Genomic DNA, 55863 nt, shown 5'->3' on the forward strand with positions numbered 1-55863 from the left:
GTTCGATAATTTATGTTATGTAAAATCATCGACGCGCTGATCGATCATCCATAACTTCCAAGGGACACCGACATCCGACTGCCGACGGAGCGTCCCCAATCAAAAAATTTCGCCCAAAAACCCCCACAACGCGAAAGTTTCCCCTATAATTCGCGGCTTCCGTAGGCTCGTAGCTCAGCTGGTTAGAGCACCACCTTGACATGGTGGGGGTCGTTGGTTCGAGTCCAATCGAGCCTACCAGCGACATTCAAACGCACCGCGGCGATCTTTATCGCCGTGGTGCGTTTTCATTTCCGCGACCGCAATTCAGCGGCGCATCAGTCCCAGCAATTTCGGAACGCTACCGCGACGATCACCGGCACGGTAAGCACGAGCGGAATGGCGAAATACGGGATCTCGAGATGAACGATCCACGTATAGATCAGCCACGCGACACCCAGCGCCAGCGTGGCGATGCCGATGAGCGCCGTCAGCACATTGAGCATGCGAGGCGACATCGGCTTGCGGGAGGTTTCTTTGCCCGAGGGAGTATCCATGGCGGCGGGCGCATTCGAGCGCGAGAGAAGTACATCTCGATTTTATACCGCCCTGCCCGCCGCCGTAGTTCGTTTCCAGGCTTTCAAACCGGCTTCAGATATGGAAGAGCTGCGCCACCAGCGCCGCGCCCAGGAACGTCCCGGCATTCGCGACGAACGACACCAGCACGATGCGCCAGCCGAGCCTTCTGAACGCCGGAATGTCCTTCGCGATCGACAATCCCGCGAAGGTCAGCATCGGCGTCGTCACGCCGAGGAAGTCGTTCTGCGCGCTCGCCGCGGCGATCTGCGCACCCCACGGACACCACGGCGAAGTCAGGAACATCGCGACGATCGATACCCAGCACACAGCCGGAATCTTGCGCCCGGTCGCACGCGCGATCGCGTCGCCGACGATCGTCGCGAGCACCATCACCGCCATGCCGGGCAAGCCTTGCAGCGGCGTCGTGCCGTGCGTGATCCAGTCGGCGACGAGCGCCATCAGCGCGGTCGCGCCCCACGCGAGCATCTTGCCGCCGTAGCCGAGGTGAGGCGCCTCGGTCTGTACGTCGCCCAGTTTCGGCGCCGATGAAGCCGTCTCGCCCGCGCTCGACGCCTTTGTCTTGCGGCCGATGAGCGGCTCCAGCAGCCGATAGCCCCATATGGCCATCGGCAGCGAGATGAAGAGCGTGAAGTACGTGCCGATGGTCGTCGTGATCAGATTGCTCGCCGCCGCGAACGTGAGCACCGCTTTCGCCGTCTCCGGGTCCTGCTGCGCCGCGATCGCGCCCGACGCCGCCGCCATCATGCTGCCCGAGCCGACGCCCGAGCCCATCGCGAGCGCGAGCGGATGAAAGATGTGCAGGCTCGCGACGAATCCCGCGAAGATCGCGATGAACACCGCGCCGAACACCGTGCCCGTCAGATATTCCGCGAGCACACCGCGACCTTCGGCGGAATCCATGCCGTATTTTTCGCCGATGATCGCAAGACTCGGTTCGCGCCCGACGGAAAACGTCGCGCCGATCGCCTCGCGCTTGATGCCGAGCAGAAGCGCGAGCGGCAAGCCGAGCAGGATCGTGCCGACAAAGTGGCCGAGTTCCTGAAACGCGAGCGCCCAGCCCGCCGCGGCGAGCTTCGGCAATGCACTGCCGACCAGGAGGCCGAGCTTCGCGACGAACAGCAGGAGCGCGGGCTGCAGGATCGCGGCTGCGTAGAACTGGCTGCGCACGTCGAGCCGCGCCGGGCTTTTCCAGCGCTCGGAGACGAGACCGAGCGCGGCGCCGAGCAACAGCGCCCAGATCATCGGAAGCAGAATGACCTTGCCCGGACCGATCTTGAACGTGAACGACCCGATGAACTCCGCGATCAACAGAATGACCGCCGCATAGAAAAAGAGCTTCGCGGTTCTGAGGCCGCTTCCTTCCGCGCGATCCGCGCTCAACGTGCTTTGCATTCCCTTCTCCCCTTGATTGCCCGGACGCCGCGTCATGGCGACGCCCGGGCGTTTTTGATCATAGATAGCCGAACGTCGTGGCCGGATCCTTTGCCGTTTCGACCCACACGCTCTTGGTCTGCGTGTACTCGTAAAGCGCCTCGACGCCGCTGGATCGCCCGTAGCCGCTCAGACCATAACCGCCGAACGGCGACGCGACGTTGATCGTCTTGTAGCCGTTGACCCAGAACGTGCCCGCATCGACCTGGCTTGCGACGCGCAGCGAACGCGCGACGTCGTTGGTCCATACCGCGCCGGCGAGACCAAAGTCGGTGTCGTTGGCGATCGCGACGGCTTGCTCTTCCGTGTCGAACGGAATCGCCGCGACCACGGGCCCGAAGATCTCCGTGCGCGCGACGTCCATGTCGTTAGTCACGCCGGCGAGCACGGTCGGAGCGACATAGTAGCCCGCATCCGAGCGCTCGGCCGAGCCGGCCGCGAGCGTCGCGCCATCGGCGATGCCCTTGCCGATCATCGACATCACGTGATCGTACTGCCTGCGATTGTTGATCGGGCCGACTTCGGTCGCATCATCGAGCGGCGCGCCGACTCTGATCTTTTTCGCGCCCGCTGCGACCATCGCGACGAATTCGTCGTAGACGGAACGCTGCACCAGCAAGCGCGAACCCGCGACGCAGCTTTGCCCCGCGCCCGCGAAAATCGCCGCCTGCGCGGTCAGCGCGGCGCGCTTGAGATCGGCATCGGCGAAGATGATATTGGCCGACTTGCCGCCCAGTTCCAGCACGCAAGGCAGCACGCGTTTCGCCGCGCTTTCGGCGATACGCGCGCCCGTCGCCGGCGAGCCGACGAACACGACTTTCTTCACCGCCTTGTGCGCGATCGCCGCTTGCGCGACCGTCTGCCCGAGTCCCGCGAGCACATTGATGAGGCCCTTCGGCGCACCGCCGCGCTCCGCCAGCAAGCCGATCACGATCGATGTGAACGGCGTGAGCTCCGACGGCTTGAGCAGCACCGCATTGCCCATCGAGATGGCGGGCGCGACCTGCCAGCCGCACGTGAAGACGGGCGCGTTCCACGGCGTGATCTGCAGCACGGTGCCTGCCGGCTCGCGGCGCGTGTAGTTCAGATGCGAGGTCGGCACGGGGATGACGTCGCCATAGAACTTGTCGGCCCAGCCGCCGTAGTACTCGAACATCTCGGCGACCTTCGCGACTTCGCCACGGCAATCGCGAATCGGCTTGCCCGAGCCGCGCGCTTCCAGCCGCGCGATCTGTTCCGCTTCCTTGCGAATCTCGCGCGCGATCTCGAACATCACGCGGCCGCGCGCTGCATGTGTGAGCGCCCACCATTGCTTCTGCGCACGCGTGGCCGCAGCCGCCGCCTGCTCGACGACGGCCGCGCCGCCGTCCTTGTACGCGAGACTCGGCTTGCCGGTCGCGGCGTCGTAAAGCTGAATGCTTTCGCCCGCGCCTTCGATCAGTTCGCCACCGACATACGAGCCGATCGTCTTCGCGTCCGGAAAGAAATGTTTGAATGCCGCGAGAAGCTGTTCTGCTGCGTCGTATTCCATTTTTTTCTGTTCCCCTTACTTCGATTCGATGAACTGCACGATGCGATTGAAATCCTCCGAGTCGCCGATGCTCGCCTCGCTCGCCGCCCACAGGCGCCCCGCTTCCTTCGCGATGGGCGCATTCTCGTGGACGCCATCGAGCAGGGCCATTGCGAGGCGCACGTCCTTGCGCATGAGCTTCATCGTGAAGCCCGAGTCGAACTTGCCGTTGAAGATCCACGTCGGATAGTTGGTGAGCGTCGCGCTGTTGCGGCCCGAGCCGCCGTTGAGCGCCTCGACGAGCTTTTCCGGATCGACGCCCGACGCTTTCGCCGCACGCACCGCCTCGCTCGCCGCGAGCAGATGCACGCCCGTCAGCATGTTGTTGATGATCTTCGTCACGTGACCCGCGCCGACCGGCCCGACATGCACGCGCTTCGCGCTGATCACCGCGAGGATCGGTTCGACCGCGGCGACATCCGCTTCCGAGCCGCCGAGAACCATCGTCATCGTGGCGGTCGCCGCGCCTTTCGGGCCGCCGCTCACGGGGCCATCGACGAAACCGATCCCGCATTCCGCGAGCGCGGCCGCGACCTTCTTCGTGCTGGCCGGATCGGCGGTGGTTGTATCAACGACGATCAGCCCGGCTTTCCCGTTCGATGCGACGCCGTCCTTCCCGAGCACGACTTCTTCGACGATCGCCGATGTCGGCAGCGACAGTATCAACACGTCGACCTCGCTCGCGATGGCCGCAATCGACGCGCGCGCCTCGATGCCGTCCGGCTGCAGCGCCTCTGCCACGCCTTGCGCGGCATCGAAACCGAGCACGCGATACCCGCCGCGTCTGGCCGAGCGCGCCATGCCGCGTCCCATGTTTCCCAGACCGATCACACCTACCGTCTTCATCAGCGAATTCTCCTTCTCATGCGCGCCGTGCTTCGGGCAGCCGGTCCGCGTTCCTGTCATCTTCGGTCGTGAAAGCCGTACAATCAATCAACGCCAATATTGGAAGTGTTCTGATTTTTAGAACACTCGATTCCGATGACCGATAACCTCACCGACAGCCGCATCGTCTATTTCTTCGAGGCCGTGCGCTGCGGGACCATCCGCGCGGCGGCCGACTATCTCAACGTCGCGCCATCGGCGGTCAGCCGGCAGATCGGCCTGCTGGAAAAGGAACTGGACGCGGCGCTCGTCGAACGGCACGCGCGCGGCGTGAAGACGACCGAAGCCGGGCAATGCGTGATCGAATACTTTCGCGAGCAGCTCGCGCATCGCGACGATCTGCTCTCGCGTCTTCAGGCGTTGCGCGGATTGCGCACGGGCCAGGTGAATATCGTGCTCGGCGAAGGCTTCGTATCCGATCTTCTGTCGGGGCCGATGCAGCAGTTCTGCAAGCAATACACGGGCATCAAGGTGAACCTCGATCTCGGCGGCACCAACGATGTGATCCGCAAGATCTCCGAGGACGAAGGCGAGATCGGCCTCGTCTATAACCCGCCGCAGGAACCGAAGCTCGTATCGCGCGCGATCAAGCGACAGCCGATGATGGCGATCGTCGGCCCGGACTTTCCGCGCAAGGAGCGCAAGTCGATGAGCGTGCAGGAACTCGCGCAGCATCCGCTCGCGGTGACGCACGCGTCGTACGGCACGCGGCAGATGCTGCAGGCTGTGGAGTATGCGGAGAAGCTGAAGCTCGATCCGGTCGTGACGACGAACTCCATCGCCATTCTCAAGCAGTTCGTCAAGTCGGGGCTCGGTATCACCGTGCTGCCCGCGTTTGCCGTGACGAGCGAGATGGAAGCCGGCGATCTCTTTGCGATCGACATCACGCATCCGATTCTCGCCGATGCCGAAGCCCATCTCGTCACGCGCGCCGGACGCAGGCTATCGGTTGCGTCGAACCGGATGCTGCAACTCATGACCGCGCAGATGCGGGCGTTTCGCTAGTCCGTTAGCATCGTGATCGTGCAGTCAAACAAGGAGGACACGGCATGATCGACGATACAGACAAGAAGCATCTGATCCGCTGCATCGAACTGGCGCAAGAGGCGCTCGACAATGGCGACGAGCCTTTCGGCTCGATGCTCGTCGCAAGGGACGGGCGCGTGCTTTTCGAAGACCGCAATCGGGTGAGCGGCGGCGATCAGACGCGGCACCCGGAATTCGAAATTGCGAAATGGGCGGCGCAGAACGTGCCCGAAGCCGATCGCAAGGACGCGGTCGTGTACACGTCCGGCGAGCATTGCCCGATGTGCGCGGCGGCGCATGCGTGGGTCGGGCTGGGGCGCATCGTCTATGCGGCGTCGACGGAACAGTTCACGCGCTGGCGTGCCGAACTCGGCGCGAAGCCGGGGCGCGTGCGTGCGCTGGCGATTCAGGAAGTTATCGAAGATACCGTCGTCGATGGTCCCGTCGATGAGTTCGCCGAACGCATCAAGGCGCTTCACGTGGCGCACTATCGAAAGGCGGGTGCTCAGCAGTAGATCGTCATGGGTATGCCCGCCGCATCGGTCTCGATCTCTTCCGGCAGATGGAATGCTTTACCCGATGCGATGCGGCGTGCGCTCCATAGCACGGCGAAGGCGTCGAGCACATCGTCGCGCGAAGCCTGCGCGGGCTTGCGCGCGGCGAGCGCCGTGTCGACTGCGCTGCCGAAGCATTGCACGAGCAACGCGTGACGTAGTGCAAACCCCGGCGCGTGCGCCTTGCTTTCATGCAGGCCGTGCGCCGGGCCGCCCTGTTCCATTCGCAAGTGCATGAAGCTCAGTTCGGGATGCACTTCGAATACCCGCGCTGCTGCGCCCGCGCGCATGCGCAGCACATCATCGACTTCAGCGATCTTGCCGCGAATATGGAAAGCCTGAATGGAAATGCGCTTTCCCGATGCGGCGTGGTTGATGTCGCACGCTTCGCGATAGTTCGATGCGGCCAGTGCTGCGCGTGTCGGTGGAGAAAATACCGAGCTTCCGCGAGGACGCCCGAGCAGCTTGCGGGCGAGCGTGTCGCATGCGCGGGCGCCATTCGCGGCCAGTCCAATTGGAATATCGACGGCCACGATTGCATGCGCCCGCTCCCATTCGAGCAGGTCATCGAAGCGGCCGACGACGTTCGTCGTGATGACCCCGCTACGCCCGCATTGCCTTGCGACGAACCAGCCCGCCTTGCAGCCATCGACGCCCAATAGATCGGCGTCTACATCAAGCTCGTTGTTCATGCGGCAATGGTATCAACGATCGCAGATGCTCACGCCGCGCGCACGCGCTCCACTTCCGTGCCGGGCACGTCGTCCCGTTCACTGCACAGCGTGAAGTCGAAGTCGATGAGCGCGAAGCGTCCTTCCACACCGTACGGCTTGCCTTCCGCCCCTTCGGCCTTCTTCACTTCGGGCACGAGTCCGTCGCGCGTCGCGAACGCGAAGTCGTCCCACAGATACGGATCTCCGTCGATATTGATCTGCGTTGTCAGCTTGCGATAACCCGGCGCCGACACGAAGAAGTGAATATGCGCCGGACGATGACCGTGCCGGCCGAGCTGATCGAGCAATTGCTGTGTCTTGCCGCCGGGCGGCACGCTATAGCCGACCGGCACGACGCTCGTGAACGCGTATTGCCCGTCGCCATCGGTGCGAATCGAGCGGCGCAGATTGAACGCGGACTGCGACTTGTCGAAGTACGAGTAATTGCCGAGATGATTCGCGTGCCACACTTCGACCAATGCATTCGCGAGCGGCGCGCCGTCCTGCGTCAATACACGGCCACGCATCACGAGCGTTTCGCCGAGGCTCGTGCCATCGTCGAGTCGCGCATGTCCGAGCGATTGCGGCGCGCCCGACACATAGAGCGGCCCTTCGATGGTGCGCGGCGTGCCGCCTTCGAGACCTGCCATCGCTTCCTTTTCGTCGAGACGCGCATCGAGAAAATGCTCGAAGCCGAGACCCGCGGCGATCAGGCCGAACTCGCCGCTCTGTCCGGTTTCGCCGAGATAGTTCAGCGCGGCCCAGAACTCGCCCGGGGTAACGTCGAGGTCTTCGATCGTGTAGAAAAGATCGCGCACGATGCGGTTCACGATTGCTTTCGTGCGTGCGTCGCCTTCGTTCGTGGCGCTGTCGTTGATTTTTTTCAGCAGTGCGTCGATGGTTGCCCTGTTCATTTTTTCGATGTCTCCGTGAGTCGGTATGTGTGGGGATGTTTCGATGATCGATGCATTGCGATGGACGCTCGCAACGAAATTAAACGACACGCATATATCGGTCAAATCAACCATATATGCCGGCTCGCATCCATAAGATTGATCGGTCGAACCAACACGCAAACGAAAAAAACCCGGCAGGGAATCATCCCGGCCGGGTCAACGCACGCCCTCGGAAATACTTAGAAGTTATGCCGTATGCCCACCGTCACGGACAGTTGCCGGTCGCTGTTCGAGTTGGGCAGATTGGGAATCTGCGCGTAATTCGCCGGGCCGCCCGTCGCGGGATCGATGCCGAGTCCCGCTCCTACCGCCTTCTGCATGATCGCGACACCATAGAGCGCGGTGCGCTTCGAAAGCGAGTAATTCGCGCCGAGGTTCACCTGATGAAAGCGCGTCGATGAACCGCCGTCGGGTTTCGCATTGTTATAGATGTAGGCGAGGCCCAGTTGCAGGAACGGCGTGGCCGCGTAAGTCAGATTCACTTCGCCGATGTCGAATGCGATGTCGCGGCCTTGCGGATTGGCGCTATCGGCGAAGAACTGGCTATGCTCAAGGCGCGTATGCGTATAGGTCAACGCGATGGTCGCAGGCCCGATCGCATACGATGCGCCCGCGCCATACGCTTTGAGCGCTTCCGCATTCTGCAACTGACAATACAGCGCCGAAGGATTCGAGCAGGCGAAATCACCGATATAGCCGTTCGTACCGCCCAAAGCCGCATCGAGCGGATTACGCAGGTTCAGATAGCCCGCGCTGATGGAAACCGGCAAACGCGTATAAGCCGCCGCGACGGAATAGCCGCGCCGTTGTGCGAAATCGCCGGCCGCACCGCCGAGGCTATACGTGCCACCTAACGAGAAACCGTTCCAGTCCGGGCTCGTATACTTGATCGAGTTGTTGAAGTTGAACGCTTCGTTCAGGTTGTCGACGTCGCCGATGTGCGAGCCGTAGAGCGTCGCCCATGAATTGCTCGACACGTAAAGCCCGAGAAAGTCGGAATACGAATCGTACTGGCGTCCGAGCGACAACGTACCGAATTGCTCATGCGCCAGTCCCACCCAGGCCTGACGGTTGAACAGCGCCCCGCCCTGCACCAAGCCACCCGTTCCCGTATAGAAGCTGTTCTCCACGTTGAACTTCGCTTGCAAGCCGCCGCCCAGATCTTCAACCCCGAGCAAGCCGAAGCGCGAAGGCACGAGATTGCCGCCCGAGAATGCGAAGTTATGCCCCGAGCTGACGCTGCCGTCCGCGTTGGTAACTTGCTGATTGGTCGTGTAGGTCAGCCCGGCATCGACGGTGCCGTACAGCGTCACCGTGCCTTGCGCGGATGCGCTCGCGCACACGGCGAGCGCCGCCGTCGAAACAAGCTGCCGCGCGATCGTTTTAGTTGTCATGCGAGCGTCCTCACGCGTAGTTGATCAGCACCGACTTGGTTTCGGTGTACATGTCGATCACCGCGCGTCCGAGCTCGCGCCCGAAACCCGATTGCTTGAAGCCGCCGAAAGGCATCGCGTTGTCGAGGAGCGAATGACAATTGACCCACACCGTGCCCGCCTTGATGCGCGGCACGAGCTTGTGAATCGCCGAGAGATTGTTCGACCAGATGCTCGCGCCGAGTCCATAGGGCGTGTCGTTCGCTTTCGCGACGACGCTGTCGATATCGCTGAACGGCATCGCGACGAGCACCGGCCCGAAGATCTCTTCGCGCACGACCTTCATCGAATGATCCGTATCGACGAGCACGGTCGGCTTCACGAAGAAACCCGCGCCACCCTTGCGCGCACCGCCCGCGATCGCACGCGCGCCTTCATCGCGTCCCGCTTCGATATAGCCCAGCACGCGATCCATCTGCCGCGCCGACACGAGCGGGCCGATCTGCGTCGATGCATCGAGGCCCGGACCCATCGGCAAGGATTGAGCGATGGCGGCGACGCGTTCCATCACGCGATCGAATACCTTACCGTGCACATAGACGCGAGAACCCGCGGTGCAGACTTGTCCCGAGTTGAAGAAGATCGCATTGGCGACGCCTTCCGCCGCTTTGTCGATATCGACATCGGGCAGCACGATCACCGGCGACTTTCCGCCGAGTTCGAGCGACATGCGCGTCATGTTGTCGAGCGCCGCATGACCGATTGCCTTGCCGGTCGGCGTCGAACCCGTGAACGCGATCTTGTCGATGCCGGGATGCCGCGCGAGCGCCGCGCCCGCTGTGCGGCCGAGGCCCGTGACCACATTCACGACGCCCTTCTCGATGCCCGCCTCTTCGATCAGCATCGCGAGGCGCAATGCGGAAAGCGGCGTGTCTTCAGCGGGTTTCAGCACGACGGTGCAACCCGTCGCGAGCGCGGGCGCGAGCTTCCACGAAGCCATCAGCAGCGGGAAATTCCACGGAATGATCGCGCCGACGACACCCACCGCTTCCTTGCGCGTATAGCCGAAGAAATCGTTCGACGGGCTATACGGAATCGATGCTTCAATCGTGTTGCCTTCGATCTTCGTCGCCCAGCCCGCCATATAGCGGAAGCATTGCGCGGCCATCGACACATCGAGACCTTGCGCTACCGTCACCGGCTTGCCGTTGTCGAGCGATTCGATTTCCGCGAGCTCGCGCGCATTCGCTTCGATCAGATCGGCGACGCGCAGCAAGAGGCGTTCGCGATCGGTCGGCTTCATGCGCGACCACGCGGAGTCGTCGAATGCGCGGCGCGCGGCGAGCACCGCACGATCCACATCGGTTTCGTCGGCGCTCGGCACGCGGGCGAGCAGTTCGCCATCGGCGGGATTGATCACGTCGAGTGTCGCGCCGCTTGCGCTTTCCACCCACGCGCCGTCGATCAACATTTTCTTTGCCGATGCGACGAACGCGCGCGTCGAATCGAGTATCGCGAGATGCTGGCTGTTATTCATCAAGGTGTCTCCTAGTAGTGTTCGGGGACGGCGTCGACGCCGTTCTCCTGCAATTTCTTCACGAGCTTCATGCGTGTGCGCGCGACATCGGTGAGCGCGGGACGACGATGCGCCGCGATTTCTTCCGCCGTATAGGGCTTGAACGATGCGGGCCGCGATTGCTCGTTCATCGTCGCGAGCAGCCAGTTCAGGACGTTCGCGAGCTCGGCATCGTTCAATGCGGAATTGGCCGCGCCCGGCACACGCATCACGAACTGACGGCCCTCGGGCATCGAGACAAAGTGACCGAGCGAGTTGCGCAACGCGGGCACTTTGCCGGGGATGCCGGAGCCATCGGCGGTGTGACATCCCATGCAATTGAGGACCCAGTCCTGACGCGCGCGCGGCGCGTCGTACTCCTCCGCCTGCGCCTGCGGTGCGGCCGCCATGAAGAGCGCGGCAAGCGCTGCAGCCACGAGGACCGCGCGCGGCTTCATAGCCCGAGGCCCTTCACGACCGCATCGCGACGCTGATGCACGGCGGTCTGATCGAGCGGCCCCGCGCGCCATGCCTTGACCTCGGCGACGTCGAAGGGCTTGGCTGAACCGTGCTCCGCGTTCAGATCGAACACGACGTAGTTCAGCACGTCGGTGATCTCTTCATCGGAGAGCGATGCGAAGCTCGGCATCTTGAAGTTGTAGCTCTTCTCCTTGACCTTGATCGGACCGAACATGCCATAGAGCACGGTATGCCCTAATTGGGAACGGCCATCGGGCGATCCCGCATATTTGCCAGGATACTCGACGAGCGGCGGCGCGAGTCCGTCCATGCCCTTGCCGCCCGCCTGATGGCAGACGGCGCACTTGCCGTCGAATGTCGATTTGCCGCCGGGATAATGCACCGTTTGCGCGAATGCCTGAGGCGCAAGACTCATCGCACCGGCGGCGAGCGCCGCCATCAAAACACTTGCCGTCTTCATTGCGTTGCCGCTCCCAACAGTACCGATACCGAGCAGTGGTAATTCGAATTGCCGTTCGCCATGCACCAGTTGATATCGTTATTGAGCGACAGCTTGTAGAGCGGCTTCTCGCGTTCATTGCGATTGCAGAAGCAACGCCCGCAACTCGTCTTGCCGCAGCAGTCGTTGTAGGACACGATGTAGTCCGAGCCGTCGTGGGGATTGCGGCATGTGCCGATCCACGTGATCGGCGACGGCGTCGTGCCCGGCGGGCAACTGCTCGACGTGCCGCCGCAGCAGCTGCAAAGCCAGCCGTCGATCGCGCAATACTTCCAGTAGTCGCAGCTCGTCGGATCGTCGCTTGCCGATGCGCCCGGCTTCTTCGGCTCCGTCGCATACGCGGTCCGATCTACCGGGAGCAGCGGCACCATTGCCGAGCCGACTAGCACCTTGCCGAGCTTCGCCATCGCACTGCGCCGCGAGCTGCGCTGCGCGACGCCGCGCGCCTTATGTTCGAAGAATGAATCCAGCCATTTCATGGACGCTCACCTGTAGGAATGAATGATTTATTGGCGTCTTCAGGCGTGCTGCCCGACTTGACCTTCATGTTCGTGATGCGCGTGATCGTCATGCTTGCCGTGCACGAACTCCTGCAGCGAAGCGACACCGCGTTCCTTCGCTTCGAACAGGCTTTCCAGATGCTCACGCGTATTCACGAGACCCTTCGCACGGACCTTGCCTTCTTCGTCGAGCAACACGGCATAAGGCAGCTTGCCGATCTGATAGGAAAGGCCGAGTTCCTGCGACAGCACATACGGGTATTGCGAGAGACCGGTCTTGCGATAGAAGGCCGAATGCTCGTCGAATTCGCCATCGCTTGCGAGCACGATGTCCGTATTGCCTTCGCGCGCCTGGATCGACGGCAGCAAGGGCAACAGCTTCTTGCACACGGGGCACGTCGGCGAGAGGAAGAACACCAGCGTGTTGCGCTTCGAGTTCGACAGGCCGCCGACCTTCACCGCGCGGCCCGCGATATCGCCCAGTTCGAACACCGGTGCAATGGCGCCGACTGCCGGGCCCTTGTCGATCATGAGTGCGCCCGCGGGCATCATGCGTTCATAGAGAATGCCGACTTGGCGAACGAGTGCGAGACAGATCGCGCCGAGCGCGAGCAAAGCGGCCCACGACAGTGCGGCCGAAATCATCAGGGCGGTTTGCATCATGAATTCCTCAGAGAATCGAGCTTGGGAAGATTGACCAGCAGCACGTCGAGCGTGAACCACGCGGCGACGGCGAATAACGTGCAGGCGCCCGCGCTCAGGTAGTCGAACCCGATGAGTGCGCGAGCAGTAGAAGGTACGAGCGCGGCGGCTGCGAGCGCGGCCAGCATCAGGGCGCGCGATACATGCCACCAGCCGATGGACTTGGGCGCGCGTTCCGTGGCGCGTGCCGCGATGAAGCCCGAGCAGCCGCAATCGATATCGGTATGACCACGCAACACATTGATCGCGAGCGCCGCGCCGAAGAGCGTGAACAACGCGATCAGCACGAGCGCGCTGACCGTGCGCGTATCGGCGAACAAGAGGCCGATTGCGCCCGCGCTTTCCAGCGCGGGAAACGCGAACGACAAAGGCGTCAGCGCGAACGACGGCAGCAACGCGAACGCTTCGAGCGACGCGCGAAAGCGCGCCGGCTCGCGCCACTTCGGCGCGGCGCTCGCGAGCGCGATGATCGTCGCGGACGCGATGCACACCATGAGAATGACGGGATCGATCATCGCGTCACCTCAGGGATTGAGCAGCAGCGTCGACGTCGTGCCGAGCTGCTTTTCGACGTGCTGGCGCTTGCCGGTCGTCGCGTCGATCAGGACGAGATCGGAGGTCGGCGTAAGGCCGTAGAAGAGCGGCTTGTCGTCGGTGCTGACCTGAATCGAGAGGAGCGGGTCGATCTTCTGCTTCGCGAGATCCCAGCGCGCCACGCGCTTCTTGCTCTCGGTGTCGTAGACCCAGATCTCGGTGCCCGGATCCTTGTGCGAGCCGTCCGCGCCCTTGTGCATCGCGACGTAGAGGCGATGAGTGGCCGTGCTCAGCGCGGTCTGCTGCAAGCCGCCCGGACGCCAGCCTGCCTTGCGCTCCTGATCGCTCAGCAAGGACCACGATGTGCCGAACACAGGCGCATCGCCGGAGAAGTCGGCGGTGCGCACATTGCCGTGGAAGGTCGTGAACACGTACTTGTTGCCGTCACGCACGGCGTTGACGAACGCAGGATCGTGATCGACATCGATGAACGCGTCGGAGAGCTTGCGGCTCGCTTCCTTGCCCGTGGCATCGAGCCTGACCGTGAGCGCCTTGCCGCTTTCGCACAGCGCCGAGAAGCGGTCGTTGCCGCTCGGATATGCGAGCACGCAGCCATCGGTATCGATCTCGCCGAGCACCTTCTTCGCGGCCGTATCGATGACCGTTACCGAGGTCGACGGCGTGATGTTCGACACATACAGGCGGCTGCCGTCTTCCGAGAGATTCGTGAGGTAAGGCGTCGGCACGGTCTGACCGTGCTTGGCCGGGATCACGATTTCACCGGTCACGTCGAGTGTCGTGTTATCGATGATCTCGACCACATCCGTACGCGCGCCGTGACTGCCGCGCGCGAAGTACGTCGTCGCGACATAGCTCGTCTTGTGATCGGGCGAGATCGTGAAACCCGGAGCGAAGCCGGCGTCGATTTCGCCGACGAAGCGTTTCGTGTCGCCGTCGAACACATGAACGCGCGCATCGGTCATGCTCGCAAACGAGACATCCGTGACGAATACGCGATGCGGGCTATACGGCGGCACCTTCGCCACCGTCAGTTCTTCCGGCTTTTCGGCCGCGCCCGCGTGCGACTGACACGCAAGCAATCCATAGAATAAGGCCCCCATGGCGGTGGCCAGCCGTCTCAGCTTCATCTGTGCTCCTCCTTAGTTATCGTCGAATTGACTCTAAAGACGACAATAAAAAAGAGCACTTCGTAACCGGCAGCGCGTGCGTGCCGAAATGGAGCATTCGAAAGGGAGCCGACAGAGACGCGCTAAATGCGCGTGTTCAGGCCGCTTGCAAAGCCGGCTTCGGAAAGAGAAATGCCGATTGCAAACCGCGGCAATGCGGCCTGCAATCGGCATGGAGGGAATGCGTTAGTGCTGAATCAGCGAGTGCGCAGCGTTTGAGAGGGAAGTTCGCCGAACAGGCTTTTGTAATCGCTCGCGAAGTGGCCGAGATTGGAAAATCCCCAGCGCATCGCGGCTTCGCGCACCGGAATTTCGTTTGGCGATGTCGTCGTCAGGAGCCGTCTCACTTGCGCGAGACGCACGGCGCGCAGATAACTCACCGGATTCATCTGCGTCACCGATTGAAAGCTGTTCTGAATGGTGCGCCGGCTCACGCGCAGTTTCTCGCACAGATCCAGCACCGAGATCGGCTGCTCGGGACGCGCAAGCACCAGCTCATGCGCGCGACGCACGACATCGGCGCGGCACGCATAAGTGAGCCGGTCCTCGCGCGTGGGCACATGAAACGTCAGCAGATCCAGAATGCTTTCCGTCACGGTGTGCGTGAATCGCTGCGCGCCATCGTCCGATGAAAACGGATCGGAGTGCGCGAGCACCGTTTCGACCGCCGCGATGATGCGCTTTCCCGCGCGCGCGCCGGCCGCGCCGGGGATGCTCAGCACGTGCCGGTTGAGAATTTCGTCCTGGACATCGATGCCCGCCGCATCCGCTGCCGACGCGAGCAGACTCATATCGACGGCCACGCCGAGCATCGACATATCGGGTGGCGAATGCAACAGGAATTCCTTGTTGCCAGGCGCGACGACGAGCGCGTTTTCGTCGACACGCACGCCCTGAAACGAAAACGGTGCGCCGCCGCCGAGCACGAGTCCGAACGTGACGAAACCCGCCGGCAGTTGCCCGCGTTGAACGATACGAACGTTCGCGGATTCCTGAAAGACCTGCACGCCCGCCACCGAAACCTGCTTGACCGTGCTGCGAAACGCGCCTTCGCCCACCTGGTCGTAACGCTGTTCCCAGCCTGTCAGCGCGTGCGCGTGGCGGTCGGCGTCCTCGAAGGTTTCATAGTTGGCGTACATCCCTCCTCCTGCTACTTGCGTCGGCATCGATGCGACTGCTTTTAGGTTCTCGATTTTTTGGCGTCAAGCTTTTTAATTGTTCTCGCTTGTTGCTTGTTGCGCAATTCTGAGAATGCACGATTGAAAAACGGGCGCGCGCATGCGTAGGCGCACGCGCGCTTCGTGCGCACTTCAGAGATTACTTTAGAACTGCGCCGGATGCCTGCGCGCACGGTGGATTGCGTGAACAGAAGTCTGCGCTCACCCGTCCGGCGCGGCAAATCAGTCAAAAGCGCATTCATCGATAAAGCCCGCTGATGCGGTTTCATATTTGCCGCACTGATAGCCGACGCCCTTTTCGGCGAATTTGACCTGGATATCTGTCACATCGACACTGCCTGCGAAACGAAGCCTTTCGAAAGCATCGACGCCTCCTCATTCCCCAAGCGAGCCCCTATGTCTTCCGTTCACTCCCAGGCTTCAGCGGACCACCCAGCCGCGACGCAGGACCGTGCGCTCAGCCGGATCGTCGTCGCTTCCGTCGCGGGCAATGCGATGGAGTGGTACGACTTCTTCGTCTACGGCACGGCTGCCGCGCTCGTGTTCGGGCAGTTGTTCTTTCCCGCAAATGCGGACCCGCTCGTCGGAACGCTCGGCGCATTCGCCGCGTTCGCGATGGGCTTCGTCGCACGACCGCTCGGCGGCATCGTGTTCGGGCATATCGGCGATCGGTATGGACGGCGCGCGTCGCTCGTATGGACGCTGCTCATCATGGGCTTCGCGACCTTCGGCATCGGCTTGTTGCCCACTTATGATCGTGTGGGGCTATGGGCCCCTGCCGCGCTCGTCGCGCTGCGGCTGCTGCAAGGGGTTGCTTCAGGCGGCGAATGGGGCGGCGGCGTATTGATGATCAGCGAGAGCGCACCGCCCGAAAAGCGCGGCTATTACGCGGCGTGGAGCCAGCTCGGCGTGGGCGGCGGCTTCGTGCTTTCATCGGGCGCATTTCTCGCCGTGCAGGCATTGCCGCATGATCAGTTCATCTCATGGGGCTGGCGTCTGCCGTTTCTCGCGAGCATTCTGATCTTCGCGCTCGGCGTATATATCCGGCATAACCTGCCCGAGAGCCGTGACTTCGAAAACGCGGATCGTGCGGGCAAGACTTCTCACATGCCGGTTATCGAAGTCATCAAACGCCATCCGAAGGAAATCCTGATGGCGATGGGATTGCGTGTGGCCGAGAACGGCGGCGCCTATATCTTTCTCGCCTTCTCGCTCGTCTACGGCAAATATGCGGGCATCGACAATTGGACGATGCTTACCGGCGTGATGATCGCGATGATCGTCGAAATGGCGGCGATGCTTTTATGGGGCAAGCTCTCCGATCGCATCGGCCGCAAACCGGTGTACATGATCGGCGCGGTGTCGCTCGCATTCATGGCCTTCCCCTTCTTCTGGCTGCTCAACACGCATTCGACGCCGCTGATCTGGCTCGCGCTCGTGCTCGGCACGGCGGTATGTCATGGCGCGATGATCGGCACGCTGCCTTCGCTCGTCGGCGAGCTTTTCAGTACCGAAGTGCGCTACTCGGGCGTCGCGCTCGGCCATGAGGTCGCGTCGATTTTCGCGGGCGGGCTTTCTCCGCTCATCGCCACGGCGCTGCTCGCGCGTTATCACGCGTATTGGCCGGTTTCCGTTTTCCTCATCGCGCTCGCACTCGTCACTGTCATCACGTTGAAGTACACGCACGAGACGCGCGCCAGATAACCCGCGCTTTTCCTTCCGTTTCATTCGTTTGCCATTCGCGCGGCGCTTGCCCGCGCGAATGCCTGCGCACGCCCTGAGAACCGCATTCATCGGAGACACACGATGCATTCCCCAAACACCATGAAGCCAAAAGGCAAGCGCCATACATACGAATGGTATGTCGTCGTGATCTGCATGCTGGCGTATGTTTTCTCGTTCATCGACCGCCAGGTGCTCGCGCTCATGATCGAGCCGATCAAGCGCGACCTGCATCTCACCGACACGCAATTCAGCCTCCTGCATGGATTCGCGTTCTCGCTCTTCTACGCGGTGATGGGCATGCCGATTGCCTATCTCGCCGATCGTTTCGCGCGTCCGCGCATCATCGCGGCGGGCATCGCGCTGTGGAGCGTCGCAACGGCGACGTGCGGGCTCAGTCAAAGCTTCGTGCATATGTTCGCTTCGCGCATGAGCGTAGGCGTGGGCGAGGCCGCGCTCTCGCCCGGCACTTATTCGATGATCGCGGATTACTTTCCGAAGGAGAAGATCGGCCGCGCTATCGGCATTTATTCGCTCGGCTCGTTCATTGGCGGCGGCATCGCGTTTCTTGTCGGCGGATATGTGATTGCACTGCTCAAGCACGCGAGCGTGTTCACGTTGCCGCTTATCGGCGAATTGCGTGCGTGGCAGTTGACGTTCTTTATCGTCGGCTTGCCGGGTCTCTTCGTCGCGTTCGTTTTCATGCTCACGGTGCGTGATCCCGCGCGCAAGGGGCTCGCGCAAGACGGCGCGGGCAAGGTCAAACGCGTCGCAATGGGCGATGCGCTGCGTTTCATCGCGAGCCATCGCAAGACGTTCTTCTGTCATTACATCGGCTTTTCGTTCTATGCGATGGGCCTCTATTGCCTGATGGGCTGGACGCCCGCTTTCTATATGCGCCGTTTCGGTCTCACGCCTGTAGAAACGGGTTATATGCTCGGCATCGTGATGCTGGTTGCCAACACGACGGGCGTGTTCTGCGGCGGCTGGCTCAACGACTGGCTGTTGCGTCGCGGCCGCAGCGATGCGCCGATGCGCGCGGCATGGATCGGCGCGGCCTGCATGCTGGTTCCGGCTATCGCATTCACGCAGACGACGAGTCTCAACGCGTCGCTCGCATGGCTCGTCGTGGCCATGTTCTTCGCGTCGTTCCCGCTACCGACCTCCGCCGCCGCCATGCAGGCGCTCGCGCCCAATCAGATGCGCGCGCAGATTTCAGCGATGTTCCTGCTCGTGTCGAATCTGATCGGACTGGGTCTCGGGACCACGCTCGTCGCGCTCATCACCGACAAGGTGCTCGGCTCGCCACTGGCGGTCGGCGATTCGATGGCCATCATCAACGCCGTGGCGATCGTGCTGGCCGTCGTGTTGCTCTATGCCGGATGCAGGCAGTATCGCGCGAGTCTCGATCATGAAGCGCGCGAAGCCCGCGTCACGATCGCCGAAGGACAAGCGCCAGAGAAGTTGCCGGCGGGCGCGGCGACGACGGCCTGAAGATATCCGCCGATTTGATGTGACCTGCGTTTTTTAATCTATTTTGCTTATCCGACGAGGGACGTTACGCTCGACGCATCGTCCCTCGACACACTGGAAAGGCAGCATCATGCAAGCTCAAACCTTCAAAGTTCGCGTCGACGCGTTGCGCGAAGAGGCTCACGGCGTGCGTTCGTTCAGCATCTCGCGCCTCGACGGCATGCCCTTCGATGCCTACGAGCCCGGCGCGCATATCGATGTCACGAGTCCATCCGGCATCACGCGCCAGTACTCGCTGTGCGGCGATCCGGCTTGCCGCGATTCGCATGTCTTCGCGGTAAAGAAGGAGGAGCAATCGCGCGGCGGCTCGCGTTCGTTGCATGACGAAGTCAGCATCGGCAGCGAGTTGTCGATCGGCGCGCCGCGCAATCTGTTCCGTCTTGAAGAAAGCGCGAGCGAGCATATCCTGATCGGCGCGGGCATCGGCATTACGCCTTTGCTTTCGATGGCGTATCGTCTCGTCGCGATCGGTGCGCCCTTCACGCTGCACTACTTCGCGCGCAGCGATACGCATGCGGCGTTCTTGCCGCTCCTCGCACGCGCGCCGTTCGACGGACATGTCAGGCTGCATTTCGGTGTCGAACGCGAAGTACTCGCCGATGAACTCGATGCCTGTATCGGCGACGCAGACAAGGATGCGCACGTCTATACCTGCGGCCCCGCTCCGTTCATGGATGTCGTGGTCGATACTGCGCAAAAGCGCTTGCCCGCCGAGGCCATTCATCTCGAACGCTTCAAGGCCGAGCCGCAAGCCCCGACGGATGAATCGCTCGATACCTTCGATTTGCGGCTCGCGAGCACCGGGCAAACCGTGCGTGTCGATGCGGCCACGTCCATCGTCGATGCGCTTGCGTCGATCGGCATCGAAGTCGATACGTCATGCGGCGAAGGCGTCTGCGGAACCTGCATGGTCGATGTCGTGAGCGGCGAGCCCGAGCATCGCGATCATTGTCTGAGCAAGGCGGAGCGCGCGAGCAACAGCGTGATCTGCTGCTGCGTGTCGCGTTCACGCTCGCCGGTTCTCGTGCTCGACCTCTGAACTCATAGCTTCTCGAAGCCCGCGAGGATGTCGGTCATCAGGCCGCGCATCCACGCGATGCCTTCGTCCTCGTGAAAGTGCTCGTGCCAGTGCATGGTCACGGCCGCCTTCGGCAATTGAACCGGCAACGCATAGATCCTGAACGCCTCGTTGCGATTGAGGATATGCGCGAGCCGCTCGGGCAATGTCGCGAACAGATCGGTCACCGCGAGCACGCCGGGAACGGCCACGAAATGCGGCAGCGCCAGCGCGATATTGCGCCCGACACCTTGCGCTCGCAATGCGTCGTCGAGCGCATGGTGACTATGTTCGAGCGATCGCACCTGCACATGCGACGCCGCGAGAAACTGATCGAGATTCAACGTCTCTCCTGCGGGCAGGCCTTCGCGCTTCCTCGTCATGCACACATAAGCTTCCTCGAAAAGCAGCGCGTGACGCGTGCGCGGCAAGAGCGATGGCAGATTGCCGATTGCGAAGTCGAGCCGGCTCGAACGCAATGCTTCCTCGATATCTTCCACAGGCAAAGGCTCGACCAGCAGCTTCACGCGCGGCGCGGCTTCGTGCAGCGCCTGGCAGATCGCGGGCAAGTACGCCATTTCTCCCGCGTCCGAAAGGGACAGGCGAAACGTGCGACTGCTCGTGGACGCATCGAAACGCTCGGCGAAGCGCAAGGCTTCGCGCACGGTATCGAGCGCACGTCCGACGATCTCCGCGAGTTCCAGCGCGACGGGCGTCGGCTGCATGCCGGCGCGCGTGCGGATGAAGAGCGTGTCATCGAAAAGCGTGCGTAGACGGCCAAGCGAATAGCTCACGGCTGGCTGCGAGAGCGCGAGCCGTTCGCCGGCTTTGGTGAGGCTGCGCTCTTCCACGATCGCCTGAAAGACGCGCAGCAGATTGAGATCGACATGGTCGAGGGAATTCATCGGCAACTCTCAAGATATCGGCCGGATTTATCCAGCACCCGTTTTTTAATCGATTTGACGCATGATCTTCGCAAAGCGAGACTGATGTCAACGAGAGGATGTGCCGATCTTCATCGCCATCCTCGTTAGCCGATCAACCTCACCCCACATCGAACCGATGAGTACGCCGACAACCCAAATCATCGACACGAGCGCGCTCGGCCGCCGTGCGCAAGCCGACCGCATCGCGCCTTCGCTCTACTACGATCCTGATCTTTTCGAAGCTGAACTCGAGCGCATTTTCTATAAGACGTGGATCTGGGTCGCGCATGAAAGCGAGTTGCCGAAACCCGGCGATTTCGTCACGACGACCATCGGTCGCCAGCCCGTGATCGTCGTGCGCGACAAGACAGGCGCGGTCCATGTGCTGCAAAACCGCTGCCGTCATCGCGGCGCAACTGTCTGTGAAGAGCACAAGGGCAACGCGAAGGGCTTCACGTGTCCGTATCACAGCTGGTCTTATGCGCTCGACGGCACGCTGCGTGCCCTGCCCTACGGCGACGGCTATGAAGGCGTCTGCGAGAAAGGCGATCTGCCGCTCAAGAAATTGCGCGTCGGGATTTATCAGGGCTTGATCTTCGCGAGCTTCAACGAAGCTATCGAACCGCTCGAAGACTTTCTGGGCGGCGCAAAGCCCTGGATCGACCTTTTCATGAAGCAAGGCGCGGGTTATCCGATCAAGGCCAACGGCGAGCATAAGTTCAAGTTCAAGGGTAACTGGAAAATCCAGCTCGAAAACACGACCGATCTCTATCACTTTCCCGTCGTGCATAAATCGTGGATGAAGTCCATCGACGACGAAACCGCCGCGGCCATTACGAGTTTCATGACGAGCGAAGACGCGTTCTGCCGCTCGCTCGGCAACGGCCATAGCCTCGCCGTGCTGGTGCCCGAGATCGTCGATCTCGACAAGGATGACGGCGCACCCTTGCCGGAACGCTTCAACGATCTGGCCGCGACCCTCGCGGAGAAACATACGCCCGATGAAGTGCGCCGTATCGTGCGCTCGCTGATGGGCGTCGGCTTCAATCTGAATCTGTTTCCGAACCTCGCGCTCTCGATGGCGTTCTTCCGCGTGCTGCGGCCCATTTCCGCCGACGAAACGGAAATTCGCCACGTCGCACTCGCGATGGACGGCGGACCGGAAGAAGCGAATCGCGTGCGCCTGCGCATTCACGAACACTTCCAGGGTCCGTTCGGTTTCGGCAGCCCCGACGACGCCGAAGCATGGGAACGCGTGCAGCGCGGCTCGCACGCGGGGCCCGATGTGCCGATCCTCGTCAATCGCGGCCTCAACCGCGAAACGACCGCACCGAACGGAGAAAAGACCGCGCATGCCACCGATGAAACGGGCATGCGTGAAGCCTACAAACAATGGCGCGCAATGATGGAGCAGGCATGATGGACGATCGCAACGCACTCTTCTCTCAACGGACGTTCGCGCGCGCGATCGAATTCATCTGGCGTGAAGCCGAACTGCTGGATCGGCGCGACTATCACGCGTGGCTCGATCTGTGGGACGAGAAAGGCTTCTATGTGGTGCCGATCGATCCGAACGCGACCGACTTCGCCGCCACCCTGAACTACGCATACGACGACCAGCACATGCGCGAACTGCGCGTGCAGCGCATGACGTCGGGCTATTCGGCATCGGCATCGGATGCGGCTCGAACGGTGCGTACCGTATCGCGCTTCACGTTGTCGAGCGATAGCGCCGATGTCGTGGAAGTGAAGTCGTCGCAAGTCATCGTCGCGTACAAGCGCGGCGTGTCGACGATCTTCGCCGCCGATCTCACGCACAAGATCAGCATGGCGAGCGGCGAGCCGAAGCTCCTCGAAAAGGTGATCCGCCTGATCGATTCGACCGAAGCGCTGAGCGCGATCGGCTTCCTGCTTTGAGCGCGGCGCACGCATCGATGCATACGCGCCGATGCGTGCCTGGCCGTCGATCATGCGCGATGAGACAGGGGCAGCGCGAAGCGGCATTCGAGGCCGCCGCCTGCTGCGCGTTGCGCCCAGATACGGCCATCGTGCCGCGACACGATGCTCTTGCACAACGACAAGCCAATGCCATTGCCGCCCGCCTTCGACGAAGAGAAGCCGTCGAACAGGCGTTCGAGTGCATCGTCGGGCACGCCCGGTCCGTTGTCGATCACATGAAGTTCGGCCGCGTCCGCGTTCATCGATGTGGCGAGCGTGACGATATCCGTCGACGATTTCGCGGCGCTCAATGCTTCGATGGCGTTGAACGCGAGATTGAGGATCACCTGACCGATGAGCACGCGTTCGCAACGTACCGGCAACGGCTCGCTCCATTGCTCGATCCTGAGCGTCACGCCCTCGTCTCGCGCGCGCAATTGAATGAAGTACGCGACATCCGCGAGCACGTCGCGAAGATCCGCCTGTGCTTCGACGGGCTCTCGCTTCACGATGAACTCACGCACGCTCTTGATGATATGCGCCGCGTGCTCGGCCTGACGATCCGCTGCACGCAAGCCCCAGATCGCGCTATCGATGGAATCGGGCTGAGCGAGCCGCTGAATCGCACCTTCGATGAAATTGCGCACGGCGGCGAGCGGCTGGCTCAATTCATGCGCGATCGCCGTCGCCATCTCGCCCATTGCATTATTTCGCCCCGCGTATTCGAGCATGCGCGCTTCGTTGCGGCGCGCGTCCTCGATTGCGACTTCATCGGTGATATCGCGGAAATGCACCAGCGTGCCGTCCTCGATGTCGATTCGCCTGCACGTAATGCGCAGCCATCGTTTCGCGCCGTCGCGACGCGTGATCGCATAGCGTTGCGCGGGCGTCGATTGTTGCCGCGTCGCGCTGCGCAACTGCGCGATCAGCCGGTCGCGATCTTCTCTCGTGCAGTAGTCGAGCGCGACGCCCAGCGGTGCATCGCTCGCGACACCCAGCACGCGCCGCCCCGATTCACTGATGAAGCTCACCTTGCCGCGCGGCGTGAGCACCGCGACGCCCTCGCCCAGATCCTGCATGTACTCGCGCAGCCGCGTTTCATAGCGGCGCAGCTTCTGACGCATTGCTTCTTCCGCGCTGATATCGCGAAACTGCACCATCACCACCGCGCGCCCGGCAAGCGGCACATAAGTCGCGATCGCCTCGGACAGCATATCCACGCCCGCGCGCGAGCGATAACACCATTCATAACTTTGCGGGCCTTCGGTGATCGAGCGGTCCATCGCATTCACTGCGATTTCACGACGATATCTGATGTCGTCGCGAGTCATGTCGTGCGCCTTGAGCGGCAGCAGTTCCTCGACCGAAAAGCCGAGCGCGACACACGCCGCGCGATTCGCCCAGACGATGGCCTTCGTCTTCGCATCGTGAAGAAGCACGCATTGCGTCAAGGCGTCGAGCAGCCGGCGGAAATCGTCTTCGGCGGGAAAGTTCATATCGAGGTGCGAGGAAAAGACAGTACCAGCACAAACCATAGCATCGGCGCGTCCCGCGCGTCCCTAAAGATTTCTTTAGAAGACCGGGAGGCATCACTGAATCGCAAGCTCGCCTTCCCAATTGCTTCGGTCTTTTTGCGTTTCTAGACTGACATCAATGCAAAACGAACGAAAAGGAGACTTACCCATGTCAGCTTCCGCGACTGCCTTCGCTATCCGCGACGATCTGTCGAATCAAACCGATGCCATCACGCTCGACGATGTGATAGCCGAAATCGCCCAGCGCCGCGACGAATTCGACCGGCTGTCGCACGTGCCGCGCGATGTCATCGAAAAGCTCAAGCGCGTGGGCATCTATCGTGCCGCCACGCCGAAACGCTTCGGCGGCGATGCACGCGCCCCCGGCGAATTTCTCGAGATGATCGAGCGCATCGCCGTCGCCGACGGCTCGGCCGCGTGGGTCGCGAGCTTCGGTTCAGCGAATCTCTATCTCGCCGCATTGCCGGTCGCGACCCAGGCCGCGATCTATGCGGATGGACCCGATCAGGTCTTTGCGGGTGGGCTTTTTCCGGTGCAGAACGCACAACCCGCATCGGGCGGCTATCGCGTGAATGGTACGTGGAAGTTCGCGAGCGGCTGCAAGGGCGCGGACTGGCTCGGTGTCGGCATCGGCACCGGCAAACCGGGCGAAGCGCCGGGCAAGCCGCGCACCGCCGTGTTTCGCCCCGAGCAGGTGGAGATCGTCGAGAACTGGAACGTCGTCGGCATGCAGGGCACCGGCAGTCACGACTTGCGCGTGACGGATCAGTTCGTCGCCGAAGACTGGACCTTCGTGCGCGGCGGCGTATCGACGATCGATGAACCGCTCTATCGATATCCGACCATCGCGTATGCGGCGCAAGTGCTCGCCGTCGTGAATCTGGGTCTCGCGCGCGCCGCTCTCGACGTCGCGAATCATATGGCGGGCGGCCGCAAGACGACGACGGGCGCGCCGCAACTCGCCGATCGCGCCTACTACCGTATCGAACTTGCAAAAGCGGAAGCGCAATTGCGCTCAGCGCGCGCGTTCTTCTACGAATCGACCGACAGCGTATGGCAGTCGATTCTCGCGGGCAATGAAGTCTCTCCGGAACAGGTCAGCCTGTTGCGCCTGGCCGCAACGCAGATCGCGCGTGAAGGCGCGGACGTAGTGAGTCGTGCGTATCGCCTGGGCGGCACGATGGCGATTTATCGCACGCATCCATTGCAACGCCTGATGCGCGACGCGATGGTCGTCACGCAGCACGCATTTCTCGGCGAAGGCAACTACGACGGCGCGGGCGCCGTGTTCGTCGGCGTGCCGCCGATTCCCGGCTATCTTTGATCGATTTTCATCGCATAACAAGAGGAGCAACGCTTCATGACCGATAACCGAAATCTTCCTTTGCGCGTGCTGTTCTGCTGCGGCGTAACCCAGAACTTCTTCGACTTGCCGCGCGAACAGATTGGAGAAGTATGGCAAGCCTACGGCAAGATGTTATCCGCCATCGAGGCTATGGAGAACGTGCGTGTGCTGGGCGTGATGGATGACGACCGCCTGGTCGTCGGACAGTCCGATGGCGCGCCGTGGACGTTTTACATCATGGCCGATGTCGCCGACTTCGATACGGCTGTCGCCGTGTGCAATCTCTATCGCACGACGCCCGTCGGCGATTACAACCTGTGGCGCTATGGAAAGATCGAGGCGCGCGTGGGACGTGCATTGACGGTGCCGCCGGCCACAGCCAATAACGCGTGAAGCCATGACGCAAGCCAACATCGACGCATTGCTCACGCGCCTCGCCGCGCTGGAGGCGCAGAACGCGGTGCGCAAGACCATCGCGCGCTATATGGCGCTATGCGATCTGCCTTGCGCACCGCTCGAAGGCGAAGCGCTCGCCGCGCTCTTCACCGATGACGCCGTGTGGGAAGGCATCGGACCGCAGTATGCGAAGAAGTTCGGGCGTCTGCAAGGACGAACTGCGATCGTCGAAATGCTGCAACGTTATCTGCCGCCGACGCCGCATTTCGCCAGCAATGTGCACTTTCTGACGTCCGAGCATATCGAGGTTATGGGCGATATCGTCAAGGGACGATGGATCATGTTGCAGGCATCCGCTTATGTCGATGCCAAGGCCGAGCTTATTTCCGCGCGGCTGGAAATCGATTTCGCGCCATCTTCACGCGATGAAAACAACGCGTGGCTGATTCGCCATTTCCGCACGGAGCGTCTCTTCGACGCGCCCTGGCAAGTGAATCCACGCAAGGAGACGCACGCATGAGCGCATTCATCAGCGAATTCGATCTGTGCTTCCACGACGATGCCGATGCACCGACCATCGCGATCAAGGACAGCATCGACATAGCGGGATATCCGACCACGGCTGCAAGCCGCGCGCTCGCCGATGCACCCGCCGCTACCCAACATGCCGAAGTCGTGCAGCGTCTGCTCGATGCGGGCTGGCGCATCAAGGGCAAGGCCAACATGCACGAGCTTGCGTTCGGCATGACCGGTATCAACGACTTCACGGGCACGCCGCAGAATCCCCAGGACGCAACGCGGATTCCCGGCGGATCGTCGAGCGGTTCGGCTTCGGCTGTCGGACTCGGGCTCGTCGATGCCGCACTGGGCACCGATACGGGCGGTTCGGTGCGCGGCCCCGCGGCATGCTGCGGCGTGACCGGATTGAAGCCAACCTTCGGTCGCGTGTCGCGTCGCGGCGTGGCGCCAGTCGAAACCACACTCGATTGCGTAGGCCCCTTCGCGCGCGACATGCGCGTGCTGATCGATGCAATGACCGCGATCGATCCTTCGTTCGATGCGGGCATCGCGCGAAGGGATGCGGCGAAGACGCGTGTCGGCATCGTCGCCGTCGATGCGGATACGAGTATCCGCAAAGCCGTCGAGCACGCCGTGCGTCGAGCGGGATTCGCATCACGCGGCATCGAACTGGCGTCGATGGCCGATGCCTTTTCCGCCGGTCTCGCGGTCATCAACGCGGAAACGTGGCACGCATTCGGTCACCTCGTCGAGACGGGCAAGCTCGGCGCGGATCTCGACGCCCGTTTGCGTCTTGCATCGAAAACCACGCCTACCGATCTCGAAGCGGCGGAGAACGTCAGGCGCGTCTTCACGGCGGCCGTGGATCGCGCGCTCGAAAATGTCGATGTGCTCGTGCTCCCCACGCTGCCCGCGTTTCCGATCACGCTCGAAGCCGCGCGCGCGGGAACGCCGGTGATCGCAATGTCGTCGTTGATCAGGCCGTTCAATCTGAGCGGGCATCCTGCGTTGAGCCTTCCGCTTCCGGTCGAAGGTTCATCGCTCAAGGCCGGCTTGCAGATCGTCGGGCGCAAGGGCGCGGACGAAAAGGTATGCGCCGTCGCCGCGCATGTCGAAGCCGCGCTCGCTCAATAAAGGAACTCAAACATGTCGAACAGAATCGCGCTCATCACGGGCGCCGCGCGTGGCCTCGGCGCCGCGGTCGCGCGCCGCTTTCATGCCGCGGGCTACAAGGTCGCGCTGGCCGATATCGCCATCGAAGCAACCCGGTCTCTCGCACTGGAGTTGAGCGCCGATCAAAGCAGCGCATTCGCACTCGAACTCGACGTCACATCGAAAGCGGACTTCGAACGCGCGCGTGACGCCGTGCACGAACGCTGGGGACGTATCGATGTGCTCGTCAACAATGCGGGCGCTTCGAAGGTCGTGCCGGTCATGGAGATCACCGCCGAGCAGTTCGATCAGGTCATCGACGTGAATCTGCGCAGCGTTCTCTTCGGCTGTCAGGTATTGGGCCGCTATTTCGCGGATCGTGGCGCGGGACGCATCGTCAATATCGCGTCGCTTGCGGGACAGAACGGCGGCTCGGCGACCGGCGCGCACTACGCGGCCGCAAAAGGCGGCGCGATCACGCTGACCAAGGTATTCGCACGCGACCTCGCAGCACATGGTGTGACCGTGAATGCGATCTCGCCCGGCCCGCTCGATCTGGCTATCGTCCATGAGAGCGTGCCCGCCGACAAGCTCGACAAGGTTATCGCGGGCATTCCGGTGGGACGTCTGGGCTCGGCGGATTACATTGCCGATGTTGCCGTGCTGCTTGCATCACCCGACGCGTATTTCGCCAACGGCGCATGCTGGGACGTGAACGGCGGCCTGTACATGCGTTAGCGCGCGTATCAGGCGGGTTCGTCGCCGGACGGGCTCCATACTTCGAGCACGTCACGCACGAGCGCGGCGATGGATGCCGCGCCCAGCTTGTCCTTGATGCTCGCGCGATGCACGTCGACGGTCTTGACGCTGATCGACAGATCGGCGGCGATGCGCTTGCTCGCCTTGCCTTCGATCACGCCGCGCAACACCTCTTTCTCGCGCGCGGTCAGCGATTCGACGCGCTCGCGCAGTTCGCGCTGACGCTGATCTTTCGCATGGCGCTGCGTCGCGAGCTTCATGGCGCGCTGCACGCGATCGAGCATTTGCTGCGAGTTATAAGGCTTCTCGACGAAATCGATCGCGCCATGCTGAAGCGCGCGCACCGACATCGGGATGTCGCCGTGACCACTCACGAAGATGATCGGCAAGGTCGCGCCGCGACGGTTGAGCTCGGCCTGCACATCGAAGCCACTCGTCTCGGGCATGCGCACATCGAGCACAAGGCACGCGGGGCGGCTCACGTCGAAGGCACGCAGAAATTCCGCGGCATTCGCGAATCCTTCCGACTTCACGCCGACCGATTCGAGCAGCCACGCAAGCGAGGTGCGCATGCCGTTGTCGTCGTCGACGATATACACCACGGGAGCGGGAGAATTCATTGCGATGGCTCTTTCGATGCGGGCTTCAGGGACCGTGCGCGCCGGGGGATTCGGCTGTCTCGTCGCAAGGTCTCGTTCTATTGGAACAGCCATGATAACCAGCCGAAATGCGCCGCGAAAGTCCATTCTTTACTTCGATGACGCGCGGTAGGTAAAAGCTTTAGTGCGTTCGGTAACCACGCCGGGCATGTCGGCGGCTCGTGCCGATGTTCTTTGTGCGGTTCAGCGCGTACGCTTGATTCACGGTTTGCTATACACAACGTTAAACATGAAACGAACTGGAGACGCTCCTATGTCCGCGCTGCCCCGCCCCGACTTCACCGATATCGATCAGGTGCGCAAGCAGTTTCGCCAGGCCATGGCCCATCTCGGCGCTGCCGTGAATGTCATCACCACCACGGGCACGCATGGCCGCTGCGGCATCACGGCAAGCGCCGTGTGCTCGGTCACGGATGCGCCGCCGACGCTGCTCGTCTGCATCAACCGGTCGAGCGCGATGCATGCCGCGTTCGTGAACAATCGCAATGTGTGCGTGAATGTGTTGCCGGGTCATCTCGAACAGATCGCGCGACACTTCGCCGGCCTCACGCAACTCTCGATGGAAGAACGCTTCTCGTTGCCGGTATGGGACGAAGGCGTGAACGGCGTGCCGGTGTTGCGCGATGCGCTGGCGAGCCTGCAGGGCACCATCGTCGAGGCGAAGGAAGTGGGATCGCACTCGGTGATGTTCGTCGAAGCGACCGCGATCCGCGTGCGCGACGATGGCGACAGCCTGATTTATTTCGATCGCAACTTTCATCGCGTGCCGCGCGTGTGCGCGACGCAATGAAAAGTTATCGCCGTTGCCGCGTCAGATAGTTGCAGGCAGTGCGCAGAGACGCGCGTTCAGGCGCGCACGCGTGATCGACGCGATCTGCGCCAGAGCCTCATCCAGCTCCTGCTGCGTGCTGCGCCCGATACGCCGCTCCAGCGCGCTGAAGATGCCTTCGCGCGTGTAATGCCGCACGCAGATGATGAACGGAAACCCGTGCCGCTCCAGATAGGCGGCATTGAGACGATCGAGGGATGCTTCCTGCTCCGCCGACATCGCATCGAGCCCGGCGCTCTTTTGCTCGGCATCGGAATCCGCCGTCATGGTTCCCGCACGAATGTTCGCGCCGGACAACAACGGGTGCAGGTTCAGAAATGCGCGCTGGCTCTTGTCGTCCATCCTGCGGATAACATTCATCATCGCGTCGTGCAATGCCGTGGCCGAGGCGAATGGACGCGCGCTCCACGCGCCTTCCGCTGCCTGCGGGAAATGTTCGAACACGCTCGCGAAGGCGCCGACGAAGGTCGCGTGATCGAACGCATTGACCGGTTCGAGATTGATCGACTGTGACATGAACGGCTCTCCTATAGGGCGTCGATGGCGATTCGTGCCGAGTATAGGAAGCGCGCGATCGGGCGGCGAGACACCCGATCCTATTGACCGCATAACAAAACTCGATAGCGCTAAGCGCGATTCATGTCGCGCAGCGCGCGCAACTCCTGCGCGGCCGCGGTCAGCATGCCGCGCAACCACACGTGCGACGCCGAACGATGTCGCGATGGATGCCACAGCTGATAAAACCGCATGAATGGAAATTCGATCGGCGCGTCGAGCACGGCGAGCGGCAGATGCTGCGCATGATAGTTGGCGAAGTGCCGGCCTGTCGTGAGAATCAGATCGGTGCCCGGAATCAGGCTCGGCGCGAGATTGAAGTACGGGCAACTCACGCGGTTGTCGCGATGCACGCGCATGGTGCTGAGCCCGGTATCGACGACGCCGCGCTGATCGCGCGAATACGGCGTGGGCACGATATGCGACGCGCTCAGGTAGTCCTGGGCATCGAACTTGCCTGACTGCGCGTGGACGCTGTCGCGGGCGACGACACATACGACCTCGTCTTCGAGCAGCACCGACAAATGCAGATGCTCGGGAGGATTGGGCCAGTTGCCGATGACGATATCCGGCGAGCCTTCCGATAGCCCCTGTTCATAATTGAATGCGGCCGAGAGCGGCACTGCGACGAGGCGCGCATGTGGTGCAGCGCGCCTGAATTCGCGCACGACATGCGCGAAAAAGGGCGGCGCCAGATAGTCGGGCATGCCCACGGTAAAGCTTTGCTCGGTGGTCGCCGGATCGAAATGATCGTCCGATACGAGCAGGTTATCGAGCGCGCTCAATGCGGCCTGCGCGCTCTGCGCGAGTTGAATGGCGCGCTCGGTCGGCACCATCACGTTCTTTTCGCGCGTGAGCAACGGGTCGTTGAAGATCGCGCGCAGCCGCTTGAGCGCAGAGCTGATAGCAGGCTGCGACTGGTTCATACGAATGGCCGTGCGCGACACACTGCGCTCGCCGATCAGCGTGCACAGCACGCGCAGCAGATAGGTATCGAATGGATCGTCGGTGCGATTCATGGTGAGTTCCGTGTCTCGATGGTTCGCGTCGCCGCGCCGCTATTCTGCCAGCCGGCATCGCAGGAACCGCTTCATGCAAGCCTCGCTAGGGTAATCCATAGGTACGAAAAAGCGCTGCGAAAAACGGCGCGGAGCCGCACCACACAAGGCTTTTCAGCCCATATACGCGTTGCTATGGGGCTTATTGGCCCGTCCCCCGTTACCGATTTTTTGGCCGTTTCTATACTTGCTTCCAACCGAACGCACGACCTTGTCCGTGCGCCGCAAACCGACTGGAAAGGAGAAACCATGTCGCTCATCAAACAGGAGATGCCGGTTTTCGCGAGCGAGGCTGAAAGCGCCGAAGCGAGCGTCTATCGCAAGGTCTCATGGCGGCTCTTGCCGTTTCTCGGCGTACTGTGGGTGCTGGCGTGGCTGGATCGCGTGAACATCGGCTTCGCCAAGCTGCAGATGCTGGACTCGCTGCATTTCAGCGAAGCGGTATATGGCCTCGGCGCGGGCATATTCTTTATCGGCTACTTTCTGTTCGAAGTGCCGTCGAACATGCTCTTGCAGAAGATCGGCGCGAAAAAGACGATCATGCGCATCACGATCTGCTGGGGCATCATCTGCATGTTGCAGACGCAGGTCAACACGCCCACGCAGTTCTATATCCTGCGCTTCCTGCTCGGCGCTTTCGAAGCGGGCTTCTATCCAGGCGTCATTCTTTACCTCACGTACTGGTATCCGTCGCAGCGGCGGGCGCGGGCCTTCGGCACGTTCATGTCGGCATCGGCGATCGCGGGCGTGCTCGGCGGTCCGCTCGCCGGCTGGATCATGACGTCGATGGGCGGCGTGCACGGCATGCACGGCTGGCAATGGCTCTTTATCATCGAAGGCATTCCGTCGGTGCTCGCCGGTGTGTTCGCGTACTTCTACATGACCGACAAGCCCGAGGAAGCAGGCTGGCTCAACGCCGATGAAAAGCGTGTCGTGCTCGACGCCCTGCAACGCGACAACGCCGCGATGGGCGAGCGTGGCCACGACTGGCGCTCGCTCTTCACGAATCGCAAGGTATGGCTGATGATCGCGATCTTCTTCTGCCTGCTGTGCGCGAATTCGACGCTCACCTTCTGGATTCCGACCGTCATCAAGGATGTAGGCGTGGGCACGCCGATGGCCGTCGGCTGGATCGCGGCGCTTGCCTATCTGTGCGGCGCGGCAGGCATGATCATCAACGGTGCGCACTCGGACCGCAGCAATGAAGTGCGCTGGCACTTCAGCGGCGCGGCGATCGTCGGCGGCGTATCGATGGCCTTGCTCGCCGTGCTGATGGGCTTCGACAAGATTTCGCCGGTTATCGCGTTGCTGGCCATGACGGCATCGCTGATCGGCACGATGAGCGCGATCCCCGTGTTCTGGCAATTGCCCAACCGCTATCTGGCCGGCAGCGCGGCTGCTATCGGCGTGGCGCTCATCAACTCCGTCTCCAATCTCGCGGGTTTCGGCGCGCCCTATGTGATGGGACTCGTCAAGAACGCGACGGGCAAGTTGACGACCGGTCTCTATCTCGTGGCCGTCATCGAAGTGCTGGCCGCGGTGCTCGTGATCATCGGCATCCGCAAGCTCGGCAACAAACAAGAGGCCTGACATGCGCGACAAAGACACTTCCCCGGCTTTCGATGTGAGCCGCCGCCGCTTTGCCCTGCAATCGGTCGCGTTGGGCGGCAGCATGTTGATGGCGAAGACCGCAATTGCCGCCGATGCCCCAACGTCGCCCGCACCGAACCAGACGACGGGTCCGGTGCAACAGGATGGCCTGAGCCCGCGCCTCACGATGCACGGCCTCGACACGTGGCACGGCACGCCCGCCGCCGGCATGCGCGTGGACTTGTTCGCGATCGAAGACGGACGCTCGAAGCTTCTGCAAACGATCACGCTTGCAGCGAGCGGCCGCAGCGAGCCGCCGCTCTTGATCGGCGATACCTATCGCGCGGGCACGTATGAGCTCTTGCTGCATGCGGACGAATACTTCGCCGCGGGCAAGGCGAATCTGCCGCAGCCGATGTTTCTCTCGAAGATCCCGCTGCGCTTTCGGATCATCGATATCAATCAGCGCATTCACCTGCCGGTATTATTCGGACCGTGGAGTTATAACTACTACCGCGGCAGTTGAACAAAGCGCAAAACGAAACGCGAGATCAGGAGAAGACACATCATGGCCGCAGGCATCACCACCCATGTACTCGACGTCGCGCTCGGCCAGCCCGCTGCCGGCATGCAGATCGAATTGTTCGACGTCGCCACCCAGCCGCCGACGCTGCTCGCGCGCACGCGCACCAATCGCGACGGACGCACGGACTCGCCGATCCTGCCCGCCGCACAAGCGCGTGCAGGCGATTTCGAACTGCGCTTCTGGGTAGCGGATTACTTCAAGACGCCCGATGTATTCGCGGATGTTGTGCCGGTGCGTTTCACGCTTTCCGATGCGGCGCAGCACTATCACGTGCCGCTTCTATGTTCGCCGTGGAGTTTCGGCACCTATCGCGGAAGCTGAATCGCAGCGCGCGGATTGCTTTACACTCCCCCTATCATCGATCAGAATGGAAGCGCTGATGCTTCATCATTCGTGATGATTAAAGGGGCGTATCGATGGAACTGCGACACTTGAAAATCTTTTGCGCCGTGGCTGAAACCGGCAGCTTCACCGCGGCGGCAGAGAAAGTGCACAATGTTCAGTCGAATGTCACGATGCGCATCAAAGAACTGGAAAGCGAACTCGGCCAGCAATTGTTCGTGCGTTCGAAAGGCGGCGTCATGCTGACATCCGCCGGCCACACGTTTCTCGGTTATGCGCGGCGCGTGTTGCAACTGATGGACGAAAGCCGCAGCGCGATGCTCGACGCGACCACACCGAAGGGGCCGCTGCGTCTCGGTTCGATGGAAACCACCGCGGCTATTCGCTTGCCGAAAGTGCTCGCCAAATATCACAAGAAGTATCCGCAAGTTCAGCTTTCGCTCATTACCGGCACGACCAGCGAGCTCATTAAAGCAGTAGAGAATCATCGGCTCGATGGCGCTTTCGTCGGCGGCTTTCATCAGAACGCCGCGTTGCATCAGGAAGAAGTCTTTCGCGAAGAACTCGCGTTGCTGAGCAGCGTCCAGTTCCGCTCGCTGGATCAGCTTGTTGAAGCAATGTCGCGGCAAACGGTGCTCGTGTTCAGAACTGGCTGCTTTTATCGTTCGACGCTCGAACAATGGTTTTATCAGTCGGGTCTCATTCCGGGACAAGTCATGGAATTGGGCACGCTCGACGGAATCATGTCCTGTGTCGCAGCGGGAATGGGCATCACGCTTTTGCCGAAGGCAGTGGTCGAACGTCATGGCAGCCGGCGCTCCGTTCGATGCCACGAATTGCCATCCGCATTCGCCAATGTGACCACCGTCTTTATTCGCAATCAGGACGCGGTGGTGACGCCCGCTTTATCAGCATTGCTCGCGCTGACGCATGAGCAGTTCAGCAACGGATCCCAGGCATCGAATGTCGAATCCGAGCTTTCGCTTGCGGATAACGCAAGCGTATGAGTGAGAATGACCGCGCCCGAATTGCATCGTGGGCGCAGTCACGTTCGATCACGCGTAACGAAGCTGCAATGCTTCCTCGGGCTCGAACATCAGACCCTCGGCAAGTTCGGCCACACGCTCCGCAGCCGGCATGACACGATCGATCTTGCCCACACCCTGCCCCGCATAGAGCGATAACTTCCGCGCCATTTTCGGCTTGTCGATGACCCGTGCGCCGCCGCCGATGAATCGCAGCAGATTCCATCTGTCCCGGTTCGGCATAACCCGGTGCGGCGTGCCGTATTTCCAGCCGAACGAATAGCCGGTGCGGTATTCGGTATCGTCGACGGTCGCTTCGATGATCTTCTGCTTGTAAAGCGGATGCGCGTTGGATTCTTCGCAGGCCACGAACGCCGTGCCGACCAGCACGCCCGACGCGCCCATGCTCATCACGGTTTCTACGTCGTCTCTATTCGTGATGCCGCCGGCCGCCAGCACGGGAATGTCTCCCGCCATGGAAAGTATTCCCGGCAACAAGGACAGCAAGCCGATCGTCCCGCGATTCAGATGCCCGCCGCTTTCGCTGCCCTGCGCGGTGACGATATCCGCGCCATTGGCGATGGCGCGGCGCGCCAGTTCGACCGAACCGACCTGAACCATCACGATCATCCCCGCGTCTTTCGCGCGCTGGATCATATCTGGATAACTTTCCGCATAAAAGAGCGAAAGCATCTTCGGCTTTTCTTCCAGCACAACCTGAAATTGCGCCTCGAATACATCCGGTCCGCCGAACGAGGGCACGAGATTCACACCGAATGGCTTATCCGTGAGGGCTCTCGTTTCGTTGATCCAGCGGCGCAGTGCGAGCGGCGGCAACCTCAGCCCGCCTATCGTGCCCATGCCGCCGGCGTTTGCAACTGAGGCGACGAGCGCGGGACCGGAGATCGCCGCCATGCCCGCAAGGAAGATCGGATATCTGACGCCGCAAAGCGCGGCAATTCCGTTCGCCTGTCCTTTTCGATTGATTGCAGTCATGGTTCAAAGCTCCACATGCTTGCCAAGCATTCGCTTGAGAGAATCGTTTTTCAACACGAAGTGGTTCTTGAAAGCACCGAACATATGAAGGACGAGCCCGCACATGAATGCGCCCGCGCCGATATCGAAGAGCACGCTGAAAATATGCGCGGCGGCCGCATGCGGGCTCATGAGCGGCGGCACGGTGAATCCGCCCGGCAACTCGATCGGCACGCCCGCGCTCGATTTCCCGAGCCACGCGGCGATTGGCAGCAGCACCATCGCCAAAGCCAGCGCGACGGCAACCGATCGGCTCGCGATCACTTCCACGGGATTGGGCGTGCCGACGGGCAACGGATGCCACGACGTGATGCGCGCCCAGAACCGATAGACCGATAGCGGAAACAACAGCGTCCCGCACAGATTGACGAATCGCGCGGACTCGCTTGCAGGCTCGACCAGCCCGACGATTTTCGATGCGATGATCGACAGCACGAGCAACGCGATCATCCAGTGAAGCGCGATCGTGATCGCCGAAAACCCGAGGCCGTTATCTTTGAACTTGAAACGTATCGGTTGTGCCGATGTGACATCTTGCTGAACGTGGCTCATGGCAACTCCTTTCGAGGATCAATGACTCACCGCGCCCGACGCGCCGATGCCGGTCTGAGCACGAACGAACTGGTCGTGAAATCTTTGTCGTTCTTCGTTGGCCTGCGCGCGGCGGTCCGTGACCGAGCCCAGCCACATGAAAAAGAACGCGATGCTCATCGAAATGATCGCCGGGTAGTCGTAAGGAAAGACCGGCGCCGCGTGCCCCAGCACCTTGACCCACACGGCGGGCGATAACACGACGAGCGAAATCGCGCTCACGAGCCCGGCGATCCCGCCGATCAGCGCGCCACGCGTGGTCAGTCCTTTCCAGTAGATAGCAAGCGTCAGCACAGGGAAATTGACGGAAGCCGCGATGCTGAACGTCAGGGCGACGAGAAACGCCACGTTCTGATCCTTGAAGACCATGCCAAGCACAATGGCGACGAATGCAATGCCTATCGACGCCACGCGCGAAACGCGCTTTTCGCTTTCCGGTGTGGCCTGGTTCTTCTTGTAGACCATCGCGTAGAGATCATGAGAGATCGCGGACGTGCCCGCCATCGTGAGGCCGGCCACGACAGCGAGAATCGTCGCGAATGCGACGGCGGATAGAAAGCCCAGTGCCGGATCGCCGCCGAGCGCCTTCGCGAGATGCATCACGGGCATGTTGGAACCGCCGATCAGTTTCCCGCCGACTACACGGCCCTCATAAAAGAGCGGATTGCGTCCGACGATCGCGATCGACGCCACGCCGAGCAACGCGACCACGAGAAAGAAATAGCCGATGAAGCCTGTCGCGACGAACACCGACTTGCGCGCCTCCTTCGCATCGCGCACGGTAAAGAAGCGCATGAGGATATGAGGTAATCCCGACGTGCCGAATACGAGACCGACCGACAATGAAAGCATGGCGAACGGATCGGCGACGAGCTTGCTCGGCAGCATGATGCCGATGCCGTTCTTGTGCGTTTTAATCGCCTGCTCGAACATCGTATCGAGCGAGAAGCCGAATTGCCGAAGCGCCAGGAATGCAAGCAATGTCGCGCCAAAGAGCATCAGCACGGCCTTGATGATCTGCACCCACGTCGTCGCTACCATGCCGCCGAACGTGACATAGATAGCCATCAACGCACCGACGATCACGATCGCCTGGTCATAACTGAGGCCGAAAAGAAGTTGAATGAGCTGCCCTGCCCCGACCATCTGAACCACGAGATAGAAACAGACGACGGTGAGCGAACCGAATGCTGTCATCGTCCGGATTCTTCGCTGATCGAGGCGGAATGACGCGATGTCGGCGATGGTGACCTGCCCGAGATTCCTGATCCTTTCCGCGAACAGAAACATCAAGAGCGGCCATGCGACGAAGAAGCTCACCGCGTAAATCATGCCGTCATAACCGTTGAAGAAGATCATGCTCGTGAGACCGAGCAGTGCCGCCGCCGACATGTAATCGCCCGCAAGCGCAAGACCGTTCTGAAAGCCGGTGATCGTTCCTCCGGCGTTATAGAAATCCTTCATGGAACGCGTCTTCGATGCCGACCAGCACGTTATAGCGAGCGTTGCAACGACGAAAACGAGGAACATTGAAATTGCCGTGAGATTCAGCGGCTGCCTTTGCACGTGACCGATCGCTTCGGGTGCGGCGAGAGCGGATTGCGTGGCGCATGCGCTCAGCAAGCCTATGCCCTTGGGGACGCGACGATTCATTGCGCGCCTCCGTTCAGGATTTCGTTGGTGAGCGCGTCGAATTCTCCGTTCGCGCGATGGATGTAAAGACCCGTGAGGAGCCACGTTCCTGCAATGAGCAATACGCCGATCGTCCAACCGGTCGTGATGACGCTCGCGCCAAACATCTTTGCCGAGAGCAGTTTCGGCGCGAACCCGGCCACCAGAACGAAGGCGTAGTAAGGCACCAGCGTGCCGAGCGTCAGGCGCGCAACGAATCTGCGACGACGGGAAACGAGCCGTTTAAAGGCGGGGGTCAGCCAGAGGTCCTGGCTGGAAAGCGAGGTCATCACAGTGTCTCCTATCTTCAGAACGTTATGTCGCATGTCCGGCGGTCGCCGGCTGCGTTTTTTTGCTGTTATTGACAAGATAGGTGCCGGGCGACCTCATGTAAAATGATGATTAATGATCGCACGCATCACTTCCGATGAAGTCTGCCGGTTCGACAGGGTCGATGACGAACCGAGTGACCTGGCGATCATTGCGATCATTGCGATCGTTTGATCGATCCTCGGCATTGCACTCAAAGAACTCGCAGGGCTGGCGCTTTAAAGAAAGGTATTGAAAGCAGCTTTGGGATTTCTTGACTGGAAAGCAATGAAATTCGCAATGTGTGTCGCGCCACTTATCCCCTAAAGCGCGTTTGTCGAATCTGATTTGCCATGTATTAACACGAATCTCCTCTAGCGCGTCGCGCATGTACGTGGCATAGTTCAAACGACAATCTATTAGAGGTAAATCATGTCAACGCTAGAAAGTATTCAGGCACGTATCGAAGCACTTCAAGCGAAAGCCGATGCGCTCGTCGCCAAAGAATCCGAAAGCGTGCTGCGAAAGATTCATGAATTGATGTCGAGCCACGGATTGACCATCTCGGACATCGAAAAGTATTCGGGTACTCGCAAGAAACCAGGTCGATCGCCCGCGGCAAAAAAGCAAAGCACCGTCGCTTATCAGGATCCGAAAACCGGCGCGACCTGGAGCGGCCGTGGACGCGCACCCGGCTGGATCGCCAATGCCAAGGACCGCAGCAAGTTCGCGGTGGGCGCGAGTGCGCCAGCAAAGAAGGCTAAAGGAAAGGCGCAAGCTACGGCCAAGCGCAACGGAAAGGGTCAACCGCGCGGTCCTCAACCCGCGCTTTATCGCGATCCGCAATCAGGCGCAACGTGGAGCGGTCGCGGGCGCGCACCGGCATGGCTCGCGTCCATCGAAGACCGCACGCCATTTTTGATCGCCTGACAGTGAATCCGCAAACGGCGGAGTTCGTTGACGACTCCGCCGTTCGCTTGCAGTCGTGTCTGATTCAAGCGCGGGGATCGAAATCGAATTCGATCCGAATACCGCCCGGTTCGTAAATCATCATATGGCGTTTCGGCCCTGCTCCTAGCTGTTCCGGCGCGAATTCAACCGTCACGCCAGGCCACGCCGACACGCGTTCGAGAATTGTCGCGAGCGCGGCTTCATCCGCTGCGCGCAACGCCAGATGATGAAGCCCGATATTCTTTCGCCGGTCGAATGCTATTGGCGCCGCTTCGTCTTTCACCTGCCATAGCGTAACCAGCAACTTTCCGTCCGATACGAACACGGCCGGATAGTCGGGCCGCTCGCCGGCGATCTGCCAGCCGAGACATTGAACGAAGAAGTCTCGCGTCGCGTCGAGATTGCGCACGGTGAGTCCCACGTGATCGATTCCAGATGTCAGCATCGTTTCCTCCGCATGTCGGATATGTGAAGCGTGACGGCACGCTTCGTTCGATTCCGTTCGCATGCTATCTCATTCCGCATCACCTGCTCGCCTGCACGTACTGCATTTAAGCGGTAATCTGACTGATATATCGACAACGCATCCCGACAGGAGAGCGTTCATGCTGAAGTCAACTTACCCGTATTACCTCGCCAACGAGCCGGTTGCCGCCAATACCGATCTGGCGGTGACCGACAAGTTCAGCGGTGAAGTCGCGACGCGCGTCGCGCTCGCCGATGCAGAAGCCATCGACAAGGCGATCGGCCTTGCGGTCGCCGCGATGCCCGAGATGCGCGCCTTTCCTCCGTTCAAACGACAGGCCGTACTGGAGCATTGCGTGAAGCGTTTTCGCGAGCGAGCCGATGAAATGGCAATGGCCTTGTGCATCGAAGCCGGCAAGCCGATCAACGATTCACGCGGCGAAGTCACGCGTCTCATCGATACGTTCAAAGTCGCGGCCGAAGAGTCGGTTCGCATCGACGGGGAAATACTGAATCTGGAAATCTCGCCGCGCGCCAAGGGTTATCACGGCTATGTAAAACGCGTGCCGATTGGCCCTTGTTCCTTCATTTCGCCTTTCAATTTCCCTTTGAATCTTGCCGCGCACAAGGTCGCGCCTGCGATCGCCGCCGGCGTGCCGTTCGTCATGAAGCCCGCGAGCCGCACGCCTATCGGTGCGTTGATCATCGGTGAAGTGCTCGCGGAAACGGATCTGCCCAAAGGCGCGTTCTCGATACTGCCGGCCCATCGCGACGGCGCCGATCTGTTCACGACCGACGAGCGCTTCAAGCTTCTCTCCTTTACCGGTTCGCCCGCTGTCGGCTGGGATCTGAAGGCTAAAGCAGGCAAGAAGAAAGTCATTCTGGAACTCGGCGGAAATGCCGCCGCGATCGTCGATAGCGATCAGGGCGGCAACCTCGACTATGTCGTCGACCGGCTCGCGTTCGGCGCTTTCTATCAATCCGGGCAAAGTTGCATTGGGGTGCAGCGAATTCTCGTGCACGCGTCGCTATACGATGCCGTGCGTGAACGGCTGATCGTGAAAACAAAGTCGCTCAGAATGGGCGATCCCAAGGACGAGAAAACCTTCGTCGGACCGATGATTTCCGAGTCGGAATCGAAACGGCTCGCCGGCTGGATGGAAAGCGCGGTGGCGGCAGGCGCGAAAATCATCGCGGGCGGCAAGGTGGAAGGCGCGATGTTCGAAGCGACGCTTCTGGAAAATGTCGGACGAGATTCGGATCTTTATCGCAAGGAAGCGTTCGGGCCTGTCGCGATCCTCGAAAAGTTCGATGATTTCGAGGACGCACTCAATACCGTCAACGACAGCGATTTTGGCTTGCAGGCGGGTATTTTTACGGATTCGCTCGCGCATGCGCACGAGGCCTGGGACTCGCTTGAAGTTGGCGGCGTCGTGATCAACGATGTGCCTTCTTTCCGTGTCGATAACATGCCTTATGGCGGCGTGAAAGATTCGGGCCTCGGCCGGGAAGGAATTCGCTATGCGATCGAGGACATGACCGAAACGCGCCTGATGGTAATGCGTGAAACATGGTGACCTGCGTTCGAGCGTTCGTTGAAAAGAACGCTCGAACGCTCGATATGCTTATGCCAGCGTCAATTTGACATCGATGTTATTGCGCGTCGCGTTCGAATAAGGACACACGATGTGTGCCTTGTCGACCAAGGCCTGCGCCTCGCTTCGATCCATGCCCGGCAGCGAGATCTTCAGTTCGACCTCGATGCCGAAGCCGTTCGGGATTTGTCCAATTCCCACGCTGCCGTCTACCGCCACGTCTTTCGGCAGCGTGATCTTGTCGCGCGCGGCGACGAACTTGATCGCGCCAATGAAGCACGCGCTATAACCCGCGGCGAAGAGTTGCTCGGGATTCGTGCCATCGCCGCCGCCGCCGCCGAGTTCTTTCGGCGTCGTCAGCCTGAGATCCAGATTGCTTTCGGGCACGGTTGCGCGGCCATCGCGTCCGCCGGTGACATGAGCATGCGCACGGTATAGAACCTTTTCAATCGACATCGCCAGACTCCTGTGCATTGTGTTGAGCGGTTCGCGCGACGCATTGCGCCGTTCGAACTCCGCTGACATGGATTCCCGATGGGACACTGCCCGCGAAGGGGCGGGTTCCAGTATCGAAGGATACCCAAGACGGGGCGAACTCGCTGACGTCGGTGCCGCGAATCACAGCACCACGGGTTCCCTGCGCGGGAGAGCCGGATCGGCGACGGGTGAATTCGATTCCTTCGCGATGCGCTCGCACAGCGCGACGACCTGCGTCGAACCGGCGGTCATGAAGAGCGAATGATCGAGATTCGGATATACGATCATGCGGACCGATGGATAACGCGACAGTCGCGCGCCCTGCTTGCCGAAGTGCGCGGCAATCAAATCCATGCCCGCATCGTAGGCGCCATAGACGAGCACCGTCTTCACGCCTTTCGCATCGAGCGCGCGCATGACCGCACCGGGCTCGGTCGCGAGTTCGGGCGGCGTCTGGCTCAGGCGATCGAGCCTCAGAACATCGACGATACGTGAACGCACGCGCGTCATCGCATAGCCGAGCATAAAGCGCAGTACACGCGTCAATTGCTTTTCGCCGCGCAGGATAGCTTTCCATTTCTGCGGATCGAGCATAGAGAACGCATAACCCGCCATCGAATTGCGCGTCGATCGACGCAAGCCATCGGGCGTGATGTCCGCTGGCCGCTTGAACGTCGGCAGATTCACCGTGACGACGCCGTTGATCGCTTTTTCGACGACCGCCGCCTTGAGCGCGTGATATGCGCCGGAGCAGACGCCGAACGCGAAGATCGACTTATAGCCTTGCCTCGCGAGCCAGCGTGCCGCGGCCGCGGTGTCGTCGGTGGCGATCTGGTTGTAGATGCGGCCGAATGCCGTATCCGATTGCACCTCGCCGGGCGCGGCCGGGCTATCGCCGCGACCGCGCGCATCGAAACGCAGCGATGCCACGCCGCGTCGTGCAAGCTCGCGCGCGATGCGCACCGATAACCTGCTATCGCCCACACGCGCGCTCGCCGATGTATTCGCGATCAGATAGACCGGCCCGCGCGACGAGCCCGTGCGCGGCTCGCACAAGATGCCGAAAAGCCCTTCGTCGCCGATACGCACCGGACGTTCGATCGCCTCGGGCGTGTCGATCCGCAGCGCGGGCCAGCCATCTGCATCGACCGTGGACGCCGCTTGCGAAACCGGCGCAGCGCCGCCCGCGATCCACGCGACGACCTCGGCGAAAGCAACGCGGGGCAATGCGTTGAAGGCGGTTTCCTGAATGAATCCGGTCAAGTCCTCGAACGGGCGTGCCTCCGCTTCGACGCCCTTGTCAGCGAAACCGTCGCGCAACGGATCCTTGCCGCCGGTCTTGACGTTCATGATCAAGGCACGACGCGCAGGCGCCGATGTTGCGCCGTTCATACTCGCGACGAGATCGATCGCCTTCAGCGAGTCGGCGAACGCCTTGCTATAGACCTGGCCAAGCACGTTCAGGGATACATCGTCTTGCTGTATTTGACGCAAAGGCGGTGCAAGCAATTCGAGCCATGTCTTGCGAACGATGCCCAGCTCGCGCATATATACGCGGCCGCTCGCAACGGGCGCGAGCAGCACGAGTTCGTCGACGGGCTGTCGCAATGCCGCAGTCAGCGCGAATGCCGCACCGACGCGAAAGCCGCACAACGTGACATGCTCGATGCCTGCGGATGTCCTGAACCAATCGACGGCCGCGTTGATATCTTCTACCGACGATTCGAACTGATCAGGTGCGAGATCGGCGCCCGCCGAATCGCCCGTGCCTCGGTAGTCGAAGCGCAACACCCAGATGCCGCGCGCGGACAATGCATCCGCGAGACGGCGCATGCCGCTGTATGTCCATACGTATTCGTGGCCATACGTGTTGCAGAGCACCACGCCACGTGTGCCACTTCCCGGATGCAGCCATCCGAAGCGGTTCCCGAATACAACCGGTCTCATTCGATCTCATCCTCGTGTCGAGGTATCGAGACGATTATATTAAGCGGCTCCTGCGTAACGCTGTCTGGCAGGGCGAATATGTGCAAACGAACTATGTCTTGGCGCGAAAGGCATAGCCTGTGTTTGCTGCCGCTCATTGCGCTTCAAAAGATTTGCCGGCATGACGTCGAGTTGACCGACCTCGTCGTCGGTCCATTCAGTTGATCAGAGATCGAGAACGAGCAGCTTGCTCGTCGCACGCGATACGCACGCGGTGAGAAATTCGGCCTTCTCTTCGTCGCTCATGATGCAGTCGTTGTGCTCGACCTCGCCCTGCAGATAGCGCACCTTGCATGTTCCACACAGGCCTGCGCAGCATGACGTCTCCATCGCCACGCCCGCCCCGGCCAGCGCTTCGGCAATGCTCTCGTCTTTTGTGACTTCGATCTCCTGTCCCGTACTCGCGATACGCACGATGAAGCTATCGCTTGCATCGTTGGCGGCCTGCTCGCCAGGAGCGCGTTCAGGGGCATTGAAGTGCTCGAAGTGCAGGGTGCCCGTCGGCCAATGCTGCGCCGCATCCGCGCACGCTTTCATGAAGCCGCCCGGACCGCAGTAGTAGACGTGCTCGCCTTCGCGCGGCGTGTTCAGCAGATCGCGGATATCGAGGCCCGCCGAAGGATCGCCGCCATCGAAGTGAAAATGCAGGCGTCCACTCGCGCGCATCAGCTCGAATTCCTCGGCAAACGCAGCGCTGCGCGCATCTTTCGCGCAGTAATGCATTTCGTAATCGATACCCGCGTCGTCGAGTTCATGCGCCATCGCCTTCAACGGCGTGACGCCGATGCCGCCCGCTATCAACAACACGCGGCGCGCGCCGTCGACGAGATGAAAGTTATTGCGCGGCCGGCTCACGCGCACGATATCCTGCACGCGCAATTGATCGTGAAGCGCCTTCGATCCGCCGCGTCCGCGCTCATCGCGCAATACTGCAATCACATAGCGATGTCGTTCGCGCGGCGCATTGCAGATCGAATATTGCCGCACGACGCCGTCCGCGAGATGAATGTCGATATGCGCGCCCGCCGTGAAAGACGGCAATTGCGCGCCTTCAGGATCGACGAGTTCATATGAATTGATGCCCCGGCCTTCGAACCGGACCTGACGCACGAGCAGTTTCAAAGTGTGCTCATGCGCATCAGTTGAGATGGGTTGTGTCGACATGATCGTATTTCCTCGAATCGATGTTCCGGCATCGCGAGCGCGCCATGCGCCCGCGCGTCGCCCGCGTTATTGCTTCATCGATTGCTCGAGTTCCTCGAAGCGCTCGCGTACGAATGCGGCGCGCGCCTCGCCCTTGAACTGCTCGCTTTCCGCGAGAATCGCGACGATCTGCTTGGTCACCTTGCGGCGGCGCACCACTTCTTCCTCGACGGTTTCGCCTTCGGGAATCTCGAACACGTTGCCGGAGCAGAAGCTGTTCGGCGCGCCCGCGTTCTCGCGAAACCATTCCGCGAAATTTTGCGCGGATGCGGCCGGGTTCGAGCCGCGCAATGCATCGCGCAGCATCTTGCGAAACACGAAGACACCGGCATCGAATTTCGTCGGATTTTCCAGTGCATGCACCGCGATCGGCCTCTGACTGATGATCGCCTCATAGTCGCCGGGCGCGTACTGGGCCTGCTTGTAGTTCGCGCGCTCGCGATGATTCGACGGAATCGGCACGATGTCCTCGATCGTGTGATCGCCGAAGCGCTCGGGACGGCGCATCGCGACCTGGCCGTCGAGAAAGTCGATCGATTCGTAACCCACCAGTTCCTTCTTGCCGACGCCGCGCGTATCGATGCCCGGACCCATCACGCGCCAGCCGATCATCTTGCTGTTTTCATCGTCGACAGGAACCGTCCAGCGAATGATATGGAAGCGGCTGAAGAGCTTTTTCTTCGAGCCGTCTTCCGACGTATAAGCATGCAGGCTCAGATTCGGCAGCACCTGATGCTGAACGCGAATGAACAAACGGTCCTTGTTGACGCGGCGCGCACCCGCGCACGCGAGGCTGCGGCCTTGCTGGACCGGCTGGAAGTGCATGTCGGGTGCCACTTCCATCGACGCTGCGCCGACTTCATCGAATGTCGTGCCTTGGAATTGCCCTTTCACCACGTTCTTTGCCGCATGCAATGCGGTCGGATGAAAGTTATCGGCGGCGTTGTCTTGTACTTGCAGCCAATTGCAATGCTGGAAGTTGCTATAGGGCACGAGCTCGTCGCCGGGCATCACCGTGTAATCGCCTTCCCACTCGGGAAACGGCGGCTCGTTCTCCGGCGGCCCCATATATGCGAACACGAGACCGTGCCGCTCGACCGCTTTATACGCGCCCTGACGAATGGAACACGCGTATTTTTCGGCCTCCTTCTCCTCGCCTTTCGGAAAAGGCACATGCAGGCATGCGCCGTCCACGTCGAACACCATGCCGTGATAGCAGCACATGATGCCGCGCTCCTGAATCGCGCCGTATTCGAGCGATGCGCCGCGATGCGCGCAATGCGCATGCAACAGGCCGACCCGCCCGCTGCCGTCGCGGAACGCCACCAGTTCTTCGTTGAGGATCTTGAGAAAGCGCGGCGTGTCGGTCAGCTCGATCGACATGCAGACCGGATGCCAGAAGGCGCGCATGTATTCGCCCATCGGCGTGCCCGGGCCGGTTTCCGTCAGTTCCGGATCGTGGCCCGGCACCTTGTTCACGTAGTAACCGCCATACGGCACCAGCTTCTTGACTGTCGCGGCCGGGCCGCCGCTGCTCTTCTGTCCTTCCAGCTTGTCCGATTTGATGGTCATGGGAGATCCTGTTTCGAGTGGGGTTGAATGAATTGATGCCTGAGTCCTGTATTTCGGTTACCGAACTCCGAACTCTGTATACAAAGATTAGCGACGTGAAACGGCCTTGTCTCTATGGGTAAACCTGAATGCGATCACGTGCTGCAACGATGCGCGTTGACGCGCCGCACTGGCGCGCTGTAACCTTGCCGTATTCTGTATCCAGAAATTACGGCCGATATCATGCCCGCCAAACTTCTCAAGCTTCAGGCTCGCACCGACTACGTGGACGAGGTCTACAAGGTGCTGCTCGACGCCATCAGCTCCGGTTCGCTTGCGCCCGGCGCGCGCATCACGCAGGAAGAGATCGCCGAGCAGCTCGCCGTCTCGCGCTCCCCCGTTCTTCAGGCGCTGCGTCTTTTAAAGAAAGACGGCCTCGTCGTCGATGCTCCCGGGCGCGGTCTGCTCGTGACCCCGCTTGATCCCGCGTGGATCAGTCATCTCTATGAGATTCGCGGCGCGCTCGATTCGCTCGCCGCGCGTCTTGCCGCCGAACGCGGTGCGAAGATCGACAAATCGATCATCGCCAACGGCCGGCGCGCGTCGAAGAGCGACGACGTGAAAGCGATGATCGACGCCGACATGGCCTTCCACAACGCGATCTATGCCGCGTCGGGCAATCCTTTGATCGCCGAGACCGCGCAGACACACTGGGTCCATCTGCGCCGCGTGATGGGCGCTGTACTGCAAGCATCGGGACAACGCAAATCGATCTGGGACGAACACGCGGCCATCGCGACCGCCATCTCCGAAGGCGACGGACAGCGCGCCGCCGAACTCACCGATCTGCATACCGCCAATGCGCGCAAGAATCTCGTCGAACGGCTCGGCCTCGTGCTGAGCGAACAGCGCGACCGGGACGCGGGCGCCACGTGATGACAGACCAACGGCCCCGCTTTCACGGGGCCGTCCTTCCCTGCGCGCGTTCTTCAATCGTTGCGGCGGCGGCTGTTCACGAGCGCGGCCGGCACGGCGAACACGAGCAGACTCCCGATCACGCAGCTCGCCGCGAGACCCAGCACGCCGCTGCCGGTCGAGCCCGAATGCGTCTGGATCACGCCGATGACCCACGGACTCACGACGCCCGAAATGCTGCCGACGGAATTCGCGAGCGCCAGGCCCGCAGCCGCCGCGCCACCGCTGAGAATCGCGGGCGGCAGGACCCAGAACTGCGAGATGGTCGTGACGACGCCCATCGTCGCGAGCGTGAGGCCGATCATGCCGAAGAGCGTCGAGTGCGCATAGATCACGCTCAGATACAGTCCGATCGCGCCGACGAAACCCGCGCCCGCCAGATGCCAGCGGCGCTCGCCATGTTTGTCGGAGCTATGGCCGACCGCGAGCATCGCAATCGCGCCCGCTGCATAGGGAATCGCCGCGAGCAAGCCGATATTGAGCGGATCGGTGACGCCGCTCGCCTTCACGAGCGTCGGCAGCCAGAAGCTCACGCCATAGAGGCCCATCGTGAAGAAGAAGTAAGTCACGGAGAGCAACAGCACCTTCGGATGCAGCAGGCCGTCGCGCACGGAATGCAGCGCATGGGCGGGCTTTTCGTCGCGCAGATTGGCTTCGAGCATGGCCTTTTGCGAATCGCTGAGCCACTTCGCATCGGCCACTTTGTCGTCGAGATAGAAGTACGCCACCACGCCGAAGATCGCTGTCGGAATGCCTTCGAGCAGGAAGAGCCATTGCCACCCCGCTATGCCGTGCGCGCCGCTCATATGCGTCATGATCCAGCCCGACAGCGGACCGCCGACCACGCCGGACATCGGAATGCCTGTCATGAAAAGCGCCGTGACCTTGCTTCTGCGCGACGCGGGAAACCAGTAGGTGAGATAAAGCAGGATCGCGGGAATGAAGCCCGCTTCGGCAACGCCCAGCAGAAAGCGCATGATATAGAAGCTCGTCGGCGTGGTGACGAACATCATGCCCGCCGAGATGATGCCCCACGTCACCATGATGCGCGCGATCCAGCGCCGCGCGCCGACACGCAACAGAATGAGATTGCTCGGCACTTCGAACAGCAGATAACCGACGAAGAACACGCCCGCGCCCGCGCCATAGACGGCCTCGCTGAAATGCAGGTCGTTGAGCATCTGCAGCTTGGCGAAGCTCACGTTGATGCGATCGAGATACGCGCAGAGATAGCAGACGAAAAGAAATGGCAGCAGACGCCATGTCACTTTCGCATACGTGGACGACTCGTCGCCCGTCAGATACGCAACCGGACTGTGGGAACTCATGCTCTGTCTCCTGGTTATGTGATGCGTCTTGATCGCTCACATGTTCGTCACCTCACACCCGAAAGACAAACGATGCCTGTTCATAGAACCATGACGAAGGCTCATGCATAAGGTGTTTCCATGAGGCGCATCCCTAACTTCGTCCTCCTACGCGCGTTCGAAGCCGCCGCGCGGCTCGAAAGCTTCACGCTTGCCGCAAGCGAGCTTCATCTCACGCAATCGGCGATCAGCCATCAGGTGAAGGAACTCGAACAGTATTTCGGCAGGCCGCTTTTTCATCGGCGCAACCGGCGTGTGGAGACGACATCCGAAGGCCGGCGCCTGCATGAGAGCCTCGGACGTGTGTTCGATGTGATCGAAGCCGCATGCGCCGAAGTGACGCTCGATCCGCTCGCGCAAGTGCTCGCCGTTCACTGCGCGCCGAGCTTCGCGGTGAAATGGCTCGGGCCGCGTCTGCCTGAATTCATGCAGATGCATCCGAACGTGACGATCCGTTTGTCATCGGATGCGGAGCCCGCCGATCTCGCCCGCGCGCGTGAGGTCGATGTCGCCATCTCGTATGGCTTTGCGCATGATCGCCCGGGTGTCGTCTCGCGCGCGTTGGGAACGGAGCGCATCATCCCGATGTGTTCGCCTTCGCTGTTGAAGGACGACGTGCCGGCCGCGGAACAGATCGCGAGGATGACGCTGATCGACTCGCAATTGAGCCGCGTGACATGGCCGGGATGGTTCGCGCTCAACGGCCTCGAAATGCCGCGCGGGCCGCGCCCTTCGTTCGACCGTGCGGCGCTCGCGATATCGGCGGCGGTGGATGGCATGGGCGTCGCGCTGGAAACGACGCGCCTCGCCGAGCGCGAGCTTGCGCGCGGCGATCTGATCGAGCTGGGCGCGGGTGTGTTCGCGCCGCTCGCCAAGGAGACGCACTTTCTTTCCTATCGCGTCAAGGAACGCGATGTCGAAAAAGTGAAATGCTTCTGCGACTGGGTGCTGGCGCAGGCCGGCCTCGGAGAAGCGGACGAGGCCGAAGCATGATTCCGGCTATGCCGCCTGCCTGGCCCTTTCCTCCTCCACGGTACGTGCATGGGCATACACGCGATCGCGTTCGCGCGCGACGAGCGTACGCTTGCGCGCGAGCGTCTGGCGTTGATATTTCGGATCGCCCATCTGCATCACGTATTCCCCATGACGATAACGCAGATAGCGCTGGAAGAACTCCGCGCCCGGCAAGCCGTTGTCGAGCGCCATGAGCACGCCGTAGTCGAGGTTGCTTACATCGCCGAGCGTTTTGATCGCCGATTCGAGCGCGGCATAGCGCTGGGGCAAAGGCACGCTCTTGTCGCATTGCGCATGAAAACGCTGGTAGGTCAGCACGTGCCCGTGCGATGCACAACGCCATAACGCTTTCGCAAGCCGTTGACTGAGTTCCGTTTCCACATGTCCTCCCGCATTGTGCGCGGATCGTATGCGTGCGACATTCCACCGTCACTAAAAATCGATGACGGTAACCGGTTGCCTGGAAATCACCTGCGACGCCAAGAGATATGCGCGACGCTCGCCACTGCGCGACGTCGCTTCGTGTGCATCTTTATAAATGTGTTGCACGACGCAGCTACGCTAAAGCACACTGTCTTTGAAACTTCGGCTAAATTCGTTTTATAAAACGAAGCGTTTTATTTCCCGCGCTAAAAGAAACAGAGCAAGTAGCCAAGAATGCGAAATACATTAAACGTCGATGCTTATCAGATATTGAGCAATGCACTGCGACGTCCCGCACGAGGCCACACGGCCGCCTGCGCAGCAGTGGACTGATGAAATACACTGGTACGGGCAATACAATAGCAAGCGCCAATCTTGGGCGCTTTACTCATAATTGGCCTCGATGGGCCCTATTGAATCCCACGCCACAGCGCCGTACTTTTGACCGAAAGCTCACGTGGCGGCTGTGACCCGATTACATGCTAGCAAACATATTGCGGGAAACCAAGGAAAGTTTCCGCATGGAAGAACGCCGCGCTTTTTCACGTGGCTGTCATTCGGCGTAGTTTCGAGCCTGGCGTATTCGCAATGCTGCGGCAAGCAACGCTAAAGAAACGATTAAGCCGCTTTAGTGAACGCACTTAAGCGAATGCGCAACGATTGTCTTGTCTTGCCTGGCTCCCGGATGCACGAGCCCACGCACGGCACAGTCCTTAAGACTGGTTTAAGGCTATGAGCCTAAAACATCTCACATGACGCCGACAGCATTGTGGTTCGATACCGCTGCCTTGCAGCCCGCTGCGAATCGGCTTTCACTCGAACGTCCACGCGGATGGTCAGACCGGGCAACGCCGCACGCGCATTCCAACGGCGCGATCAGGCGCAGGCGATGACCATCCCATTCAGCCCGGCAGGAATGTCGGGCTTTTTTTTATCCGCGCCATCCGTGAGCGTGCGGCGCGCCGTCGCCGGTCTGCGCGACCGCGGCGGGCAAGTCGAAGCGAAACGTCGTGCCCGCGCCTTCTGTATCGATCATGCGAATCTGGCTGCCGTGCAGTTGCAGCATGCGTTGCACGATGAGCAAGCCGAGCCCGCCACGATGCGCGCCGCCTGAAGCGAACGGACGCTGGAACAACGCTTCCCGCATTGCGGGCGGAATGCCTGTGCCTGTGTCGCTGACCGTGACTTCGACGCGACCGGCATGCTCGCGCCCATGTGCCAGCGTCACGTCCACCGTGCCTTGCGCGGGCGTGTGACGAATCGCGTTGTCGAGCAGATTCGTAAGCACGCGTTCGATCATGCCGAGATCCGCCACGACACTCGGCAAGCGCGGCGCGATCTGCGCATTCAGGTGCACGCCTCGTGACTGCGCGGACAACTCGAACTTCTCGAAGACGTCCTGCACGAGATCGGTCAGCGAGAACGGCTCGGCTTCCGGCGCGACCATGCCGTGTTCGAGCTTCGCGAGCTCGAACAACGACTGCGCGAGATGACCGACCTTCGCGCTCTGAGCAAGCGCGATCGACAGATAACGGCGCCGGTCGGTATCGGGAAGCGTGTCCGATTTGAGCGACAGCGTTTCCAGATAGCCATGCAGCGACGACAGCGGCGTGCGCAGATCATGCGAGATATTCGCGACCATCTCGCGGCGCTCGCGATCCTGTCGCCCAAGCGCGCGCCATTGCTCGCCGATGCGCTCGGCCATCTGCGCAAACGCGCTTTCGAGCACGACGATCTCGTCGCGTTCGTTCTCGCGCACGTCGGTTGCGCTCGCTCTTTGCATCGACGGCAATGGCGGTTCTGTGGGCGCGCCGCGCGCGTCGAATTTGCGCATCGCTTCGGTGAGCCGTCGCAGCGGCCGCGTGACGAGCCCGAACGCGACCACGCCCGCGACGAGCCCGAGCAAGGTGACGAGGCCCATCGATGCGAGCGTGGTCCGCAACACCGCGCTCGCCGATGCCTTCGCCGCGAGTGCGTCATGCTCCTCGCCGAGCAGCACGACATAGACATATCCGAACGGCGGTTTGCCGGGCGCGGCGAGCGGCGCGGCGCTGAACACCTTGCGCTTGTCGTCGCTGCGCGGATCGTCGCCCAGGATCGGCAAGGGAGCGCCATCGAGAAATTGACGCACCGGCGCGAGATCGACGCGATCGCGCTTCACGTGCCCAGGCGGCGCATCGTCGGCGCGCACGCGGCCCGTGTCATCGAGCAGATAGACCTCGACGCTCGGATTCACCACCATCAACTGACTGAAGAGACGCCGTACGGCGGGCGCGTCGAAATCGTTCACATCGGCGAGTGCGCCGTCATGGGCGATGTGCGCCGCGAGCCCGCGCGAGAGGCTCTGGATGACCTCCTTCTCGCGCAGATCGCTCGCGCGGATCTGCAGCCACGCCGACGCGCCGCAGCACGCGAGCAGCAGCACGCAAAACACCGCGAAGAGCCGTTGAGACAGCGTGAGCTTCACGGCGCGGCGTCCTTGCCTTCGGGCGATTGCGCCGCGAGCTTGTAGCCGTGGCCCCATACCGTGAGAATGCGCTTCGGATCGGCGGCATCCTTCTCCACTTTCGCGCGCAGCCGGTTGATGTGCGTGTTGACGGTGTGCTCGTAGCCTTCATGCCGATAGCCCCACACCGCATTGAGCAGATCCATGCGCGAGAACACCTTGCCCGGATGACGCGCGAAGTGATACAGCAGATCGAATTCGCGTGGCGTGAGCTCGATGCGCGCGCCATCGACCCATGCTTCGCGCGCGAGCGGATCGATCGCGATGCCCGCGACCTCGATGCGCCCCGTATCGAGCCGCGAGTCCTTCGCCACCGCATCGACGCGCCGCAGCAACGCCTTCACGCGCGCGACGAGTTCGAGCACCGAGAACGGCTTCGCGAGATAGTCGTCCGCGCCGAGTTCGAGACCGAGTATGCGATGCACCTCGCTCGAACGCGCGCTCGTGATGATGATCGGCGTGTAGCGCGTCATCGCCCGCGCGCGGCGGCAGATTTCGAGGCCATCGACGCCGGGCAGCATCAGATCGAGAATCAGCGCGTCCCAGCCGCCCTGCTCCAGCAGGCGCAAGCCTTCGGCGCCATCGGCGCTATGCACGACTTCGTAGCGCTCGTCGCGCAGGTTGAGACTCAGCACATCGGCGATATGCATGTCGTCTTCGACGATCAGAATGCGTTTCGGATGATCCATGAGCGAATGTCGAATGATGCTCGCCCTGTCCATAGAAGAAATGGACCGGCGACTGTGCCATTGTGCAGAAAAGCGCGCGCCGAAGTATCACATTTAATTTAACTTTCGGTGAGGACTCGGGGATGCGCGCGCGACTACGATGCAGGCATTCCACTCGAAAACGAGGCACGCATCATGCAAACCCGCCGCCGCTTTCTCCTGACGGGCACCGCGGCCGCCGCCGCCGCGTTCGCGCTGGGCGGACGCCTGCGCGCGCTCGCGGCCGGTTCCGGGCCGCAAGCGCCGTCGCAGGAACGCTTCGAAATCGTCCATAGCGAGGACGAATGGCGCCGCCTGCTGAATCCGGTGCAATTCGACGTGCTGCGGCGCGAAGGCACCGAGCGGCCGTACACCAGCCCGCTCAACGACGAGCATCGCGCGGGCACGTTCGGTTGCGCGGGCTGCCAGCTGGCGCTGTTCTCGTCGCGCACCAAGTTCGACAGTCACACGGGCTGGCCGAGCTTCTGGGCGCCGCTCGATCATGCGGTCGCGACGCGCATCGACGGCTCGTTCGGCGTCGAGCGCACGGAAGTGCATTGCCGGCGCTGCGGCGGCCATCTGGGCCACGTTTTCGACGACGGACCGAAGCCCACGGGCCTGCGCTACTGCATGAACGGCGTCGCGATGAATTTCACACCGGGCGCGGCCTGAACCGCGTTCACACCACGATCAACCTCGACCCGACATCATCATGTTGCTTATCGTCCTTGCCTATCTCGGCGGCGCGCTGACGATTCTCAGTCCGTGCATCCTGCCCGTGCTTCCTTTCGTGTTCTCGCGCGCGGACCAGCCGTTCGTGAAGAGCGGCCTGCCTCTGCTCGCGGGCATGGGCCTGACGTTCGCCGTGGTCGCGACGCTCGCGGCCGTGGGCGGCGGCTGGGTCACGCAGGCCAATCAATACGGCCGCTGGGCCGCGATCGTGCTGCTCGCGGTGTTCGGCCTCACGCTGCTCTTGCCGAGCGTCGCCGAGCGCGTGATGCATCCGCTCGTCAGCGCGGGCAATCGCCTTACCGCCTTCGCGCAGCGCGGCGACGGCAAGCCGAGCTTCGGCGGATCGTTCGTGCTCGGCATCGCGACGGGCCTGCTGTGGGCGCCGTGCGCGGGCCCGATCCTGGGCCTCGTGCTGACGGGTGCCGCGCTCAACGGCGCGAGCGCCGGCACCACGCTCCTGCTGCTCGCCTACGCGGCCGGCGCGGCGACATCGCTTGCGGTCGCGTTGCTGATCGGCGGACGCGTGTTCGCCGCGATGAAGCGCTCGCTGGGCGCGGGCGAATGGGTGCGGCGCGGCATCGGCGCGGCGATGCTGCTCGGCGTCGTCGCGATCGCGCTCGGACTCGACACCGGCGTGCTCGCTCGCGTATCGACGGTGGCGACCTCCGGTATCGAACAACAACTCGTCGACAAGCTCTCGAATAAAAACAATGGCGCGATGATGATGTCCGCGAAGCCCGCGAACAATGGCGCAATGATGCGCGCGAGCACCGAGCCGCCGAAGTCGGCCAACCCCGCACCGCTGCCCGTCGAAGGCACGCTTCCGTCGCTCGAGGGCGCAGTGCAATGGCTCAACTCGCCGCCGCTCACGAAGGAAGCGTTGCGTGGCAAGGTCGTGCTCGTCGATGTATGGACGTACTCGTGCATCAACTGCCTGCGCACGCTGCCCTATGTGAAGACCTGGGCGCAAAAGTACCGCGATCAGGGACTCGTCGTGATCGGCGTGCACGCGCCGGAGTTCGCATTCGAGCGTAACGTCGACAACGTGAAGCAGGCG

57 protein-coding genes and 1 tRNA gene (1 of these 58 only partly in view) are annotated in these 55863 nt (G+C 61.6%); 24 read left to right on the forward strand and 34 right to left on the reverse strand.

Features of this window, described 5'->3' with window-relative positions; all coding sequences use genetic code 11:
- Window positions 1–163: 163 nt before the first annotated feature.
- Window positions 164–240 (forward strand) — tRNA-Val (locus PQR08_RS22400).
- A 77-nt stretch (window positions 241–317) separates the two neighbouring features.
- On the opposite strand, the gene PQR08_RS22405 is transcribed toward PQR08_RS22400, so the two are convergent.
- From PQR08_RS22405 to PQR08_RS22420, 4 genes are all read right to left on the reverse strand, one after another.
- Complete coding sequence (locus tag PQR08_RS22405) at window positions 318–536, reverse strand: hypothetical protein (RefSeq protein WP_187606313.1); 219 nt, start codon at window positions 534–536, stop codon at window positions 318–320.
- A gap of 94 nt (window positions 537–630) precedes the next feature.
- Entirely contained in the window at window positions 631–1971 is a 1341-nt protein-coding gene (locus PQR08_RS22410; RefSeq protein ID WP_250484642.1) for a DUF3100 domain-containing protein, read from the reverse strand.
- Window positions 1972–2029: 58 nt separating this feature from the next.
- Entirely contained in the window at window positions 2030–3541 is a 1512-nt protein-coding gene (locus PQR08_RS22415) for an aldehyde dehydrogenase family protein (RefSeq protein ID WP_250484643.1), read from the reverse strand.
- 15 nt (window positions 3542–3556) lie between these two features.
- Window positions 3557–4426: an NAD(P)-dependent oxidoreductase gene (locus PQR08_RS22420; protein ID WP_250484644.1), complete on the reverse strand. Its 870-nt coding sequence runs from the start codon at window positions 4424–4426 to the stop codon at window positions 3557–3559.
- A gap of 135 nt (window positions 4427–4561) precedes the next feature.
- On the opposite strand from PQR08_RS22420, the gene PQR08_RS22425 reads away from it, so the two are divergent.
- Both PQR08_RS22425 and PQR08_RS22430 read left to right on the forward strand, forming a co-directional pair.
- The gene (locus tag PQR08_RS22425) at window positions 4562–5470 is read left to right on the forward strand and encodes a LysR family transcriptional regulator (protein WP_250484645.1); all 909 of its coding nucleotides are present in this window, start codon (window positions 4562–4564) and stop codon (window positions 5468–5470) included.
- Between the two features lie 44 nt (window positions 5471–5514).
- Window positions 5515–6006, forward strand: coding sequence for a nucleoside deaminase (locus PQR08_RS22430; protein ID WP_250484646.1), 492 nt, complete (start codon window positions 5515–5517; stop codon window positions 6004–6006).
- On the opposite strand, the gene PQR08_RS22435 is transcribed toward PQR08_RS22430, so the two are convergent.
- The 12 genes from PQR08_RS22435 to PQR08_RS22490 all read right to left on the reverse strand — a co-directional run bounded on the left by PQR08_RS22435 (window position 5997) and on the right by PQR08_RS22490 (window position 15991).
- A complete protein-coding gene (locus PQR08_RS22435; protein WP_250484647.1) occupies window positions 5997–6737 on the reverse strand; it encodes a DUF429 domain-containing protein in 741 nt (246 codons plus the stop codon). The two genes, PQR08_RS22430 and PQR08_RS22435, sit on opposite strands and share 10 nt — an antisense overlap.
- Window positions 6738–6766: 29 nt before the next feature.
- The gene (gene catA, locus PQR08_RS22440; protein ID WP_250484648.1) at window positions 6767–7672 is read right to left on the reverse strand and encodes a catechol 1,2-dioxygenase; all 906 of its coding nucleotides are present in this window, start codon (window positions 7670–7672) and stop codon (window positions 6767–6769) included.
- A gap of 221 nt (window positions 7673–7893) precedes the next feature.
- On the reverse strand, window positions 7894–9108 hold the full coding sequence (locus PQR08_RS22445) for a porin (protein WP_250484649.1): 1215 nt from the start codon (window positions 9106–9108) through the stop codon (window positions 7894–7896).
- A 10-nt stretch (window positions 9109–9118) separates the two neighbouring features.
- Window positions 9119–10624, reverse strand: coding sequence for an aldehyde dehydrogenase family protein (locus PQR08_RS22450; protein WP_250484650.1), 1506 nt, complete (start codon window positions 10622–10624; stop codon window positions 9119–9121).
- 11 nt (window positions 10625–10635) lie between these two features.
- Window positions 10636–11100 (reverse strand): c-type cytochrome, encoded by a 465-nt coding sequence (locus tag PQR08_RS22455; RefSeq protein WP_250484651.1) that lies wholly within the window; start codon window positions 11098–11100, stop codon window positions 10636–10638.
- The gene (locus PQR08_RS22460) at window positions 11097–11582 is read right to left on the reverse strand and encodes a c-type cytochrome (RefSeq protein WP_250484652.1); all 486 of its coding nucleotides are present in this window, start codon (window positions 11580–11582) and stop codon (window positions 11097–11099) included. The genes PQR08_RS22455 and PQR08_RS22460 overlap by 4 nt, the downstream gene beginning before the upstream one ends.
- Window positions 11579–12100: a methylamine dehydrogenase light chain gene (locus PQR08_RS22465; RefSeq protein WP_035501898.1), complete on the reverse strand. Its 522-nt coding sequence runs from the start codon at window positions 12098–12100 to the stop codon at window positions 11579–11581. Before PQR08_RS22465 ends, PQR08_RS22460 begins: the two co-directional genes overlap by 4 nt.
- A gap of 39 nt (window positions 12101–12139) precedes the next feature.
- Window positions 12140–12784: a methylamine dehydrogenase accessory protein MauD gene (gene mauD, locus PQR08_RS22470; RefSeq protein ID WP_250484653.1), complete on the reverse strand. Its 645-nt coding sequence runs from the start codon at window positions 12782–12784 to the stop codon at window positions 12140–12142.
- Complete coding sequence (locus PQR08_RS22475) at window positions 12781–13338, reverse strand: MauE/DoxX family redox-associated membrane protein (RefSeq protein ID WP_250484654.1); 558 nt, start codon at window positions 13336–13338, stop codon at window positions 12781–12783. The genes mauD and PQR08_RS22475 overlap by 4 nt, the downstream gene beginning before the upstream one ends.
- A gap of 9 nt (window positions 13339–13347) precedes the next feature.
- On the reverse strand, window positions 13348–14478 hold the full coding sequence (locus PQR08_RS22480; protein ID WP_250484655.1) for an amine dehydrogenase large subunit: 1131 nt from the start codon (window positions 14476–14478) through the stop codon (window positions 13348–13350).
- Between the two features lie 263 nt (window positions 14479–14741).
- Complete coding sequence (locus PQR08_RS22485; protein ID WP_035501891.1) at window positions 14742–15683, reverse strand: helix-turn-helix domain-containing protein; 942 nt, start codon at window positions 15681–15683, stop codon at window positions 14742–14744.
- 41 nt (window positions 15684–15724) lie between these two features.
- Window positions 15725–15991: a hypothetical protein gene (locus tag PQR08_RS22490; RefSeq protein WP_250484656.1), complete on the reverse strand. Its 267-nt coding sequence runs from the start codon at window positions 15989–15991 to the stop codon at window positions 15725–15727.
- Window positions 15992–16118: 127 nt separating this feature from the next.
- Between PQR08_RS22490 and PQR08_RS22495 the strand changes: the two genes are divergently transcribed.
- From PQR08_RS22495 to PQR08_RS22505, 3 genes are all read left to right on the forward strand, one after another.
- The gene (locus PQR08_RS22495; protein ID WP_250484657.1) at window positions 16119–17426 is read left to right on the forward strand and encodes an MFS transporter; all 1308 of its coding nucleotides are present in this window, start codon (window positions 16119–16121) and stop codon (window positions 17424–17426) included.
- 102 nt (window positions 17427–17528) lie between these two features.
- Complete coding sequence (locus tag PQR08_RS22500; RefSeq protein ID WP_250484658.1) at window positions 17529–18938, forward strand: spinster family MFS transporter; 1410 nt, start codon at window positions 17529–17531, stop codon at window positions 18936–18938.
- Between the two features lie 109 nt (window positions 18939–19047).
- Window positions 19048–20016 carry a PDR/VanB family oxidoreductase gene (locus PQR08_RS22505; protein WP_250484659.1) on the forward strand — a complete coding sequence of 323 codons (969 nt, stop codon included), beginning with the start codon at window positions 19048–19050 and terminating at the stop codon, window positions 20014–20016.
- A 2-nt stretch (window positions 20017–20018) separates the two neighbouring features.
- On the opposite strand, the gene PQR08_RS22510 is transcribed toward PQR08_RS22505, so the two are convergent.
- Complete coding sequence (locus tag PQR08_RS22510) at window positions 20019–20939, reverse strand: LysR family transcriptional regulator (protein WP_187606295.1); 921 nt, start codon at window positions 20937–20939, stop codon at window positions 20019–20021.
- 157 nt (window positions 20940–21096) lie between these two features.
- On the opposite strand from PQR08_RS22510, the gene PQR08_RS22515 reads away from it, so the two are divergent.
- Together PQR08_RS22515 and PQR08_RS22520 are read left to right on the forward strand one after the other, a co-directional pair.
- Window positions 21097–22380: an aromatic ring-hydroxylating oxygenase subunit alpha gene (locus PQR08_RS22515; protein WP_035501880.1), complete on the forward strand. Its 1284-nt coding sequence runs from the start codon at window positions 21097–21099 to the stop codon at window positions 22378–22380.
- Window positions 22377–22877, forward strand: coding sequence for an aromatic-ring-hydroxylating dioxygenase subunit beta (locus PQR08_RS22520; protein WP_187606294.1), 501 nt, complete (start codon window positions 22377–22379; stop codon window positions 22875–22877). Before PQR08_RS22515 ends, PQR08_RS22520 begins: the two co-directional genes overlap by 4 nt.
- Before the next feature lie 50 nt (window positions 22878–22927).
- Here the strand turns inward: PQR08_RS22520 and PQR08_RS22525 are convergent, their stop codons facing one another.
- Window positions 22928–24394 (reverse strand): sensor histidine kinase, encoded by a 1467-nt coding sequence (locus tag PQR08_RS22525; RefSeq protein WP_250484660.1) that lies wholly within the window; start codon window positions 24392–24394, stop codon window positions 22928–22930.
- 187 nt (window positions 24395–24581) lie between these two features.
- Here PQR08_RS22525 and PQR08_RS22530 point away from each other — a divergent pair, with 187 nt between their 5' ends.
- From PQR08_RS22530 to PQR08_RS22550, 5 genes are read left to right on the forward strand one after another with little or no spacing between them, the layout of a single operon-like run.
- Window positions 24582–25757: an acyl-CoA dehydrogenase family protein gene (locus PQR08_RS22530; RefSeq protein ID WP_250484661.1), complete on the forward strand. Its 1176-nt coding sequence runs from the start codon at window positions 24582–24584 to the stop codon at window positions 25755–25757.
- Window positions 25758–25793: 36 nt separating this feature from the next.
- Window positions 25794–26171, forward strand: a complete 378-nt coding sequence (locus PQR08_RS22535) for a hypothetical protein (RefSeq protein ID WP_238213915.1) — start codon at window positions 25794–25796, stop codon at window positions 26169–26171.
- A 4-nt stretch (window positions 26172–26175) separates the two neighbouring features.
- Complete coding sequence (locus PQR08_RS22540; RefSeq protein WP_250484662.1) at window positions 26176–26694, forward strand: nuclear transport factor 2 family protein; 519 nt, start codon at window positions 26176–26178, stop codon at window positions 26692–26694.
- A complete protein-coding gene (locus tag PQR08_RS22545; protein ID WP_250484663.1) occupies window positions 26691–27827 on the forward strand; it encodes an amidase in 1137 nt (378 codons plus the stop codon). Before PQR08_RS22540 ends, PQR08_RS22545 begins: the two co-directional genes overlap by 4 nt.
- 12 nt (window positions 27828–27839) lie before the next feature.
- The gene (locus PQR08_RS22550) at window positions 27840–28583 is read left to right on the forward strand and encodes an SDR family NAD(P)-dependent oxidoreductase (protein WP_250484664.1); all 744 of its coding nucleotides are present in this window, start codon (window positions 27840–27842) and stop codon (window positions 28581–28583) included.
- Window positions 28584–28591: 8 nt separating this feature from the next.
- Here PQR08_RS22550 and PQR08_RS22555 read toward each other — a convergent pair whose 3' ends face one another.
- Window positions 28592–29224 (reverse strand): response regulator transcription factor, encoded by a 633-nt coding sequence (locus tag PQR08_RS22555; protein WP_250484665.1) that lies wholly within the window; start codon window positions 29222–29224, stop codon window positions 28592–28594.
- A 292-nt stretch (window positions 29225–29516) separates the two neighbouring features.
- Between PQR08_RS22555 and hpaC the strand changes: the two genes are divergently transcribed.
- Window positions 29517–30053, forward strand: coding sequence for a 4-hydroxyphenylacetate 3-monooxygenase, reductase component (hpaC, locus tag PQR08_RS22560; RefSeq protein ID WP_035501867.1), 537 nt, complete (start codon window positions 29517–29519; stop codon window positions 30051–30053).
- A 21-nt stretch (window positions 30054–30074) separates the two neighbouring features.
- Here hpaC and uraD read toward each other — a convergent pair whose 3' ends face one another.
- Both uraD and PQR08_RS22570 read right to left on the reverse strand, forming a co-directional pair.
- Window positions 30075–30608: a 2-oxo-4-hydroxy-4-carboxy-5-ureidoimidazoline decarboxylase gene (gene uraD, locus PQR08_RS22565; RefSeq protein WP_250484666.1), complete on the reverse strand. Its 534-nt coding sequence runs from the start codon at window positions 30606–30608 to the stop codon at window positions 30075–30077.
- A gap of 110 nt (window positions 30609–30718) precedes the next feature.
- Complete coding sequence (locus PQR08_RS22570; RefSeq protein WP_187606285.1) at window positions 30719–31666, reverse strand: LysR family transcriptional regulator; 948 nt, start codon at window positions 31664–31666, stop codon at window positions 30719–30721.
- Between the two features lie 288 nt (window positions 31667–31954).
- Between PQR08_RS22570 and PQR08_RS22575 the strand changes: the two genes are divergently transcribed.
- The 4 genes from PQR08_RS22575 (at window position 31955) to PQR08_RS22590 (ending at window position 35230) form a co-directional block, all read left to right on the forward strand.
- Window positions 31955–33295: an MFS transporter gene (locus PQR08_RS22575; protein WP_250484667.1), complete on the forward strand. Its 1341-nt coding sequence runs from the start codon at window positions 31955–31957 to the stop codon at window positions 33293–33295.
- 1 nt (window position 33296) lies between these two features.
- The gene (locus PQR08_RS22580) at window positions 33297–33821 is read left to right on the forward strand and encodes a hydroxyisourate hydrolase (protein ID WP_250484668.1); all 525 of its coding nucleotides are present in this window, start codon (window positions 33297–33299) and stop codon (window positions 33819–33821) included.
- A 42-nt stretch (window positions 33822–33863) separates the two neighbouring features.
- Window positions 33864–34202 (forward strand): hydroxyisourate hydrolase, encoded by a 339-nt coding sequence (gene uraH, locus PQR08_RS22585; RefSeq protein WP_035501861.1) that lies wholly within the window; start codon window positions 33864–33866, stop codon window positions 34200–34202.
- Between the two features lie 95 nt (window positions 34203–34297).
- Window positions 34298–35230, forward strand: coding sequence for a LysR family transcriptional regulator (locus tag PQR08_RS22590; protein ID WP_250484669.1), 933 nt, complete (start codon window positions 34298–34300; stop codon window positions 35228–35230).
- 48 nt (window positions 35231–35278) lie between these two features.
- Here the strand turns inward: PQR08_RS22590 and PQR08_RS22595 are convergent, their stop codons facing one another.
- The 4 genes from PQR08_RS22595 to PQR08_RS22610 are packed head-to-tail and all read right to left on the reverse strand — an operon-like array spanning window position 35279 to window position 38835.
- Window positions 35279–36244 (reverse strand): NAD(P)H-dependent flavin oxidoreductase, encoded by a 966-nt coding sequence (locus PQR08_RS22595; RefSeq protein ID WP_250484670.1) that lies wholly within the window; start codon window positions 36242–36244, stop codon window positions 35279–35281.
- Between the two features lie 3 nt (window positions 36245–36247).
- Window positions 36248–36835, reverse strand: coding sequence for a cytochrome b (locus PQR08_RS22600; protein ID WP_250484671.1), 588 nt, complete (start codon window positions 36833–36835; stop codon window positions 36248–36250).
- Between the two features lie 18 nt (window positions 36836–36853).
- Window positions 36854–38527, reverse strand: coding sequence for a cation acetate symporter (locus PQR08_RS22605; RefSeq protein WP_408162348.1), 1674 nt, complete (start codon window positions 38525–38527; stop codon window positions 36854–36856).
- The gene (locus tag PQR08_RS22610) at window positions 38524–38835 is read right to left on the reverse strand and encodes a DUF485 domain-containing protein (protein ID WP_250484673.1); all 312 of its coding nucleotides are present in this window, start codon (window positions 38833–38835) and stop codon (window positions 38524–38526) included. Before PQR08_RS22610 ends, PQR08_RS22605 begins: the two co-directional genes overlap by 4 nt.
- Window positions 38836–39409: 574 nt before the next feature.
- Between PQR08_RS22610 and PQR08_RS22615 the strand changes: the two genes are divergently transcribed.
- A complete protein-coding gene (locus PQR08_RS22615; protein WP_250484719.1) occupies window positions 39410–39784 on the forward strand; it encodes an H-NS family nucleoid-associated regulatory protein in 375 nt (124 codons plus the stop codon).
- 64 nt (window positions 39785–39848) lie between these two features.
- Here PQR08_RS22615 and PQR08_RS22620 read toward each other — a convergent pair whose 3' ends face one another.
- A complete protein-coding gene (locus PQR08_RS22620) occupies window positions 39849–40250 on the reverse strand; it encodes a VOC family protein (RefSeq protein WP_250484674.1) in 402 nt (133 codons plus the stop codon).
- A 160-nt stretch (window positions 40251–40410) separates the two neighbouring features.
- Here PQR08_RS22620 and PQR08_RS22625 point away from each other — a divergent pair, with 160 nt between their 5' ends.
- Window positions 40411–41847 (forward strand): aldehyde dehydrogenase family protein, encoded by a 1437-nt coding sequence (locus tag PQR08_RS22625; RefSeq protein ID WP_250484675.1) that lies wholly within the window; start codon window positions 40411–40413, stop codon window positions 41845–41847.
- Window positions 41848–41895: 48 nt separating this feature from the next.
- On the opposite strand, the gene PQR08_RS22630 is transcribed toward PQR08_RS22625, so the two are convergent.
- From PQR08_RS22630 to PQR08_RS22645, 4 genes are all read right to left on the reverse strand, one after another.
- Window positions 41896–42321 carry an organic hydroperoxide resistance protein gene (locus PQR08_RS22630; RefSeq protein ID WP_035501996.1) on the reverse strand — a complete coding sequence of 142 codons (426 nt, stop codon included), beginning with the start codon at window positions 42319–42321 and terminating at the stop codon, window positions 41896–41898.
- Between the two features lie 162 nt (window positions 42322–42483).
- Window positions 42484–44289 carry an alpha/beta fold hydrolase gene (locus PQR08_RS22635; protein WP_250484676.1) on the reverse strand — a complete coding sequence of 602 codons (1806 nt, stop codon included), beginning with the start codon at window positions 44287–44289 and terminating at the stop codon, window positions 42484–42486.
- A gap of 204 nt (window positions 44290–44493) precedes the next feature.
- Window positions 44494–45492: a PDR/VanB family oxidoreductase gene (locus PQR08_RS22640; protein WP_250484677.1), complete on the reverse strand. Its 999-nt coding sequence runs from the start codon at window positions 45490–45492 to the stop codon at window positions 44494–44496.
- Window positions 45493–45558: 66 nt separating this feature from the next.
- Window positions 45559–47103, reverse strand: coding sequence for a Rieske 2Fe-2S domain-containing protein (locus PQR08_RS22645; protein WP_238213893.1), 1545 nt, complete (start codon window positions 47101–47103; stop codon window positions 45559–45561).
- Between the two features lie 222 nt (window positions 47104–47325).
- Between PQR08_RS22645 and PQR08_RS22650 the strand changes: the two genes are divergently transcribed.
- Window positions 47326–48018 (forward strand): GntR family transcriptional regulator, encoded by a 693-nt coding sequence (locus PQR08_RS22650; RefSeq protein WP_250484678.1) that lies wholly within the window; start codon window positions 47326–47328, stop codon window positions 48016–48018.
- Between the two features lie 53 nt (window positions 48019–48071).
- Here the strand turns inward: PQR08_RS22650 and PQR08_RS22655 are convergent, their stop codons facing one another.
- Complete coding sequence (locus PQR08_RS22655; protein WP_250484679.1) at window positions 48072–49385, reverse strand: MFS transporter; 1314 nt, start codon at window positions 49383–49385, stop codon at window positions 48072–48074.
- Window positions 49386–49505: 120 nt separating this feature from the next.
- Between PQR08_RS22655 and PQR08_RS22660 the strand changes: the two genes are divergently transcribed.
- Window positions 49506–50417 carry a LysR substrate-binding domain-containing protein gene (locus tag PQR08_RS22660; RefSeq protein WP_250484680.1) on the forward strand — a complete coding sequence of 304 codons (912 nt, stop codon included), beginning with the start codon at window positions 49506–49508 and terminating at the stop codon, window positions 50415–50417.
- 6 nt (window positions 50418–50423) lie between these two features.
- Here PQR08_RS22660 and PQR08_RS22665 read toward each other — a convergent pair whose 3' ends face one another.
- The 3 genes from PQR08_RS22665 to PQR08_RS22675 form a co-directional block, all read right to left on the reverse strand.
- The gene (locus PQR08_RS22665; RefSeq protein ID WP_238291648.1) at window positions 50424–50819 is read right to left on the reverse strand and encodes a hypothetical protein; all 396 of its coding nucleotides are present in this window, start codon (window positions 50817–50819) and stop codon (window positions 50424–50426) included.
- 973 nt (window positions 50820–51792) lie between these two features.
- Complete coding sequence (locus PQR08_RS22670) at window positions 51793–53328, reverse strand: sensor histidine kinase (RefSeq protein ID WP_250484681.1); 1536 nt, start codon at window positions 53326–53328, stop codon at window positions 51793–51795.
- On the reverse strand, window positions 53325–54056 hold the full coding sequence (locus PQR08_RS22675; RefSeq protein ID WP_035501843.1) for a response regulator transcription factor: 732 nt from the start codon (window positions 54054–54056) through the stop codon (window positions 53325–53327). The genes PQR08_RS22670 and PQR08_RS22675 overlap by 4 nt, the downstream gene beginning before the upstream one ends.
- 174 nt (window positions 54057–54230) lie before the next feature.
- Here PQR08_RS22675 and msrB point away from each other — a divergent pair, with 174 nt between their 5' ends.
- Window positions 54231–54746: a peptide-methionine (R)-S-oxide reductase MsrB gene (msrB, locus tag PQR08_RS22680; protein WP_250484682.1), complete on the forward strand. Its 516-nt coding sequence runs from the start codon at window positions 54231–54233 to the stop codon at window positions 54744–54746.
- A 40-nt stretch (window positions 54747–54786) separates the two neighbouring features.
- Window positions 54787–55863: the 5' portion of a cytochrome c biogenesis protein DipZ gene (locus tag PQR08_RS22685; protein ID WP_250484683.1), read on the forward strand. Its footprint extends 732 nt past the window's final position; 1077 of the gene's 1809 nt are visible here — the first part of the coding sequence; it begins with the start codon at window positions 54787–54789; the stop codon falls past the right edge of the window.

Source organism: Caballeronia jiangsuensis (genome assembly GCF_046030135.1).
Classification (GTDB): domain Bacteria; phylum Pseudomonadota; class Gammaproteobacteria; order Burkholderiales; family Burkholderiaceae; genus Caballeronia; species Caballeronia jiangsuensis.

Bases quoted from the DNA above. Each gene is read 5' to 3' on its own strand.
- PQR08_RS22570 (WP_187606285.1), bottom strand. From the start codon at position 31,666: ATGAATCGCACCGACGATCCATTCGATACCTATCTGCTGCGCGTGCTG.
- PQR08_RS22435 (WP_250484647.1), bottom strand. From the start codon at position 6,737: ATGAACAACGAGCTTGATGTAGACGCCGATCTATTGGGCGTCGATGGC.
- PQR08_RS22590 (WP_250484669.1), top strand. From the start codon at position 34,298: ATGGAACTGCGACACTTGAAAATCTTTTGCGCCGTGGCTGAAACCGGC.
- PQR08_RS22535 (WP_238213915.1), top strand. From the start codon at position 25,794: ATGACCGATAACCGAAATCTTCCTTTGCGCGTGCTGTTCTGCTGCGGC.
- PQR08_RS22580 (WP_250484668.1), top strand. From the start codon at position 33,297: ATGCGCGACAAAGACACTTCCCCGGCTTTCGATGTGAGCCGCCGCCGC.
- PQR08_RS22655 (WP_250484679.1), bottom strand. From the start codon at position 49,385: ATGAGTTCCCACAGTCCGGTTGCGTATCTGACGGGCGACGAGTCGTCC.
- PQR08_RS22420 (WP_250484644.1), bottom strand. From the start codon at position 4,426: ATGAAGACGGTAGGTGTGATCGGTCTGGGAAACATGGGACGCGGCATG.
- PQR08_RS22550 (WP_250484664.1), top strand. From the start codon at position 27,840: ATGTCGAACAGAATCGCGCTCATCACGGGCGCCGCGCGTGGCCTCGGC.
- PQR08_RS22640 (WP_250484677.1), bottom strand. From the start codon at position 45,492: ATGTCGACACAACCCATCTCAACTGATGCGCATGAGCACACTTTGAAA.
- PQR08_RS22405 (WP_187606313.1), bottom strand. From the start codon at position 536: ATGGATACTCCCTCGGGCAAAGAAACCTCCCGCAAGCCGATGTCGCCT.
- PQR08_RS22605 (WP_408162348.1), bottom strand. From the start codon at position 38,527: ATGAATCGTCGCGTCCCCAAGGGCATAGGCTTGCTGAGCGCATGCGCC.
- PQR08_RS22450 (WP_250484650.1), bottom strand. From the start codon at position 10,624: ATGAATAACAGCCAGCATCTCGCGATACTCGATTCGACGCGCGCGTTC.
- PQR08_RS22520 (WP_187606294.1), top strand. From the start codon at position 22,377: ATGATGGACGATCGCAACGCACTCTTCTCTCAACGGACGTTCGCGCGC.
- PQR08_RS22635 (WP_250484676.1), bottom strand. From the start codon at position 44,289: ATGAGACCGGTTGTATTCGGGAACCGCTTCGGATGGCTGCATCCGGGA.
- PQR08_RS22500 (WP_250484658.1), top strand. From the start codon at position 17,529: ATGCATTCCCCAAACACCATGAAGCCAAAAGGCAAGCGCCATACATAC.
- PQR08_RS22455 (WP_250484651.1), bottom strand. From the start codon at position 11,100: ATGAAGCCGCGCGCGGTCCTCGTGGCTGCAGCGCTTGCCGCGCTCTTC.
- PQR08_RS22495 (WP_250484657.1), top strand. From the start codon at position 16,119: ATGTCTTCCGTTCACTCCCAGGCTTCAGCGGACCACCCAGCCGCGACG.
- PQR08_RS22430 (WP_250484646.1), top strand. From the start codon at position 5,515: ATGATCGACGATACAGACAAGAAGCATCTGATCCGCTGCATCGAACTG.
- PQR08_RS22610 (WP_250484673.1), bottom strand. From the start codon at position 38,835: ATGACCTCGCTTTCCAGCCAGGACCTCTGGCTGACCCCCGCCTTTAAA.
- PQR08_RS22485 (WP_035501891.1), bottom strand. From the start codon at position 15,683: ATGTACGCCAACTATGAAACCTTCGAGGACGCCGACCGCCACGCGCAC.
- PQR08_RS22460 (WP_250484652.1), bottom strand. From the start codon at position 11,582: ATGAAGACGGCAAGTGTTTTGATGGCGGCGCTCGCCGCCGGTGCGATG.
- uraH (WP_035501861.1), top strand. From the start codon at position 33,864: ATGGCCGCAGGCATCACCACCCATGTACTCGACGTCGCGCTCGGCCAG.
- PQR08_RS22555 (WP_250484665.1), bottom strand. From the start codon at position 29,224: ATGAATTCTCCCGCTCCCGTGGTGTATATCGTCGACGACGACAACGGC.
- PQR08_RS22600 (WP_250484671.1), bottom strand. From the start codon at position 36,835: ATGAGCCACGTTCAGCAAGATGTCACATCGGCACAACCGATACGTTTC.
- mauD (WP_250484653.1), bottom strand. From the start codon at position 12,784: ATGATGCAAACCGCCCTGATGATTTCGGCCGCACTGTCGTGGGCCGCT.
- PQR08_RS22515 (WP_035501880.1), top strand. From the start codon at position 21,097: ATGAGTACGCCGACAACCCAAATCATCGACACGAGCGCGCTCGGCCGC.
- PQR08_RS22620 (WP_250484674.1), bottom strand. From the start codon at position 40,250: ATGCTGACATCTGGAATCGATCACGTGGGACTCACCGTGCGCAATCTC.
- PQR08_RS22475 (WP_250484654.1), bottom strand. From the start codon at position 13,338: ATGATCGATCCCGTCATTCTCATGGTGTGCATCGCGTCCGCGACGATC.
- PQR08_RS22415 (WP_250484643.1), bottom strand. From the start codon at position 3,541: ATGGAATACGACGCAGCAGAACAGCTTCTCGCGGCATTCAAACATTTC.
- hpaC (WP_035501867.1), top strand. From the start codon at position 29,517: ATGTCCGCGCTGCCCCGCCCCGACTTCACCGATATCGATCAGGTGCGC.
- PQR08_RS22595 (WP_250484670.1), bottom strand. From the start codon at position 36,244: ATGACTGCAATCAATCGAAAAGGACAGGCGAACGGAATTGCCGCGCTT.
- PQR08_RS22650 (WP_250484678.1), top strand. From the start codon at position 47,326: ATGCCCGCCAAACTTCTCAAGCTTCAGGCTCGCACCGACTACGTGGAC.
- uraD (WP_250484666.1), bottom strand. From the start codon at position 30,608: ATGTCACAGTCGATCAATCTCGAACCGGTCAATGCGTTCGATCACGCG.
- msrB (WP_250484682.1), top strand. From the start codon at position 54,231: ATGCAAACCCGCCGCCGCTTTCTCCTGACGGGCACCGCGGCCGCCGCC.
- PQR08_RS22630 (WP_035501996.1), bottom strand. From the start codon at position 42,321: ATGTCGATTGAAAAGGTTCTATACCGTGCGCATGCTCATGTCACCGGC.
- PQR08_RS22490 (WP_250484656.1), bottom strand. From the start codon at position 15,991: ATGAAACCGCATCAGCGGGCTTTATCGATGAATGCGCTTTTGACTGAT.
- PQR08_RS22410 (WP_250484642.1), bottom strand. From the start codon at position 1,971: ATGCAAAGCACGTTGAGCGCGGATCGCGCGGAAGGAAGCGGCCTCAGA.
- PQR08_RS22660 (WP_250484680.1), top strand. From the start codon at position 49,506: ATGAGGCGCATCCCTAACTTCGTCCTCCTACGCGCGTTCGAAGCCGCC.
- PQR08_RS22545 (WP_250484663.1), top strand. From the start codon at position 26,691: ATGAGCGCATTCATCAGCGAATTCGATCTGTGCTTCCACGACGATGCC.
- PQR08_RS22530 (WP_250484661.1), top strand. From the start codon at position 24,582: ATGTCAGCTTCCGCGACTGCCTTCGCTATCCGCGACGATCTGTCGAAT.
- PQR08_RS22425 (WP_250484645.1), top strand. From the start codon at position 4,562: ATGACCGATAACCTCACCGACAGCCGCATCGTCTATTTCTTCGAGGCC.
- PQR08_RS22540 (WP_250484662.1), top strand. From the start codon at position 26,176: ATGACGCAAGCCAACATCGACGCATTGCTCACGCGCCTCGCCGCGCTG.
- PQR08_RS22645 (WP_238213893.1), bottom strand. From the start codon at position 47,103: ATGACCATCAAATCGGACAAGCTGGAAGGACAGAAGAGCAGCGGCGGC.
- PQR08_RS22575 (WP_250484667.1), top strand. From the start codon at position 31,955: ATGTCGCTCATCAAACAGGAGATGCCGGTTTTCGCGAGCGAGGCTGAA.
- PQR08_RS22510 (WP_187606295.1), bottom strand. From the start codon at position 20,939: ATGAATTCCCTCGACCATGTCGATCTCAATCTGCTGCGCGTCTTTCAG.
- PQR08_RS22445 (WP_250484649.1), bottom strand. From the start codon at position 9,108: ATGACAACTAAAACGATCGCGCGGCAGCTTGTTTCGACGGCGGCGCTC.
- PQR08_RS22525 (WP_250484660.1), bottom strand. From the start codon at position 24,394: ATGAACTTTCCCGCCGAAGACGATTTCCGCCGGCTGCTCGACGCCTTG.
- PQR08_RS22625 (WP_250484675.1), top strand. From the start codon at position 40,411: ATGCTGAAGTCAACTTACCCGTATTACCTCGCCAACGAGCCGGTTGCC.
- catA (WP_250484648.1), bottom strand. From the start codon at position 7,672: ATGAACAGGGCAACCATCGACGCACTGCTGAAAAAAATCAACGACAGC.
- PQR08_RS22675 (WP_035501843.1), bottom strand. From the start codon at position 54,056: ATGGATCATCCGAAACGCATTCTGATCGTCGAAGACGACATGCATATC.
- PQR08_RS22465 (WP_035501898.1), bottom strand. From the start codon at position 12,100: ATGAAATGGCTGGATTCATTCTTCGAACATAAGGCGCGCGGCGTCGCG.
- PQR08_RS22505 (WP_250484659.1), top strand. From the start codon at position 19,048: ATGCAAGCTCAAACCTTCAAAGTTCGCGTCGACGCGTTGCGCGAAGAG.
- PQR08_RS22480 (WP_250484655.1), bottom strand. From the start codon at position 14,478: ATGGGGGCCTTATTCTATGGATTGCTTGCGTGTCAGTCGCACGCGGGC.